General features: G+C 39.6%; 45 protein-coding genes, 17 tRNA genes, 2 rRNA genes, 1 pseudogene, 1 riboswitch and 1 other annotated feature (2 of these 67 running past the window's edge). Of the genes and pseudogenes, 14 read left to right on the top strand and 51 right to left on the bottom strand.

Annotated elements, in window-relative coordinates; translation table 11 throughout:
* The 8 genes from RCG21_RS03755 to RCG21_RS03720 all read right to left on the bottom strand — a co-directional run.
* Window positions 1–25 (bottom strand) — tRNA-Leu (locus RCG21_RS03755) (it extends 61 nt beyond the left edge of the window).
* A gap of 62 nt (window positions 26–87) precedes the next feature.
* Window positions 88–172 (bottom strand) — tRNA-Leu (locus tag RCG21_RS03750).
* A 10-nt stretch (window positions 173–182) separates the two neighbouring features.
* Window positions 183–257, bottom strand: a tRNA-Gln gene (locus tag RCG21_RS03745).
* A gap of 26 nt (window positions 258–283) precedes the next feature.
* Window positions 284–360: transfer RNA gene (locus RCG21_RS03740), tRNA-Asp, on the bottom strand.
* A gap of 51 nt (window positions 361–411) precedes the next feature.
* Window positions 412–483: transfer RNA gene (locus RCG21_RS03735), tRNA-Glu, on the bottom strand.
* Between the two features lie 8 nt (window positions 484–491).
* A tRNA-Ser gene (locus RCG21_RS03730) sits at window positions 492–579 on the bottom strand.
* Window positions 580–582: 3 nt separating this feature from the next.
* A tRNA-Asn gene (locus RCG21_RS03725) sits at window positions 583–657 on the bottom strand.
* A gap of 109 nt (window positions 658–766) precedes the next feature.
* A complete protein-coding gene (locus RCG21_RS03720; protein ID WP_133339348.1) occupies window positions 767–1,240 on the bottom strand; it encodes a SprT family protein in 474 nt (157 codons plus the stop codon).
* 156 nt (window positions 1,241–1,396) lie between these two features.
* Between RCG21_RS03720 and cmpA the strand changes: the two genes are divergently transcribed.
* Window positions 1,397–1,510: a cortex morphogenetic protein CmpA gene (gene cmpA / locus RCG21_RS03715; RefSeq protein ID WP_133339268.1), complete on the top strand. Its 114-nt coding sequence runs from the start codon at window positions 1,397–1,399 to the stop codon at window positions 1,508–1,510.
* A 26-nt stretch (window positions 1,511–1,536) separates the two neighbouring features.
* Here the strand turns inward: cmpA and RCG21_RS03710 are convergent, their stop codons facing one another.
* From RCG21_RS03710 to acpS, 6 genes are all read right to left on the bottom strand, one after another.
* The gene (locus tag RCG21_RS03710) at window positions 1,537–3,717 is read right to left on the bottom strand and encodes a Tex family protein (RefSeq protein ID WP_133339270.1); all 2,181 of its coding nucleotides are present in this window, start codon (window positions 3,715–3,717) and stop codon (window positions 1,537–1,539) included.
* 185 nt (window positions 3,718–3,902) lie between these two features.
* The gene (locus tag RCG21_RS03705) at window positions 3,903–4,253 is read right to left on the bottom strand and encodes a type II toxin-antitoxin system PemK/MazF family toxin (RefSeq protein WP_026574157.1); all 351 of its coding nucleotides are present in this window, start codon (window positions 4,251–4,253) and stop codon (window positions 3,903–3,905) included.
* Window positions 4,254–4,257: 4 nt separating this feature from the next.
* The gene (locus RCG21_RS03700; protein ID WP_026574158.1) at window positions 4,258–4,539 is read right to left on the bottom strand and encodes a CopG family ribbon-helix-helix protein; all 282 of its coding nucleotides are present in this window, start codon (window positions 4,537–4,539) and stop codon (window positions 4,258–4,260) included.
* 309 nt (window positions 4,540–4,848) lie between these two features.
* A complete protein-coding gene (gene alr, locus RCG21_RS03695) occupies window positions 4,849–6,006 on the bottom strand; it encodes an alanine racemase (RefSeq protein WP_133339272.1) in 1,158 nt (385 codons plus the stop codon).
* 114 nt (window positions 6,007–6,120) lie between these two features.
* Window positions 6,121–7,134 (bottom strand): LolA family protein, encoded by a 1,014-nt coding sequence (locus RCG21_RS03690; RefSeq protein ID WP_133339274.1) that lies wholly within the window; start codon window positions 7,132–7,134, stop codon window positions 6,121–6,123.
* Window positions 7,135–7,299: 165 nt separating this feature from the next.
* A complete protein-coding gene (gene acpS / locus RCG21_RS03685; protein ID WP_133339276.1) occupies window positions 7,300–7,662 on the bottom strand; it encodes a holo-ACP synthase in 363 nt (120 codons plus the stop codon).
* A 79-nt stretch (window positions 7,663–7,741) separates the two neighbouring features.
* On the opposite strand from acpS, the gene RCG21_RS03680 reads away from it, so the two are divergent.
* Window positions 7,742–8,470 (top strand): rhomboid family intramembrane serine protease, encoded by a 729-nt coding sequence (locus RCG21_RS03680; protein WP_133339278.1) that lies wholly within the window; start codon window positions 7,742–7,744, stop codon window positions 8,468–8,470.
* A 104-nt stretch (window positions 8,471–8,574) separates the two neighbouring features.
* On the opposite strand, the gene RCG21_RS03675 is transcribed toward RCG21_RS03680, so the two are convergent.
* A complete protein-coding gene (locus RCG21_RS03675) occupies window positions 8,575–9,087 on the bottom strand; it encodes a hypothetical protein (RefSeq protein ID WP_133339280.1) in 513 nt (170 codons plus the stop codon).
* A 115-nt stretch (window positions 9,088–9,202) separates the two neighbouring features.
* On the bottom strand, window positions 9,203–9,952 hold the full coding sequence (locus tag RCG21_RS03670; protein ID WP_308912882.1) for a YqjF family protein: 750 nt from the start codon (window positions 9,950–9,952) through the stop codon (window positions 9,203–9,205).
* Window positions 9,953–10,140: 188 nt separating this feature from the next.
* On the opposite strand from RCG21_RS03670, the gene RCG21_RS03665 reads away from it, so the two are divergent.
* The 5 genes from RCG21_RS03665 to RCG21_RS03645 all read left to right on the top strand — a co-directional run bounded on the left by RCG21_RS03665 (window position 10,141) and on the right by RCG21_RS03645 (window position 17,213).
* The gene (locus RCG21_RS03665) at window positions 10,141–11,547 is read left to right on the top strand and encodes an FMN-binding glutamate synthase family protein (protein WP_133339284.1); all 1,407 of its coding nucleotides are present in this window, start codon (window positions 10,141–10,143) and stop codon (window positions 11,545–11,547) included.
* Between the two features lie 58 nt (window positions 11,548–11,605).
* Entirely contained in the window at window positions 11,606–13,021 is a 1,416-nt protein-coding gene (locus RCG21_RS03660; protein WP_308912881.1) for an FMN-binding glutamate synthase family protein, read from the top strand.
* Between the two features lie 157 nt (window positions 13,022–13,178).
* A complete protein-coding gene (locus RCG21_RS03655; protein WP_133339288.1) occupies window positions 13,179–14,723 on the top strand; it encodes a spore germination protein in 1,545 nt (514 codons plus the stop codon).
* Window positions 14,723–15,883, top strand: coding sequence for a Ger(x)C family spore germination protein (locus tag RCG21_RS03650; protein ID WP_133339290.1), 1,161 nt, complete (start codon window positions 14,723–14,725; stop codon window positions 15,881–15,883). The genes RCG21_RS03655 and RCG21_RS03650 overlap by 1 nt, the downstream gene beginning before the upstream one ends.
* 226 nt (window positions 15,884–16,109) lie before the next feature.
* The gene (locus tag RCG21_RS03645) at window positions 16,110–17,213 is read left to right on the top strand and encodes a GerAB/ArcD/ProY family transporter (protein WP_133339292.1); all 1,104 of its coding nucleotides are present in this window, start codon (window positions 16,110–16,112) and stop codon (window positions 17,211–17,213) included.
* 47 nt (window positions 17,214–17,260) lie between these two features.
* Here RCG21_RS03645 and cshA read toward each other — a convergent pair whose 3' ends face one another.
* The 5 genes from cshA to RCG21_RS03620 form a co-directional block, all read right to left on the bottom strand.
* Window positions 17,261–18,736: a degradosome RNA helicase CshA gene (gene cshA, locus RCG21_RS03640; protein ID WP_133339294.1), complete on the bottom strand. Its 1,476-nt coding sequence runs from the start codon at window positions 18,734–18,736 to the stop codon at window positions 17,261–17,263.
* Window positions 18,737–18,936: 200 nt separating this feature from the next.
* Window positions 18,937–19,626, bottom strand: coding sequence for an alpha/beta hydrolase (locus tag RCG21_RS03635; protein ID WP_133339295.1), 690 nt, complete (start codon window positions 19,624–19,626; stop codon window positions 18,937–18,939).
* Between the two features lie 12 nt (window positions 19,627–19,638).
* Window positions 19,639–21,012 (bottom strand): UDP-N-acetylmuramoyl-tripeptide--D-alanyl-D-alanine ligase, encoded by a 1,374-nt coding sequence (locus RCG21_RS03630; protein WP_308912880.1) that lies wholly within the window; start codon window positions 21,010–21,012, stop codon window positions 19,639–19,641.
* A gap of 167 nt (window positions 21,013–21,179) precedes the next feature.
* Window positions 21,180–22,259 carry a D-alanine--D-alanine ligase gene (locus RCG21_RS03625; RefSeq protein WP_133339298.1) on the bottom strand — a complete coding sequence of 360 codons (1,080 nt, stop codon included), beginning with the start codon at window positions 22,257–22,259 and terminating at the stop codon, window positions 21,180–21,182.
* A gap of 148 nt (window positions 22,260–22,407) precedes the next feature.
* On the bottom strand, window positions 22,408–23,184 hold the full coding sequence (locus RCG21_RS03620) for a hypothetical protein (protein WP_133339300.1): 777 nt from the start codon (window positions 23,182–23,184) through the stop codon (window positions 22,408–22,410).
* 290 nt (window positions 23,185–23,474) lie between these two features.
* Here RCG21_RS03620 and mgtE point away from each other — a divergent pair, with 290 nt between their 5' ends.
* From mgtE to uptA, 3 genes are all read left to right on the top strand, one after another.
* Window positions 23,475–24,833 carry a magnesium transporter gene (gene mgtE / locus RCG21_RS03615; protein ID WP_133339302.1) on the top strand — a complete coding sequence of 453 codons (1,359 nt, stop codon included), beginning with the start codon at window positions 23,475–23,477 and terminating at the stop codon, window positions 24,831–24,833.
* Between the two features lie 128 nt (window positions 24,834–24,961).
* A complete protein-coding gene (locus tag RCG21_RS03610) occupies window positions 24,962–26,143 on the top strand; it encodes an FtsW/RodA/SpoVE family cell cycle protein (protein ID WP_133339304.1) in 1,182 nt (393 codons plus the stop codon).
* A gap of 120 nt (window positions 26,144–26,263) precedes the next feature.
* Window positions 26,264–26,860: an undecaprenyl phosphate transporter UptA gene (uptA, locus tag RCG21_RS03605; RefSeq protein ID WP_308914243.1), complete on the top strand. Its 597-nt coding sequence runs from the start codon at window positions 26,264–26,266 to the stop codon at window positions 26,858–26,860.
* A 301-nt stretch (window positions 26,861–27,161) separates the two neighbouring features.
* Here the strand turns inward: uptA and RCG21_RS03600 are convergent, their stop codons facing one another.
* From RCG21_RS03600 to argS, 5 genes and pseudogenes are all read right to left on the bottom strand, one after another.
* On the bottom strand, window positions 27,162–27,485 hold the full coding sequence (locus RCG21_RS03600; RefSeq protein ID WP_133339308.1) for a hypothetical protein: 324 nt from the start codon (window positions 27,483–27,485) through the stop codon (window positions 27,162–27,164).
* Window positions 27,486–27,541: 56 nt separating this feature from the next.
* A riboswitch (guanidine-I (ykkC/yxkD leader) is annotated at window positions 27,542–27,680 on the bottom strand.
* Between the two features lie 57 nt (window positions 27,681–27,737).
* A pseudogene (kimA, locus tag RCG21_RS03595) lies at window positions 27,738–29,563 on the bottom strand (potassium transporter KimA).
* Window positions 29,564–29,798: 235 nt separating this feature from the next.
* The gene (locus tag RCG21_RS03590) at window positions 29,799–30,287 is read right to left on the bottom strand and encodes a methylated-DNA--[protein]-cysteine S-methyltransferase (protein ID WP_133339312.1); all 489 of its coding nucleotides are present in this window, start codon (window positions 30,285–30,287) and stop codon (window positions 29,799–29,801) included.
* 142 nt (window positions 30,288–30,429) lie between these two features.
* Entirely contained in the window at window positions 30,430–30,894 is a 465-nt protein-coding gene (locus tag RCG21_RS03585; RefSeq protein ID WP_133339314.1) for a DinB family protein, read from the bottom strand.
* A 70-nt stretch (window positions 30,895–30,964) separates the two neighbouring features.
* A complete protein-coding gene (gene argS, locus RCG21_RS03580) occupies window positions 30,965–32,659 on the bottom strand; it encodes an arginine--tRNA ligase (RefSeq protein WP_133339316.1) in 1,695 nt (564 codons plus the stop codon).
* 51 nt (window positions 32,660–32,710) lie between these two features.
* Window positions 32,711–32,922: a binding site (T-box leader), on the bottom strand.
* A gap of 105 nt (window positions 32,923–33,027) precedes the next feature.
* On the opposite strand from argS, the gene RCG21_RS03575 reads away from it, so the two are divergent.
* On the top strand, window positions 33,028–33,282 hold the full coding sequence (locus RCG21_RS03575; protein ID WP_133339318.1) for an alpha/beta-type small acid-soluble spore protein: 255 nt from the start codon (window positions 33,028–33,030) through the stop codon (window positions 33,280–33,282).
* A 181-nt stretch (window positions 33,283–33,463) separates the two neighbouring features.
* Here RCG21_RS03575 and RCG21_RS03570 read toward each other — a convergent pair whose 3' ends face one another.
* From RCG21_RS03570 to RCG21_RS03560, 3 genes are all read right to left on the bottom strand, one after another.
* Window positions 33,464–35,803: a YhgE/Pip domain-containing protein gene (locus RCG21_RS03570; protein WP_133339320.1), complete on the bottom strand. Its 2,340-nt coding sequence runs from the start codon at window positions 35,801–35,803 to the stop codon at window positions 33,464–33,466.
* An 87-nt stretch (window positions 35,804–35,890) separates the two neighbouring features.
* Window positions 35,891–36,463, bottom strand: coding sequence for a TetR/AcrR family transcriptional regulator (locus tag RCG21_RS03565; protein WP_133339322.1), 573 nt, complete (start codon window positions 36,461–36,463; stop codon window positions 35,891–35,893).
* A 158-nt stretch (window positions 36,464–36,621) separates the two neighbouring features.
* Window positions 36,622–37,551, bottom strand: a complete 930-nt coding sequence (locus tag RCG21_RS03560) for a DMT family transporter (protein ID WP_133339324.1) — start codon at window positions 37,549–37,551, stop codon at window positions 36,622–36,624.
* A gap of 105 nt (window positions 37,552–37,656) precedes the next feature.
* On the opposite strand from RCG21_RS03560, the gene pdxR reads away from it, so the two are divergent.
* From pdxR to RCG21_RS03545, 3 genes are all read left to right on the top strand, one after another.
* Window positions 37,657–39,045, top strand: a complete 1,389-nt coding sequence (gene pdxR / locus RCG21_RS03555) for a MocR-like pyridoxine biosynthesis transcription factor PdxR (RefSeq protein WP_133339326.1) — start codon at window positions 37,657–37,659, stop codon at window positions 39,043–39,045.
* 143 nt (window positions 39,046–39,188) lie between these two features.
* The gene (locus RCG21_RS03550; RefSeq protein ID WP_133339328.1) at window positions 39,189–40,067 is read left to right on the top strand and encodes an alkaline phosphatase family protein; all 879 of its coding nucleotides are present in this window, start codon (window positions 39,189–39,191) and stop codon (window positions 40,065–40,067) included.
* Between the two features lie 825 nt (window positions 40,068–40,892).
* On the top strand, window positions 40,893–41,063 hold the full coding sequence (locus tag RCG21_RS03545; protein WP_165976390.1) for a hypothetical protein: 171 nt from the start codon (window positions 40,893–40,895) through the stop codon (window positions 41,061–41,063).
* A 39-nt stretch (window positions 41,064–41,102) separates the two neighbouring features.
* Here RCG21_RS03545 and RCG21_RS03540 read toward each other — a convergent pair whose 3' ends face one another.
* From RCG21_RS03540 to RCG21_RS03435, 22 genes are all read right to left on the bottom strand, one after another.
* Window positions 41,103–42,245, bottom strand: a complete 1,143-nt coding sequence (locus RCG21_RS03540) for a mannitol-1-phosphate 5-dehydrogenase (protein WP_133339330.1) — start codon at window positions 42,243–42,245, stop codon at window positions 41,103–41,105.
* A gap of 5 nt (window positions 42,246–42,250) precedes the next feature.
* Window positions 42,251–44,341, bottom strand: a complete 2,091-nt coding sequence (locus RCG21_RS03535) for a BglG family transcription antiterminator (RefSeq protein WP_133339332.1) — start codon at window positions 44,339–44,341, stop codon at window positions 42,251–42,253.
* A 73-nt stretch (window positions 44,342–44,414) separates the two neighbouring features.
* Window positions 44,415–46,325 carry a PTS mannitol transporter subunit IICBA gene (locus RCG21_RS03530; protein WP_133339334.1) on the bottom strand — a complete coding sequence of 637 codons (1,911 nt, stop codon included), beginning with the start codon at window positions 46,323–46,325 and terminating at the stop codon, window positions 44,415–44,417.
* Between the two features lie 205 nt (window positions 46,326–46,530).
* Window positions 46,531–48,333: a glutamine--fructose-6-phosphate transaminase (isomerizing) gene (glmS, locus tag RCG21_RS03525; protein WP_133339336.1), complete on the bottom strand. Its 1,803-nt coding sequence runs from the start codon at window positions 48,331–48,333 to the stop codon at window positions 46,531–46,533.
* A gap of 468 nt (window positions 48,334–48,801) precedes the next feature.
* On the bottom strand, window positions 48,802–50,151 hold the full coding sequence (gene glmM / locus RCG21_RS03520) for a phosphoglucosamine mutase (RefSeq protein ID WP_133339338.1): 1,350 nt from the start codon (window positions 50,149–50,151) through the stop codon (window positions 48,802–48,804).
* Window positions 50,152–50,187: 36 nt separating this feature from the next.
* Entirely contained in the window at window positions 50,188–51,414 is a 1,227-nt protein-coding gene (locus RCG21_RS03515; protein WP_133339340.1) for a CdaR family protein, read from the bottom strand.
* Window positions 51,407–52,234 (bottom strand): diadenylate cyclase CdaA, encoded by an 828-nt coding sequence (gene cdaA, locus RCG21_RS03510; protein WP_026576967.1) that lies wholly within the window; start codon window positions 52,232–52,234, stop codon window positions 51,407–51,409. Before cdaA ends, RCG21_RS03515 begins: the two co-directional genes overlap by 8 nt.
* 133 nt (window positions 52,235–52,367) lie before the next feature.
* A complete protein-coding gene (locus RCG21_RS03505) occupies window positions 52,368–52,994 on the bottom strand; it encodes an anti-sigma factor family protein (protein ID WP_133339342.1) in 627 nt (208 codons plus the stop codon).
* Window positions 52,995–53,010: 16 nt separating this feature from the next.
* Window positions 53,011–53,574: an RNA polymerase sigma factor SigW gene (sigW, locus tag RCG21_RS03500; protein WP_133339344.1), complete on the bottom strand. Its 564-nt coding sequence runs from the start codon at window positions 53,572–53,574 to the stop codon at window positions 53,011–53,013.
* A gap of 169 nt (window positions 53,575–53,743) precedes the next feature.
* Window positions 53,744–54,640 carry an arginase gene (gene rocF, locus RCG21_RS03495; RefSeq protein WP_133339346.1) on the bottom strand — a complete coding sequence of 299 codons (897 nt, stop codon included), beginning with the start codon at window positions 54,638–54,640 and terminating at the stop codon, window positions 53,744–53,746.
* A gap of 344 nt (window positions 54,641–54,984) precedes the next feature.
* Window positions 54,985–55,060, bottom strand: a tRNA-Ala gene (locus tag RCG21_RS03490).
* A 16-nt stretch (window positions 55,061–55,076) separates the two neighbouring features.
* Window positions 55,077–55,147: transfer RNA gene (locus RCG21_RS03485), tRNA-Gly, on the bottom strand.
* A gap of 39 nt (window positions 55,148–55,186) precedes the next feature.
* A tRNA-Lys gene (locus RCG21_RS03480) sits at window positions 55,187–55,259 on the bottom strand.
* A 5-nt stretch (window positions 55,260–55,264) separates the two neighbouring features.
* Window positions 55,265–55,339, bottom strand: a tRNA-Gln gene (locus RCG21_RS03475).
* A gap of 45 nt (window positions 55,340–55,384) precedes the next feature.
* Window positions 55,385–55,469: transfer RNA gene (locus tag RCG21_RS03470), tRNA-Tyr, on the bottom strand.
* Window positions 55,470–55,484: 15 nt separating this feature from the next.
* Window positions 55,485–55,557 (bottom strand) — tRNA-Thr (locus RCG21_RS03465).
* Window positions 55,558–55,566: 9 nt separating this feature from the next.
* A tRNA-Val gene (locus RCG21_RS03460) sits at window positions 55,567–55,642 on the bottom strand.
* Between the two features lie 39 nt (window positions 55,643–55,681).
* Window positions 55,682–55,756: transfer RNA gene (locus RCG21_RS03455), tRNA-Glu, on the bottom strand.
* 22 nt (window positions 55,757–55,778) lie between these two features.
* A tRNA-Thr gene (locus RCG21_RS03450) sits at window positions 55,779–55,851 on the bottom strand.
* A 26-nt stretch (window positions 55,852–55,877) separates the two neighbouring features.
* Window positions 55,878–55,952 (bottom strand) — tRNA-Asn (locus RCG21_RS03445).
* Window positions 55,953–55,966: 14 nt separating this feature from the next.
* Window positions 55,967–56,083: ribosomal RNA gene (rrf, locus tag RCG21_RS03440) — 5S ribosomal RNA — on the bottom strand.
* Between the two features lie 140 nt (window positions 56,084–56,223).
* Window positions 56,224–57,671 (bottom strand): 23S ribosomal RNA (locus tag RCG21_RS03435); it runs 1,489 nt beyond the window's last position.

The following is a 57,671-nucleotide window of genomic DNA, read 5'->3' as shown; positions in this document are numbered from 1 at the left end:
GCGTCTGCCATTCCGCCACGACCGCGTATAAATTAGCGACAAAAGTAATCATATCAAAATTACACGCTTATTTCAAGTGGTAATTAATGGTGCGGGTGAAGGGAGTCGAACCCCCACGCCTTGCGGCGCCAGATCCTAAGTCTGGTGCGTCTGCCAATTCCGCCACACCCGCATATTTAAGATGGCTGGGCTAGCTGGATTCGAACCAACGAATGACGGAGTCAAAGTCCGTTGCCTTACCGCTTGGCTATAGCCCATCAAAAAACGATTGAAAAATAAAAAATGGCGGTCTGGACGGGACTCGAACCCGCGACCTCCTGCGTGACAGGCAGGCATTCTAACCAACTGAACTACCAGACCATTATCTTTTGAGAAACAGGAAATGAGCTATTGTTCATTTCCCATCCCTGATGACCCCTACGGGATTCGAACCCGTGTTACCGCCGTGAAAGGGCGGTGTCTTAACCGCTTGACCAAGGGGCCTTTAACTACGGAGAAGGAGGGATTTGAACCCTCGCGCCGGTTACCCGACCTACACCCTTAGCAGGGGCGCCTCTTCAGCCTCTTGAGTACTTCCCCATATGGCTCCGCAGGTAGGACTCGAACCTACGACCGATCGGTTAACAGCCGATAGCTCTACCACTGAGCTACTGCGGAATAGTAAGATTTAATAAGGCAATTACCTTATCGACTCTTCATATTATAATGACGTTAGGATTCAAAGTCAACATCATTTTTCAAGAAAATCATTTTCCATTTTCTTACGCTATTCTTGGATTACTTCTTTAATTTTCTTCAGTCTCCCTCGGCATTTCCCGCAAACATACCGGCTTGTATCGATACTTCTCTTTCTTTGATAACGGAGGCAGCAGTTTGTGCACTCATATAGGAGTATTTTTTTAAAGGTTCTCTTTGGAGCTTTCTCCTTTAGTGGTGTACAAAATCGGGGTGCCCCAACTTTCTTTAGCAACCATTTAAATTCAGGATCACGATGCTGATACCCTTTTCCTTCAAGATGGAGATGATAATGACAAAGCTCATGCTTAATAATCCCAATTAATTCATTCTCTCCAAATTGCTCTAGATACTTTTTATTAATTTCAATATTATGTGTACCTAACAGGTATCTTCCGCCTGTTGACCGCAATCTAGAATTAAACGCAGCTTGATGTAGAAAAGGTTTTCCAAACACTTCAATGGATATCCTTTCAACCAGTCTTTGAAGCTCTGGTGCCTCCATTTTTCTTCCCACACTTTCCACTTCACTATTTTCTTCTTCAAAAACTTTCAATACGGTACAAAATAACAAATACCTTCATATTTCTAGTGAACGTGACAACCTATTATAGCATATATTGTATTTACCTTTAATGATTTACTTTCAGGAGGTTTTACTATGCCGACTTGGTTTCAAAACCAAATGAAAAGAGCCTTTTATGAAAAGAACCGTTATCAAATCAAGCTTTTAAACCAATGCTGGTTTTTTTACAGAAAAAAACACTGCCCTTAAAAGCAGTGTTTTCCTTCACAGCTTGATTATTGCTTTGCTGGTGGCAACATCGTTAATGCTACACGTCCCTTGTTCATATCAACAGAATCTACCCAAACTGTCACAACATCCCCAACGGACACAATATCTAATGGGTGCTTAACAAATCGATTGCTTAGCTTTGATATATGGACTAATCCATCCTGTTTTACGCCGATGTCAATAAAGGCACCAAAATCAACCACGTTACGAACTGTACCTTGAAGTTCCATCCCAGGTTTCAGATCCTCTAATTTTAAAACATCCTTTTTTAATAGAGGACGGGGTAAGTCATCACGCGGATCTCTTTCCGGTCTTACTAAAGCGTCGATGATATCCTTTAAGGTTAATTCTCCTATCGCTAACTCTTCTGAAACACTTTTTAAGTCTAGGCCATTAAGAGCTTCCTTTAACTCGTCTGCACCTAAATCTTTTGTTGAAAATCCAAGGGTGGATAATAACTTTTTCACTTCATCATAGTTTTCCGGATGAATTCCCGTACGATCCAGAGGCTCTTTTCCATCAATTACCCGCAGGAACCCTATTGCTTGTTCATATGTTTTTGCCCCAAGCCGCGGTACCTTTTTTAGTTGAACTCTGCTTGTAAATTTCCCTTCCTCTTCCCGTTTTTTCACAATATTGTTTGCCGCCGTTTTGGTTAAACCCGCAACATTTTGCAAAAGGGACGATGATGCAGTATTCACATTGACCCCTACACGGTTAACCGCGGTCTCCACCACGAAATTTAGCGATTCTGATAATCGTTTTTGGGAAACATCATGCTGGTATTGACCCACTCCTACAGATTTCGGGTCAATCTTCACCAGCTCAGCAAGCGGGTCCTGTAAGCGCCGGGCAATCGATACAGCACTTCTCTCTTCTACTTGGAAATTCGGAAACTCTTCTCTTGCTAAATCAGATGCGGAGTAAACACTAGCTCCCGCTTCATTGACAATTAAATAAAAAATTTCTTCGTCCATCTCTTTTAAGATATCCGCCACGAACTGCTCTGTTTCTCTTGATGCCGTACCGTTTCCGATGGCAGCCATTTCTACCTTATACTCACGTAAAATTTGGATGAACTTTTCTTTAGCCTCTTTTGTTTTTGAAACCGGTGGATGTGGGTAAATGACATCAATCTTTAGAACCTTTCCAGTTTCATCCACAACAGCAAGTTTACAGCCTGTTCGATATGCCGGATCGACTCCGATTACGACTTTTCCTTTAAGCGGCGGTTGCAAAAGCAAATTCCGAAGATTTTCAGAAAAAATATGTATCGCCTGCTCCTCTGCTTTATCAGTTAGTTCACTGCGAATTTCTCTTTCAATAGAGGGCTGGATTAATCTTTTATAACTATCTTCGATCGCCTCAACTACACTTGGTGCCGCAGGTGAATGCTGATTACGAATCCACTTTTTCGAAAGATAATTCAAGATTAGATCCGTATTCATTTTGATTGAAACTCGTAAAATATCTTCCTTTTCGCCGCGATTAAGAGCTAGAATACGATGGGGCACAATTTTGCTTACAGGTTCTTCATATTCATAATACATTTCATAAACTTTCTTTTCGTCCTTGTCCTCTTCCTTAACTGCTGATGAGACTGTACCAGATTTAAAGGTTTCTTTCCGAACCCATTTTCGCCCTTCAGCATCATCACTTACCCATTCCGCGATGATATCTTTAGCTCCCGCAATGGCATCCTCAACGGAAAGGACTTCTTTTTCTTCAGATAAGAACTCCTGTGCCTTATTTTCCACATTTTCTTTTGTGAAAGTCATAAGCCACTCTGCAAAAGGTTCCAAACCTTTTTCTTTTGCAACGGTTGCTTTTGTTCGGCGTTTTTGTTTATAAGGCCGATATAAATCTTCAACCTCCTGAAGCTTTTCAGCACGGGTGATGCTCTTGTTCAAATCTTCAGTTAGTTTTCCTTGTTCAGCAATGATCCTCAGAACCTCTTCTTTACGTTGTTCGAGGTTTTGAATATACTGCCAGCGTTCTAAAATATTGCGAATCTGCACTTCATCAAGCGCTCCAGTCATTTCCTTACGGTAACGGGCAATAAAAGGTACTGTATTGCCTTCGTTTAGCAAAGAAATCACACTTTTAACTTGCTTGGCGGAAATTGCTTGCTCGGATGCAATCTTACCAAACAACAACTGCTCATCTTTTACGACTGTATCATTCACTTAAACAATCCTCCACTTCATCATTTCCATATTATTGTATCAAATAAAACTGAGCGATTCACCAACCATGGTTTTGCTTTTTTAGCAACAAAAAAGCAAGCCGGCGGGCTTGCTTTCAGCAGAAAAACACAGTAGAAGAGTAGAATATGTATAAAAAAACGCCCTTTCAAAAAGAGCGTGCTTAGCTAAAATTCGATGAGACCGATGCTTACACGCAAGGCATCATCCACTTTTTCCATCATTTCGTCATCGAGATGGGTAATTTTATCGGTTAACCGCTGCTTATCTATTGTACGAATTTGTTCTAAAAGAATGACTGAGTCTCGTTCAAAACCGTAGCGCTTCGCGTCTATTTCAACATGAGTCGGAAGCTTCGCTTTTTGAATTTGAGCTGTAATCGCTGCAACAATAACGGTGGGACTAAACCGATTCCCGATGTCGTTTTGGATGACAAGTACAGGACGGACGCCGCCTTGTTCAGAACCAACAACTGGGGATAGGTCCGCGAAATATACGTCACCACGCTTGACAATCAAAGGATTATCCTCCGCTTACAAGACGTTCTACTGTGTGTTCTGCCTCGTATTCTGCTTGAAATGCTTCAGATGCAATCCTTAAATTAATCTTAGCCATTTCCATATATCCACGTCTCATGGATTCGCGAATTTGTCTTTTTTTACGTTCGCGTAAATACATTTTTGTTGCTTGATAAATAAATTCGCTGCGATTCACATTTTCAAGCTTTACAAAACCATCTAACTCGGTTAAAAGATGTTGCGGTAATTTCACTAAGATCTCCGTAGTTGCGCCGGATTCAGACACAAACATACACCTCCACCATCACTACACACCAATTTTTCTCTGTACCATATTTTATAATAACACTATTCAACCTAAATGCATAGACTAATTATAATACTATTGTATTATAAGCCAATAAAAGATGCTTTTATGCATAAAAAGTCCGCAATAATATAAATATGTTTAAATTTAATAAATACGCCTTCTTTTTTCTAAGGCTCTGTTTAACTTAGTTGTTGATTTCCGCTCTAGGCACAAGCGGTTCGGAGAGCCTCCTCGTCGCTACGCTCCCCAATCAACATAGTTTATTTATCAAAATTAGCGTTTTTTCTAAAGAAGATAGTTTTTTATTTCGGCCGTTTTCCCGCCTTTTATATATAGACGAGGGACTCGATTCGTTATAATACACGGAACCTCGTAATTGATGGTCTCCATTTTTTTTGCAATTTCATTGACAGATATAAACTGATTGTTGTCTTTCCCAATTAACGTTACATTCGTGCCAACAGGTACCTCATGTGGTAGCCGCACCATGAATTGGTCCATACAGATTCTGCCGACAATTGGCACACGTATTCCATTGACTAATACTTCCTGACCCTGCAATTTTCGAATCCACCCATCTGCATAGCCAACGGGCACGGTTCCAATCCATTCATCCCCGCTTGCCTCATACGTAGCACCGTAACTTATTTTATCACCTTTACTCAGTTGTTTTACATGGACAAGTTTTGAGTGCAGTGAAAAGGCTTCATTCAAAGAAAATGGGATTTCAGGTTCCATCTCAAGGGATGGTGTCAATCCGTACATAGCAATCCCCAGACGAACGGCGTTATAAATGCCGCTTTGAAATCTAAGCGTTGCGGCGCTATTACTGCAATGAACATACTTTGGCCGTACCTTCAGCACACTTACCAACTCTTGAAAAAGCTCGAATTGCTGATTGAAATAATTTTGATTCAGTTCATCTGCTGTAGCGAAATGAGTAAAGATTCCTTCAAGGTGAAAACGCTGATCAAGGGATACCAGTTGCTCAAAATCTTCAACTTCTTCTTTACTGCGAATACCAAGTCTACCCATTCCCGTATCCAGCTTTATGTGAACAGACACCCTGCTATCTGTTTTTAAATGTCTTTGGGCTTCAAGCAGCCAATCCTTTTGAAAAACGGTAAGGGTTATTTGTTTATCTGCAGCCATTTGTACATCCTCAGCACGGCTGGCACCTAACACAAGAATCGGTGCTGTTATTCCTTTCTTTCTTAAAGCAAGGGCTTCATCCATAAAGGCAACGGCCAATTGGGTTGCACCTGCATCAAGCGCTTCTCTGGCCACTTGTACATCCCCGTGGCCGTAAGCATTTGCTTTTACAACTGCAATGATTTCCACCTCTTTGGGCAGAAGCTTTTTAACGGACGAAACATTCGTATGAATACAATCCAAGTCTACTTCCGCCCATGTATCTCGATAGAAAAAGCTGCGCTCTTCCATTTTTCCACTTCCTAAAAACGATAATTAAACTCCAATATTATTTTATCATAAAACAATTTAATTGCTCCAAATCAAAAAGAAAACAGGCTCTAAAAGAGCCTGCTACAAGATATCCTATTTAACAGCATCACCCTGTACAGATTGTGCTACTTCAATCATTTCATCCCTTGACAGATTTTTCGAAGCAATCATGTAATCGACCCCGTCTTGTGTCCAAGAAATAGAGTGATCTGATACAGCGCCAATGGTCGTTCCCAAATCTACCAAATCCCCTTCCACGTACGTCGGAGAAGTGGATGCATCTTTCACTGTTACCTTTTCCTGTACAAGTGTAAAGGATTTTTTGCCGTCATAGGTTAATACAACCCGTTTGCCGTCTTCAATGCTTACTTCATCTTCCTTAATTAACTTCGTACCTGAAATTTTGGCTGTTGGATATTTAACCGTAAAAGCAGCATCTTTTGGTTCTGCCATTGCCGGCATTCCAATTTGTGCTCTTGTCATATTCTTTTTCAATTTAAAATCGTCTTTATCAAAGCTTGCATTAAACTTCACTTTTTCAAATTGAACTGTTACAAGTGGATTTCGGTCAGGATCCATTACTTTAACCACTGCCGGTGATAAATCCTTCTTATTTAGTTTAATTTCTTGGAATGGAAGCATGCTATTATTTTGATAGCGTGTTTTCGTTTCAAATACATAGTAGTCCTTGGTTGAGGAGAATTTTGCCTCTTTATCCATCATAATATCTTTAATTAATGATTCATATAGATAGGCCTGGCTGCTGTTTTGCGGCCAATCGCTCTGAAATTTGAAGCTCTTATTTAGGGCTGGAGTTAGAACGAATACCCCTTCGTCATTCCTTAAAATCATTTGACTTTGGTCTTTTTCGGCATTTTTTAGATTTACTCGATAAAACTTCTTGTCCTTTTGCCAGATTTCAACATTATACACTTGAGAATCCGTGCCCATTTTTAGGGTCATTTTTGCATTTACTTTATAACCCGATAGGTCATTAAGTTTACCACTTAACTCTTTTACTACATCACCCTGAGACTTCGACCCACAAGCTGCCAGCAAAAAGATGACCATTAGTCCCGTGATCAGCAGCATCAACTTTTTCCTCATTCCTTCAACCCCTTCTTGTCTCATTTCATATGATTATGGAGAAGAGAAAGGCAGGGGCCAGAATAATCGCTTATCAAAATGACCATAGCTGACCTTGTCTCTCCTAATTCTCTATGAATATATGAGACAACCTTTAGGAATATGCTAATGAGGAGGGTCAAGCAGTTAATTTTTTATCACTTCATTCTCAATAATCACTTGGGCCACGACATATTCCTTGCTATGAGAAATAGATAAATGGCCCTTGATTTCCGGCTTTACCAAATAGGGCTTCCCTAAAGAATCCGAGTCAATTTCAATATCCAAAAAGGACAGCTCTTTTCCAATCCCTGTGCCGACAGCTTTCGAAAAAGCCTCTTTTGCTGCAAATCTTCCGGCTAAAAATTCAACCTGTCTTCGCTCGGAAAGCACCTCGAATTTTTGTTTCTCTTGGTCAGTTAAAATTCGGTCAATTAATTTTCGGTGTCTATGTAATAAATCCTGAACCCGTGACAATTCAATAATATCAATCCCAATCCCTTTAATCATGCTTCATCATCCTTCTATTTTGTTTATAAACAGCATAAATAATAATGTACAAGTCGCAAATGCTCCCGGAGGTACATATATGTTTACAAGAACGGAAACCTTTCGTGAATTTATCCGTTTGTATCCAATTGTTTCTACTATTATTACCATTCATGTAGTCTTATTTCTTTTCACCGTACTGCCTATCTTTCCAAACTACTGGTTTTTTGAACATCTGTCAGGTGTAAACCTTTATATTTTGGAGGGAGAATACTGGCGGCTCATTACACCGACCTTTTTACATAGCGGTTTTACCCATATGCTTTTTAATAGTGTTTCTTTGCTGCTGTTCGGCCCAGCGCTTGAACGAATGCTTGGCGGGGTTAAATTTCTATTGGTCTATCTTGTATCAGGACTGATTGCCAACCTCGCAACGCTTCTCCTTGAGCCGCTCAGCTATACCCACGTCGGCTCAAGTGGAGCAATTTTTGGCCTTTTTGGATATTATGTAGCGATTATTATTTTTCGTAAAAATTGGCTTTCAAGACAAAACTCACATATTATCCTTGTTCTTTGCGTCCTCAGTTTAATTATGACATTTTTACAGCCAAATATTAATATTACCGCCCATTTATTCGGATTACTTGGTGGATTTTTCCTTGGAGTGATTCCTTATTACAACAAAAAGGAGCTTTCCAATTCAATTAAGGATGCTACTTATTGGGCAAGCGGAAAAAGACGACTGTTTACTTCTAAATCCCCCCTAAAAATTTTAATTTGGGGAATCGTTATATCAATCGTCATCATTGGCATTTTCTCTCGAAAATAAAAGGAACCTCCATTCTTGGAGGTTTTTCCCTTTTCAAAGATATTTTTATAAGGAACAGTGAATTCTAACAAAAAGTTCGTGGAGTGAGAAGTATTTCTTTAAACCTATCTTGATTCTTTATTAAATGAAAACTCTGCGTTTTTAAGACTAGCAGCCCTCTTAATTGATTGTTCTACAACATACTGAAAGCCATAAATAATAACCGACAAGAATATACAAATAAAATACCAGGTAGTATGTTTCATCTTTATAAATTTGACAACTCCGAATTTTTTCCCTATATAGGGTAACGGGAAAGCATTTATGACATCCAACACCATATTTGTAAGTAAGTACTTTGGAAAATTTCCGAATGTTAATTTAAAGATCCAAAGTGTTGCTACAAAAAAAGGACCCAATATAAATGTAAAATCTATTGGACCAGGAGATATAGGACTTTTAGTGATCCACCATTTTTTCTTATAACAAATTAGGCTGAATACGCTTAAAAATAAATTGGTAAAGCTTGCTACAGGTAAAAACCTCAAAAAACTTCTTATTCCCATAAAAGGAACGGTTAGCCAAGGAAAAATTAATACAGCTAAAGAGAATGCAACTTTCGTTTTATGCTTAACCATTAAGCTCCCCCTCAAATTGGTATTTCACAGTAATAATTCCATAAATATATAATTTATCCTGACTAACCCAAATATACACGAATTAAATTTATACTCCTCCACTTAACAAATATTTTTAATAGGTCCGTATTTTCTTAATATTCCACATTAGCGACTCAACCCCTGCGGAGAAATGCGCGATAGGACCCACTTGAGATATGTCAAAATGAAAAGGAGAAAAAAGGGTGTTCCTGAATATCTCTATTTCTGCCTTTTGCAACGGCCAAGGCGGATGGTGTATTTCACCGCAATAAATGTTTCCTCCGTTATTCGAACTATAGAGACAATAGCGCTCAGTAAGCCAATGGTCTAGTGTTCCTTCCTTTGGAAAATAAACTTCCGATACCGGAACGTATTTCCCCTTAAATAATATAGGAGTATTAAAATTACCGTTCCGACTACTATGAATATGAAAGGATTGTCCTTCTTTTCGAAAAGAAATTTGTGCCGAATAATACGGTAAATGAAACCATCTTTTTGCAATCTTCAAGGAAGCCCAGTTCTCAACATCAATAGATAAAAAATAAATACCGGGTTTTCCATCGCATGTTACATATGTCCTTACATTCATTTCTGGAAATTTAGGGATTAGGGAAACAGATGATATTCCACGGGGATAGATTCCTTCTAAAACAAATACAATGACACCTAACCATGCGGAACCATTAAACGTATCAATTTGTAAAGAAGAAGGAATATGTGGCCGTAGTATATTAAGTGGAATTGGCCAATGCAAAAACAATAAATTTCTCCAAGTTTGTCGCATAATCCAATATTTTGATGGTAATGGCCAAGACCGATGACTAAGATCATTCATTATATTCATCACATAATCCCCCTGTTTTTATATGTATATAGTTTAGTGTAAATTGAAATTTTAATACGATGTTATATACATAAATCTAGACTATTTTCTAAGTATTATCTTGATATTCATAAGTTTTCCCTTTTTTTGGATATAATAAGATTGATTGACTTTATTATTGAAACTATGCGGAATTTGGAGAAATAACTATGGCAAATATTTTTTATTATTTGACTTTTGGAATGGTAGCAATAATTTTTACGATTTTTATATTCATGCTTCTTGGATGGCGTTGGTTCATGAAACGAATGGTGAAACAAATGGGAAAAATTATTTTAACAGACAGTTATCAAGAAAATATCATGGAGTTGATGCCAGGACTGCGTCATATGGGCATTCAAAATATGCTTGAAAATAGCTTGCGTGCAGAAACTGGTGACGTCCTCCACCGCCCGCTTGGCTCTTCAAAAAAATGGCCGCATTTTGATTCGATTACCTTTATACCTGCCCAAACCTCACCTTTTCCGATTGACGGTGAAGCAGATGTTGATGTGGAAGTAACCATTGGGCCACAAGCAAAAAAACCGATGAAAATAAAAATTCCGTTAATGATCAGCGGCATGGCCTATGGGATTGCACTCAGTGAGGAAGTGAGAATCTCATTAGCACAAGCAGCTAATAATGTTGGAACCGCCATTAATTCTGGTGAGGGGGCAGTTTTACCTGAGGAAATCAATATCGGCGGAAAATATATTTTACAGTTTTCCAAAACAGATTGGTCAAAGGAAGAAAAATTAATTAAGCGGGCCGATATGATCGAAGTTAAGTTAGGGCAAGGAGCATTACTCGGAACCGGCGGGAAAATTTCTCCTAAAAATTTAACAGGCCGTGCCCGTGAACTGATGGGGTTACAGGAAAACGAGGATGCCGTTATTTATGATAATTTTGTAGAGAATCAAACGCTGGATGATTTGAAAGAACTTGTTGATGAGCTTCGTAGTCTCACAGGTGGAGTTCCCATTGGCTCGAAAATAGGAGCTGGCGGGAAAATTGAAGAAGATATTGATCATTTAATCTACATTGGTGTTGATTATATTGCAGTGGATGGCGGTCAAGCAGCAACACATGGTGCCCCTCCTATTTTAGCTGACGACGTCGGAATCCCTACTCTGCATGCAATTGTCAGGGCTGCTAATCATCTTGAAAAGAGAAACATGAAGGGAAAAATTAGTTTAATTGCCTCAGGCGGACTTCTAGTTCCCGGACATTTCTTAAAGGCGCTCGCCCTCGGAGCTGATGCTGTATATTTAGGGTCTGCTATGTTATTTAGCGTCTCACATCCTCAATCCTTAAATGCCCTTCCGTTTGAACCACCGACACAAGCTGTTTGGAATCAAGGGAAATACAAGGATCAATTTAAGATTGACGTAGGAGTAAAATCAGCAGAGAAATTCTTAACAGCAAGTACAGAGGAAATAAAAATGGCATTAAGAGCAATGGGAAAACGCTCTTTAAAAGAGTTATCTAGAATGGATTTAGTTTCCTATGATGAATTAACGGCCAAAATGATTGGAATTCCGTTTTCCTTTGAACCATGGGAGGACAAAAACAGGTGAATATTTAATAAATGATCAAATTATTCGATCCATTTTCTTTACTATCGGAGAAGTGACAATGGCAAACCTATTCTTTTATATATCTTTTACAATGATGTCCCTCCTATTTATCATGTTTTTATTCATGCTCGTCGGCTGGCGCTGGGTGATGAAACTAATCGTGAAAAAGGCCGGGAAAATCATGTTATCTGACAGTTATCAGGAAAATATTATGGAACTAATCCCAGGCCTTCGGCATATGGGCATTCAAAATATGTTGGAAAATAGCTTGAGAGCTGAAACAGGGACTGTCCTTTATCGCCCGCTTGGCGGCTCTTCAAAAAAATGGCCGCATTTGGATCCGATTACCTTTATCCCCGCACAAACATCACCCTTTCCAGTTGATGGTGAAGATGATGTAGATGTTAAGGTAACCATTGGGCCAAGGGCAAAAAAACCAATGGAAATAAAAATTCCACTAATGATCAGTGGAATGGGCTTTGGAATTTCACTTAGTGAACAAGCCAGGCTTTCTTTGGCAACTGCTGCTAAAAAGACAGGAACAGCGATTAATTCAGGGCAAGGTGGAATCCTACCTGAAGAATTAGACTCAGCCGGAAGGTATATTTTACAATTTTCGAAAACAGATTGGGCAAAGGAAGACCATTTATTTAGCCGTGCTGATATGATTGAAATCAAATTGGGCCAGGGTGCAGTAGCGGGAATGGGCGAAAAAATCCCGGCACAAAACTTAACAGGTCGTGCCCGTGATGTAATGGGACTTAAGGAAAATGAGGAAGCAGTCATTCATGAAAACTTTTGGGAAGATCAAACATTAGTCGATTTAAAACTACTCGTGGAGGAACTTCGCGTCCGATCAGGTGGTGTTCCTATAGGTGTCAAAATTGGCGCAGGTGGAAAAATTGAAGAAGATATTGATCATTTAATCTTTATGGGGGTTGACTTTATTACCATTGATGGCGGACAAGCAGCCATGAAGGGTGCACCTCCTATATTATTAGATGATTTTGGAATCCCTACCTTGCATGCAGTAGTCAGAGCGGTAAATCATCTTGAAAAAAGAAAGGTGAAGGGAAAGATTAGTTTAGTCGTTTCAGGAGGACTTTTAGTCCCCGGACATTTTTTAAAAGTGATTGCACTCGGAGCGGACGCTGTATATGTAGGCTCTGCTATGTTGTTTGCTCTTGCACATGATCAAGTATTGAATGCCCTTCCATTTGAACCGCCAACACAAGCTATGTGGTATGACGGCAAGTTCAAGGATCAATTTAAGAGAGAAGATGGGGAAAAAACAGCAGAAAAGTTCTTAACAGCGAGTGCAGAAGAAATGAAAATGGCTTTAAGAGCAATGGGAAAACGCTCTTTAAAAGAGTTGTCAAGAAAGGATTTAGTGTCCTATGATGAGCTGACAGCAAAAATGGTTGGAATTCCATTTTCTTTTGAACCATGGGAAGAAAAACAATTTGAGAAATAAGTGTCCAGAGACATTACTTTTACTCCCGTTCCAATACCAAGTGCATTCTCATTATTTGGGTCGTGATTTAAGTCCCGTTAATGATTATGTTCTTTTCCCAAAAATATTTTTACTAAAAAGGGGGAATTCTAACAAAAAGTTCGTGGAGTGAGAAAGTATGTCCATTTTTTCAAAATTGAAAAGTCTGCAGAAAACCCAAAAGGAAAATAGAAAAGTCTTTTTAGGGTCTGATTTTGAAGTACGAATGGAATGGTTTAGAGACACCTTCCAACAAAGTATTGATATCACCTTTCACGAATTAACGGCAAATCAAACGCGCTGTGGGATTGTGTTTTTACAGTGTATGGTGGATCAGCAATTATTTGATGACCAAGTATTAAAATATATTGTTTCACCTAATTTCGCTGCATCCCCTAATGAATTAATTCATAAAATACTTGATTTACAATCGATCAGCACAATGTGTACGAGCATTCTTACCGATATGCAGGAAGCCTCCGAGAATATTTTGGACGGAAAAGTTGTCGTTTTTTTCGAAGGCGATAGCCGCATGATTGCTTTTCCGCTAACAAGCTTTGAAAAACGAACCGGTAGTGAAACTACAAATGAGAATGTTATCAGGGGACCAAGAGAAGCATTTTTGGAGGATATCCATACAAATGTCACTATGATACGCAGAAGAATAAAATCACCGGATTTAAAAATGGAACAACTTATAATCGGAAAATATACAAAAACGAAAGTCATCATTAGTTATATCGAAGGACTTTGCCGGGATGACTTAATTGAAGAAGTGAAACAAAGGATAAACCGGATAAAAATAGATGGCATTTTGGCGAGCAGCTATATTGAGGAGTGTATCGATGATCGGCCGTTATCACCCTTCCCTCAATCACAAAAAACAGAGCGCCCAGATGTGGCGGCGGCAGCCTTACTGGAAGGGAGAGTGGTTATTTTTGTTGACGGTGACCCGATCCCCCTTATTGCACCTGTTAATTTTTACATGTTTCTCCAAGCCGCTGAGGATTATTACCAACGATATTTTCTTACTAGTTTTATTCGCTTGCTCCGCTACGGCTGGTTAATCGTTTCGCTGACTTTCCCATCCTTTTATATAGCGATTACCACCTTCCATCCGGAAATGATTCCTACGAGTCTTTTATTAAGTGTTGCTGCATCACGTGAGAATGTACCCTTTCCAAGCATCGTGGAAGCATTACTGATGGAACTTGCCTTTGAAGGTTTACGTGAAGCTGGGATTCGTACTCCAAAAGCGGTAGGACAGGCAATCGGTATCCTTGGCGCAATCATCATTGGACAAGCAGCTGTACAAGCAGGGATTGTTTCGGCGATTATGGTCATCATCGTCTCCATAACTGGGATTGCCTCCTTCGTGATACCAGGTTATGATTTAGGATTTTCCGTCCGTTTACTCCGTTTTCCAATCATGATTTTGGCGGGTACCTTCGGAATATTCGGTTTAATGATCGGCGTCATTCTGATTTATATCCATGTGGTAAGCCTGCGTTCGTTTGGCATGCCCTATCTTTCGCCAACAGCACCGCTTAGAATCAGTGATTTAAAGGATATCTTTATCCGGGTTCCATGGTGGATGATGCGTAGCCGGCCCTCCTTTTCCGGGGCAAATGATCAGATTCGCTCAAATATCGAGAAATCCATACTCGAGGATGATGAAGATTAATGAAAAGATTAAAATGGCTCATCTTGTTATGCCCTTTGTTATTAACAGGGTGCTGGTCACAATTAGAACTCAATGAACGAGCGTTTGTTGCAGGCATTTACATTGATAAAGCCGCAAAAGGAAACATGGAGGTAAGTCTTTCTTTTACCCTGCCAAATCGCCTTGTACCTGGTGATCTCGGCGGTGCAGGTTCATCCGGAAAACCATATACAATTCTTTCTGCAACTGGAAAATCGTTTACGGAAGCCTATAAAAAAATACAGGCAACCATAACCAGAAATATCAGCTGGGGACATACAAGGATCATTATCATTAGTGAAGAAATGGCCAGGGATGGTATTAAAGATATATTAGAATTTGTTGTCCGGGAACCAAGTTTGAATATTAATCAGGCTTTATTAATTGCACCGGGAAAAGCAAAGGATATCGAAAAATTAACTCCAATATTTGAACGATTTCCAAGTAGCATTCCCACATCTTTTACGCAAAGAAAGATCACTATGGATACAACAACAAAAGACTTCCTTGAAGCTCATAGCGGTGATATGATTGTCAGCCTTTTATCTAAGAAAATCATGAAAATGCTAAGTGAAGGTGGGAAAGAGGGGCTTTTTGTCAGTCCCGGAGAGATGGCCTTATTTCATAATTACAAAATGGTCGGAAAATTAGACACAAAAGCTGGCCGGGGGGCGTTATGGCTTCGCAACCTGATAAAAGATGCCGAAGTAACCATGAATTCTCCAACAGATCAACATTTGATTAGTTTATTAGTCATGAACGCCAATTCAAAGATTCGCCCTTCCAAAAACAAACCTTTCACTTTTAATGTCGATATAAATGCGGAAGGGCATATTTCTGAATCTCATTCCAATATCAACTTATCAAATGAAAAAAACATAGCTCAACTTGAGCTAACAGCCGAAAAACAAATTCGAAATAGGATTAAAGCCACTTTAAAGGCATCCCAAGAAGAAAAAGCAGATGTTTTTCAATTCGGTGAATATCTATCCTGGTATAAACCAAAAATATGGAAAAAGGTAAAAAATGACTGGCCTGAGGTTTATCATGAAAAGGTGAAATTAAATGTTCACATTGATTTAAAGATTAGACGACTAGGGTCTGAAAATGATCCATTTTGGATAAAGGGAAGAAATTTATGATTTTGATTATCCTTGGCTTTCTCATAATATTTTGTTACGAATGGACGTACTTAAAAAGCAAAAATCGTAAAAAAAGAACCTACTGGATTGTCTTCTGTATAATGGGTGCTTCCTTTTTTTATTGTATTTCGACTATTCTATTCAAACAACTACCTAGCGCAGGTGATTTGATTCAATTTCTTTTTAAACCAATCCAACAAAAAATTATAGGTTAGGTGAACCTTTTTTGAAAACTGAACAGATTTCCCAAAATCAACTACTACTTTTCTTCATTCTTTATTTTTTCTCCACACTGGTTGGATTTGGTGCTAGTCACATGATTCACGTATCCCAGTACGATTCATTACTTGTTCTATGTTTAAGCGCCTTAACAGGGATTATACTTGCCTTTTGTGTCATAAAACTAGCAAAGCGGAGACCTAATGAATTTATCGTCCATTATGGAAGCGAGATTTTCCCCAACTGGATTCATATTCCTTTTATGGCGATTTTCTTTGTTTTCTTTCTGACCAGCAGCGCTCTAATTCTAAGAGAATATGAAGATTTTATTGTCCAAATTTATCTTCCCAAGACGCCGAATTGGGCGGTTGGCTGCATGTTTGGAGTGGTAGTAGCCGTCACAGCGCGATTAGGATTTGAAAATTTATTCCGGATCGCACAAGGGTTGTTTTATTTAGTTATTTTAGGGAATATAGGAAATCTACTTTTTATCGGCAAGGAATTGCGCTGGGAACGCTGGATGGCCTTTATTACCAATCATAGCGGACAAGGAATCTTAATGGGCGGCTACTCCACTGCTCATTTTTTTGGAGAGGCTATTATTTTACTTTTTTTATTTCCCTATTTGACGCAAAAACACAAAACATTTAAATCCATTATCTTGGCATCGTTTTTCTCTATACTATTTATTTCATCCAATATCATTTGGCTATTATTGCTGTTTGGACCGAATTTGGCAAGTCACCTGACCTATCCAATGTTAGAAATGATTCGCTATATCCGTATCGCTGATTTCATCCAAAATCTAGACCATTTATTAATTTCTATCTGGGCCACAACAGTTTTTATAAAAGTTACTCTTTTTTTTACGATTTCAGTTCAAATTCTTTCCCAGCTATTTCGCTTGAAAGATCACCGGCCCCTTGTGTTTTCGTTAACAGCAGTAATGATTTCCTTATCCCTAAACATAGCAAGCGGATTTGCTGAAATGACCAGCCTTTTTACTGACTCATTTCCTACCCTTTCTTACTTTATGGAGCTTATTCCTTTACTATATTTAGTCATGGACACAATCAAACAATCCATAAAGAAGAAAACGGAAAAAAGTTAAAAACGAGCGAAAAGAGCATGAACAAGATGTCCATGCTCTTTCCTATTTTAATGATTATAGCTTCTTGGCTTTGATTTTCCAGACGTTCTTTTTTCACCGCTTCTTGGTTTTACCGGTGATTTCTTTCTGCGGTCGGAATTAAACCCTCTAGAATCGTCTCTTCTTCTGCGGTCCCGATCCTGCGATCTTCTTTCCCTTTTTTGCGGAAGAGGTTGTTCCTCTGTTAACTTAACAGGAGTAGTATCTGGTTCCTTCGTTAACATTTTCAAAACAGCTGCAACAACAGTGGAAGCGTCGTTTGCTTCAAGTAATTCTTCGGCAGCCGCTTTGTAATATTGAAGGTTATTGGCTTCAATTGTCTGAACAATTTTGTCCACTACTGCACGCTGCTGTCCTTCTAATGCTTCATCAAGGGTTGGCGGCTTCATTCTTTCCATCTTACGTTTTGTAGTTTTTTCAACCACATTCAGGTAAGATTTTTCCCGTGGTGTAATAAAGGTCATCGCAACCCCTGTTTTACCCGCACGGCCAGTACGTCCAATACGGTGAACATAGCTTTCAGGATCTTGAGGAATATCAAAATTATAAACATGGGTTACACCAGAAATATCAAGACCTCTTGCTGCTACATCCGTTGCTACAAGGACATCAATCGAGCCTTCTTTAAATTTACGAAGGACAGAAAGACGTTTTGCCTGACTAAGGTCGCCATGAATTCCTTCAGCCGTATAGCCTCTAAGGTTTAAAGCTTCAGATAACTCATCGACACGGCGTTTCGTCCGTCCGAAAATAATCGCTAGTTCTGGTGATTGGATATCCAAAAGTCTTGTTAACACATCAAATTTATTTTTTTCCTGCACTTCCACATAGTATTGTTCAATGGAAGGAACAGTCATTTCTTTAGCTTTGACACGAACAATCTGAGGATCCTTCATAAACTTTTCAGCCATTCGCTGAATCGGTCCCGGCATGGTTGCTGAGAACAGTAATGTTTGGCGCTCGGTAGGGATTTCCGCTAAAATCGTTTCAATATCTTCAATGAATCCCATGTTTAACATTTCGTCTGCTTCATCTAGGATGGCTGTATGAACATGGTCTAAGCGAAGTGTCTTTCTGTTGATATGGTCAAGTACACGGCCTGGTGTCCCAACAATAATATGTGGGGCCTTTTTTAAAGAACGGATTTGGCGGCCAATATCCTGTCCTCCGTAAATTGGTAATACACGAACTCTTTTACCTGAACCGATTTTGTATAATTCTTCTGATACTTGAATCGCAAGCTCGCGGGTAGGAGCAATAATAATCCCCTGGATTGCCTCTACACTTGTATCCACTTTTTCTACCAATGGAATTCCAAATGCAGCTGTTTTTCCTGTTCCTGTTTGAGCCTGGCCGATCAAATCCTTATTTTCTAAGCTCAATGGAATCGTTTCTGCCTGGATTGGCGTTGCTTCCTCAAAACCCATTTTGAGGACAGCCTTTAATGTTTCCTGGCTAATACCTAAATCTTGAAACTTCGTCAATGTTTTCATTCTCCTTCATCTATTTAAAAATTGTATTTATGCTGAATGTATCGTGACGCATCAAAATGCCCAAATTTATTTTATCAAAAAAAGACATTCCTCCAAAGGAGTATGCCCTTATTTCCTCGTTCTTAAGACACGTTGATTATTATCATACCACTATTCCTTGTATATTGCAATCAAAGCTAGTTTTACCAACCTTAATACTCGGATAAAAAATCATACACCTGGGAAAATAGGGCGGCTTTTTCCTCACAGTGACAAATATGATGTTGGGAATCCTTAATATAAGTAATCCGCTTCTTTTTTGAATTAATGGTCCGATACAAATATTCAGCACTTTTTGGCGGCACCATTCCATCGCATTCCCCTTGAGCAATTAAGGTCGGCACTTCTACTTGATACAAAAGTGGTTTAATAAAGGAGACAAGTTGACGAAATTGCAAGGTAGCCGCTATTGGGGTTGCTTTTATTTTTCTTAAATAACGCTGAAATAATTCATTCTCCCTCAAGTTTCCTCTTAGAGAGTCGATCAGCATTCTTTTTAATTCCACCGCCATTTGTTTTGGATTAATATAGAGGGCGGCGGCACTTAACAAAATAAGCCTTTTAACAGGATAATTGGCTGCTAAATAGGCCGCAATTAAGCCCCCCATTGAAAAACCAATGACATAAACTTCTTCACAGGTTTGAAGGAGCTTCTTTAATTCATCCTCGGCACATTCAATCCATTGCTGATACTGAACCCCTTTTAATGAAAGTGTTTCACCATGACCCGGAAGTGTGGGCACACAAAAGCACCAATCGGTCCGTTCCGATAAATACTCCACCAGCGGTTCTACTTCATAAGGGGCTCCCGTAAAGCCGTGAATACATAAGCAGCCAATCATTTTACTCACCTGCTATTTTTGTAAATAACTTACAACTTCTTCTAATTTCATCCCGCGGGATGCCTTAACAAGCACTAAAGACTCTTGGTTTACATTGTTTACCAATTCGCGAATTAACTCCTTTTTATCCGTAAAGGCGAAAACCCGATTTTCTCCTAAAACTGCACGTGCACCCTTAGCGATATGAGCTCCTAATTGACCGTAAGTAAACAATAAATCAATTTTATTTGGATTTAGCCCCTGACCAATTTGCAAATGATATTGTTCTTCCTGCGGCCCTAATTCCAGCATATCACCTAATACAAGGATTTTTTTATCATACCCTTGAAGATTCGATACTAATTCAATCGCAGCAATCATCGATGTCGGACTGGCATTGTAAGCATCATTAATAATTTTTTCCCCATGCTTACCTTCAACAAGCTCCATTCTCATATTTGTAAGCTTGATCCCAGCTAAACCTTCATTCATTTTTTCAAACGGAAGATTAAAATGTCTGGCAATCAACATGGAGGCAAGCGCATTTAAAATATTGTGCGTTCCCAAAACGGGAAGCATAAAGCTTTCGGTTGAAGCATTCGTCTTAAACCGGTTACCATGATCGATTTGAATAATGTCTGTTGGGAATAAATCATTGGTTTCATTCCTTCCAAAGGTCTGTACCTCGACATTACCTTTATATCGATGGATTCTTTCCATTAACAATGGTTCATCCCCATGCAATACAGCTAGTCCACCCTCTTTTAAGCCTTGCAAAATTTCAAGCTTCGCTTCAGCAATTCCCTCTCTAGAACCAAGGTCAAGCAAATGGGATTCACCAATATTCGTGATAACGACGGCATCCGGGCAGGCGAGTTTGGTGAGAAATTCAATTTCACCACGTCCGCTCATCCCCATTTCCAAAACAGCAATTTGGGTATCTTCTTCCAATCCTAATATCGTAAGTGGAAGACCAATTTGATTATTATAATTACCTTCCGTTTTTTGAACTTTATATTGGGTCGAAAGCAGACCAGCAGTTAAATCCTTTGTGGTTGTTTTTCCGTTACTGCCGGTGATTCCTACCACCTTTATATTCAGTTCCAGACGGTAGCTTCTTGCTAATTCCTGTAAAGCTGTTAAACAATCATCAACAATTAAAATCGGCAGATGCTCTGGCGGGTTTGGAACATCGCTTTGCCAAAGAGCAGCTGCAGCACCTTTTTGGATGGATTCCTCTACAAATTTATGGCCATCTACCCGTTCCCCTTTAAAGGGTACGAACAAGCTTCCTGCTTCAATTTGCCTTGAATCAATGACAACTTCTTGGACGACTACATCTTTAAAAGGAGTGATATCATTTTTTACCGTGATCATGTTAGCGATTTGGCTAAGAGTTCTTTTCATCCTTTTTCCCTCCTCTATTCAATTGATTCTCAAAAGAACGGACACGGCGAAAAGCCGTGCCGTACACATTTATTGTCTAGCTCCTGCGCCAAGCCCTTCAGGGAAAAAATGAACTGCTCTTTTTTCCTAGGTCACTTCGGCACTGAGCAAGGAACATCGCTTTTCGTTTAGAAAGTATATTTAATCTGTTGTTTTTCGTTATGTCTGTCTTTTGCAAGATTGACAAGGCGCTCAATTAATTGTGGGTATTCCACCCCAGTGTGCTTCCATAACAGCGGGAACATACTAAATGGAGTAAAACCAGGCATTGTATTTACTTCGTTAATTAATGCTCTTCCATCCTTTGTTAAGAAGAAATCAGCACGAACCAACCCCGAACAATCCAACGCTTTAAATGCCTGAATTGCCATTGCTTTAATTTGTTTATATTCATCCTCTGTAATTTCAGCAGGAATTATCAACGCGGTTTCGCCATCTTCATATTTCGCTTTATAATCATAAAAATCTTTTTTCGGTACAATTTCTCCTGCTACGGAACATTCCGGCTCATCATTTCCTAGAATACCCACTTCAATTTCACGGGCAGTTACACCTTCTTCGATAATCACCTTGCGATCAAATTGGAAGGCTTCCGCAAAAGCTGTTTCCAATTCTGCACGATTCCGGCATTTACTAATTCCAACACTTGATCCAAGATTAGCTGGCTTTACAAAACATGGATAACCTAGTGCTTCCTCAACCTTTGCATAAGCAACTTCTTTTTCCTTTTGCCATTCACTTTTAATAAAAGCAACATAGTTTACTTGGGCGAGCCCGGCTTGTGCAAATACATTTTTCATCATCACTTTATCCATACCGGCTGCGGAAGCAAGTACCCCATTTCCGGCATAGGGAAGATTTAATAGTTCTAATAATCCTTGTACCGTACCATCTTCCCCATTTGGTCCGTGCAATAGCGGAAAGATGACGTCAAGAGGGGCTTGTTCCTGTTTATTTCCTTCAAATAAAGCAGGGGCTAAAGAAAGTGGGGATAATTCATCCCCCCCGGTAAACTCAAGTTCCTTAACATTCTCAACAGGAGCTTGCAGCTGCGCACCCTTAATCCACTGACCTTCTTCATTTATGTAAATTGGATGAATTTCAAATTTTTCCAGGTCCAGCGCGCGAATGACTGCCATCGCCGTTTGCATAGATACTTTATGTTCAGCGGATTTTCCTCCGTATAATAAACCCAGTTTCGTTTTCATGATAAACCTCCATTTTAAATACTGTTTTTATTTTAGCACTTTCTCAAAAATTTAAGGAATGATGTGATAATCTTTTTTATATTTTATGAAATCAAGTGCTTGATTCAAAACAATCAAAAATAAAATCTCTCCAAATTATCAGGAGAGATTAGCGAACATTCAATTTCCACTCTTTTGTTTTTTTATCAAAAATGATTTTAGCATGATATGGTTCTTTTGAAATAATTTCATATTCCTCATACATATCATCCATATTGGCAAAATCACCAATTACCCAGATTGGAATTTCAATCTTTGTACGCTGTTGATCTGCATCTTTCATCGAAATGCAGATTCCCTCTTTTATAAACGGAGTTAAGGAAAGAAGAATCTCCTTGTTTACGGACGGATAGATGCGTTTTTTTCTTAAACCTAAAAGGGATTTCTCCAATTTCAGTTTACTTACTTTTCCGGAAATGGCCTCGCTAAGTAAATGAAAAAAGTCCTTAAAGCTGCGATAATAAATTTTGTTAAACCAGCCATCATCATGGGCTAAATACACAAACCGATTTCCGAGCTTATTATAGAAGGGCAATTTTAAATGTTGCTTTAAATGACCCAAATATAATAATTCTGCAATTTCCTGTCCTGTTAGCTCATTTAAAACCTCTTCTTCAATAAAATCAATCCAGCAAAAATCTCCATATCCGTATACATCTTCCCCAGCTAATTTTTTTACACGATCCTCCGGACAATATTCAAGCAGCGTATGCATATTAAACTCAGTATCATCAAAACGGTGCTTTAATAAAAGCAAATGGTTTAATGAATCTGAAAAAGCAGCAGCAAATTCATCGAATTCAATTCCGTAGGACATTACATACTGATCCGATTGATTTAAGTGTACATAAATAAGATCCCGTATGTCTTGATGATGCTTTTTCAAGGCCAAACTCCTCCGAAAGTTAAAAATTTATCTTAAAAGGACAGCTATCGTAAAAACTGCCTATGTGTTATTCCTTATCATTTTACCAAAGAATAGGTCAAATAGCTTATTTCAATTCTTTTACAATTTTAAAGCTTTGATGATGAAAATTGCAAATGGATTATCATAAAAGTAACTGTTTTTAAAATATCAATGGATTCTTATTTATTAACATATACTAGTAAAGATTCGAAAAAACATTTCCGTCTCCCCTGTTATCAAACCTGCGGGGTAGAAAGGAGCTTTAATCCATGATTAAGAATATGACTCAGGCTGAGATTAGCCTTCATATTATTAAAGTTTTAAAAGAAAATAAAAAAGCTGAATTTGAAGCGATTCTTGAGGAATTGCAGCCCTATGATATTGCGAAAATTTATGAGGGATTACCGGAGAAGCATAAAGCTAAGTTTCTCTTATTTCTTAAAAATGATCTTCTCGCTGACCTAATGGAAGAGCTTGATAAGGATGAACAGCTCGAGGTATTAAATAAGCTTGGAATTGAAAAGTCGAGCAAGATTCTTGATTTAATGGATAATGACGACCTTGCCTTACTATTACATGAACTATCCCCAGAAAAGATGGATTCGCTTTTGTCCGGAATGAAGGCGGAGGAATCTACCGCTGTTAAAGACATCCTAAATTATCCGCCGGAAACAGCAGGTAGAATCATGACAAATCGGTTTGTCTGGATTCGAAATTATTTTTCTGTCAGGGAGGCCGTCGATAAATTAAAGATTTTCGCAGAATTTGCTGAAACCATTAATTATTTATATGTGATTGATGAAGAGCGCAAACTGGTTGGCGTTGTTTCCTATCGTGATTTATTATTGGCTGATATGGATGAAAAGATCAATGACATTATGTATGAACGGGTTATTTCTGTTCTAGTGGCGACTGACCAGGAAGTAGTGGCCAGAACAGCAGAACGTTATGACTTCTTAGCCATTCCTGTTGTGGATGATAAAAATGTCCTCGTTGGGATTGTGACGGTCGATGACATTATCGATGTTGTGATAAGAGAAGCAAATGAAGATATTGAAAAACTATCTGCTTCGGGGAAAGCGATTGACTTTGATACAAAAATTTTTGTTGCTGCTGCACGAAGATTACCATGGTTAATTTTACTTTTATTTATCGGTCTCATTTCCGGAAGGATCATCTCAAGCTTTGAAGATACGTTAAAACAAGTGGTTGCATTAGCCTTTTTTATGCCGATGATTGCTGGCATGACTGGAAACACTGGGACACAATCCCTAGCGGTTGTCGTTCGCGGACTAATCTCCCATGATATTGATAAAGGAGTGGTTACCCGGCTGATTGCTCGTGAGTTTGGGGTTGGGATTACGATTGGGGTTACCTGCGCTGTGCTAATCTCAGTTATTGCCTACATCTGGCAGGGGAATATGATACTTGGTGCGGTGGTGGGCTGCTCCCTCTTTTTCACACTTATAATCGGAACGCTGGCAGGAACCATCATTCCTCTAATTTTATACCGCTTTAATGTTGACCCTGCCGTTGCATCCGGCCCGCTGATCACCACCTTAAATGATATCTTTTCCTTAATGACCTACTTTGGTATCGCATCAATGTTTTTGCATTACCTCATCTAAGTTTTTTGAAACCATCAACCTGTTTCATCCGTCTTATATTTTGAAATATTTCCCTTACTTTCTATTGTGAGGAAACTCTTTCTTTGCTAGCATGAAAGTAACAAATGCAAATATAACGGGTGTGACATATGGATTATTTTTCGAAAAAACCGGACCGGTTTGATTGGACATTAACGTTAATTTTATTTCTGTTTTTCCTGATTAGCTGCGCCTCCATCTACAGTGCTCAAGGTGCCGCACAGTATGATGAAAATTTCTTAATCAAACAAGTCTTTTGGTATGTAGTGGGGGCAGCGATTATTTCTGTTGCCATTCTAATCGATGGCTATCAATATAAACGGCTTGCATGGTATCTCTATGGCTTTGGCCTATTATTGCTGATTGCGATCATTGTTGCACCGACAAGCATTGCTCCCTATCGAAACGGTGCGAAAAGCTGGTTTATTATTCATGGGCTCGGCATTCAGCCTTCGGAATTTGTAAAAACTTTTTTGATTCTTGCCTTAAGCCGGGTCATTACCCAGCATCAAGAAAAGTTTAAGGGAAAATCCCTTAAATTAGACTTCTTGTTACTTTTAAAATTGGGGATTACTACAGCAGTACCACTCGGGCTGATTATGCTTCAGCCTGACTTAGGAACCGGTCTTGTGATTTTATCGATTCTTACTGGCCTTATTTTAGTCTCAGGAATCTCATGGAAAATCATATTACCGATATACGGATCTGGGGCAGGCCTTGGAGCAGCCATTCTTTATCTCGTCGTTCAAAAACCAGAACTGCTTGTAAAATATTTAAATGTGAAAACCTATCAATTTGAACGGATCTATTCCTGGCTTGACCCGGTTAACCATAAAAGTGATTCCGGCTACCATCTAATGAAATCATTAACGGCGATTGGCTCAGGTCTGATAACGGGAAAAGGTTTTGATAAAGGTGAAGTTTACATTCCTGAGGGCCATACCGATTTCATCTTTAGTATTATTGGCGAAGAATACGGCTTTGTCGGCGGCAGTATCGTGGTAGGACTATTCTTCCTGTTGATTTACCATTTAATCAAAACATCCTTAGATACAAATGACCCGTTTAATATTTATGTCTGCATAGGAGTCATCAGCGTAATTACATTCCACGTCTTTCAAAATATTGGCATGACCATCCAAGTTCTGCCGATTACCGGCATTCCGCTTCCCTTCATCAGCTATGGAGGAAGCTCTTTAATGGGGAATATGTTTGCAATGGGCTTGGTCTATAGCATCCGTTACCATCATCGGACCTATATGTTTTCTTCCGGTGCATCAGTTGATTCCTAAAGGCAGCGACTTTACGCTGTCTTTTTCATTTATTTAGGAATGAATGTTAAATTGGTACCATATTTATTTCTTTATAGGACAATCTGGTTTAAACTATAAACATTACAATAGCGAAGGTGAATTATGAAGGATTTTATTTTCTCAATTTTAATGTTTCTATCACAGTTAGGCTATCTCGGAATTGCTTTAGGTTTAATGATTGAAATTATCCCAAGTGAGATTGTCTTGGGTTATGGCGGATATATGATTGCACAAGGCCATTTGAACTTTTTAGGAGCGGTCATTGCTGGAACCATTGGTGGAACGATAGCCCAGCTCTTTTTATATTGGGCAGGTTATTACGGCGGCCGTCCTTTCCTTGAAAAGTACGGTAAATATGTGTTAATTAAAAAGAGCCACATCGATGTTGCTGAAAGTTGGTTTCAAAAGTATGGGGCTGGTGTCATTTTTTCTGCACGCTTTATCCCCGTTGTCAGACATGCCATTTCCATTCCAGCAGGAATAGCGAAAATGCCTGTCAGCAAATTTACCCTTTACACCGTTGCGGCGGTATTGCCGTGGACCGTCTTATTTCTGTACTTAGGAAAGGTACTGAAGGAAAATTGGTCTCATATTAAAGAATATGCACAGCCCTATGTGCTTCCAATTATTATCGCAGCAATTGTTTTAGCCGCCATTTACTTTATTATCAAAAAAACAAAGAAAACCACCAAATGATGACTTGGTGGTTTTTTCTGACCGCCGAAAATCTTTCGGTAGCCGTTTATTTTGTTTGCGCTCTTTAACGATTCAATGCATTAATTTAGTGCAAAATAATTAGTTCGGTCTGTGCAACAAGTCTGTTGATTTCCGCTCCAGGCACTCCCCGCGGAAAGCGAGTGACCGGAGCGGAAATCAACAGGCCCTATTACAGGGACTATCGAGAAAATTCGTATTTAGATTTAACAAAGAAAAAAATTGCCGAGAAAAATATCCTTTCTCGACAACCTAGAAGACCACCAAATGGTCTTTATCTAATCTATGAACCCCGACGCTTTGAAAATTTTGCTTGTGCCCAGGCATCGAGTTTTTTGACATGGCCCTTTCCAAGGGTAAATCCATATAGGATAAGCAGCACAATAATTAAGGTAAACAGATCAACTTTCCTTGTTGCAATAAAGTTGATAATTCCCATTAATACTTGCGGGATCACTCCAGTCAACGCGAATAATACCGTTGCCACCTTAAACCAGAAACTGGATTGCAGACCGTACCTGGCATACAACAAGAAAAAGGTCGATGACCACGCCAGTACCTCAAGACTTACCAAAATCACCCATTTATTCTCTAATAAAAAATCCATTCCCCTATCTCCCTTCTAAAAAATAAAAAAGCCCGGAAAAATATCGTTTCCGACATTTCTCCCAGGCTTTTATCCCTCCGTGTACACCATAAGAAAAGCACAAGCACCTTGGTCAGGCACAACCTTCTTAAACGGTGCGTTTTCTCTCGGACCAGACTAGCTTGAATAAGCCACGGAACCCTAGAAAACCTTTTCCGATATGATTTGTAACCTATTTTAACACAAAAACCCAAAACCAGATACTTCCAAATTTTACTTTTTGAAATGATATGGCAGGGTCGCCACAATCACTTTCTTTTTATAAAGCAGATAGGCACGTATTAATAAACTAGATTGGTTGTGCAATATATTGTGCCAGCTTTTTTCGTAATAAATTGCGGAATTAATACGGTAACACGGTAATTATTTTCACTTGCCTTGTGTTCCACTGTATCAATAAATTTACTTAACGGATGCAGAATGCTTCGATAATGAGATTGTAAGGTGACAAGCCGGACATCCGGCTGCCATTTTTGCCATTTTTCCTCAAAGCGTTTTTCATCCTCACGATCAAAGGAAACATACACTGCAAAGATTTGGTCTGTTAACGACTTTGCATAATTAATTGAATTTTCTACAACCCGGGTAACCCCTGCCACCGGAACAATAATAACGTTCCCCTCAATCGGTATTGCAGGCTGCTGGTTATAGACACGTAATTGCTCCCCGACAGCTTCATAATGCTTATTAATCCGGTGAAATAGGAGCACAATCAGCGGCAAGAAGATAAATACAAACCAAACTTGCCCGAGCTTTGTAATAAAGAAAATCAGTAAAACAGTTAATGTAATTAAAGCACCAATCAAATTGGCAGTTAGCTTCGCCACCCAGCCAGCCGGCTTTTCGCGGACCCATTTAATAATCATCCCAGTCTGCGACAAAGTAAATGGAATAAAAACACCTACCGCATAAAGGGGAATTAAATGTTCAGTTTGCCCATGAAAGGTAATAATCAATAAAATGGATGCTATACCTAAGGAAACAATCCCATTAGAATACCCTAGACGGTCACCGCGAATCGTAAACATCCTTGGCATATATTTATCTTTTGCCAGGTTATAGGCTAACTGTGGGAAAGCAGAAAAGCCTGTATTAGCTGCTAAAACGAGGATCAGTGCAGTCGTACCCTGTACAAAAAAGTAAAGATAATTTCGCCCAAAGGTTTCTTTCGTAATTTGTGAAACAACGGTTTCCTCCACTTTTGGAGCAATCCCATAATAATAGGCTAAAAAAGTAATCCCTGAAAATAAAACGGCGAGCAACGATCCCATTAAAATAAGCGTTTTTGCCGCATTATTAGGAGCGGGATCCTTGAAATTTGGTATCGCATTGGAAATTGCCTCGACACCTGTTAACGCTGAACATCCTGACGCAAATGCTCTTAGTAATAAGAATAACGTAATTCCTTGTACCGGCGCGCCAATCGGAGCATGATGAACGGTTGGAGAAACATTTCCGGTTATTATTTTGAAAATCCCGACAACAATCAAAACAACAAGGGCAAAGACAAATAAATAGACAGGATAGGCTAAAATGGAAGCCGACTCCGTCAAGCCACGAAGATTTAAGATGGTAATCAATACAACCAACACACAAGCAATTGAGACGGTGTGTGGATGAAGTACTGGAAATGCGGATGTTATTGCATCAGTTCCAGCTGAAACACTTACAGCTACTGTCAATATGTAATCAACCAGCAGGGATCCCCCGGCGATTAACCCCGCATTCTCACCTAAGTTTTCCTTCGAAACCAAATAGGCGCCTCCACCCTGTGGGTAGCTAAATATAATTTGTCGATAAGAAATGATAAGTGCAGCTAATAAAAATAATACGCCTACTGCAATTGGAATCGAGTACCAAAAAGCTATAACACTAATGGTCGCCAAAACAAGAAGAATTTGCTCTGTTCCGTATGCAACAGAGGATAGTGCATCGGAAGAAAGAATGGCTAACGCCTTAAATATATTTAACTTTTGTTCGCCCAATGCCGCTGATTTTAACGGCCGGCCAATTAAAAATCTCTTGATAGAAGAGAGCAAGTGATTCACCCACCAGACTTGAAGTAGAGTTACCGATTGATTTTAACACAAGAGGATAGTGAATATGAAGTATTTTCTTTTCGACAAAGTCACTGAATAGATTCCAATTAACCTAAAAAAACTGTTATTGTAACCTTAGTGTTGTCGAAAAATATTAATTTATTAGGAATTATGGTTTAAAAGAAAAAAAGCTGCTGAAAGGGATTTATTTAATCCTCCAGACAACCTTTTCAATCTACATTTTGACTCCCTCAACTTCAAGGAGCTTTCTTTTAATCGGGGTGTTGCTCCCCGCATATCCAACTAAACTCCCATTCTTGCCAATTACCCTATGGCAGGGAATAATAATCGGAATTTGATTTGTCCGATTTGCTTGACCAACAGCCCTGACAGCTTTGGGATTCCCAATCATTTCAGCCACATCCGCATAGCTTCTAATTTCTCCAAACGGAATGGATTGGAGCGCTTCCCAAACCTTTTTACGAAAATCCGTACCTTCAACCGAAAGGGTCAGCTCAAATTGTTGACGATAGCCTTGAAAATACTCATCTAATTGTTTTACCGCTTCACCGCAAAGCTCCAAATCTTCTTTTAATGTAGGGTTTTCTTTTTGATAGTTCTGCCAGTCCTCTTCAAACATCTCAATTCTTTTAACACCTTTTTCATCTGCAATCACATAAAGCTTCCCTATCGGCGATTCGTAAGCTGCATAACCTAGTCTCAATTCAATCACTCCAGATAAGATACATCTATTTCTATCCATTATACAATGGATTTAAATTCCCTATACGATACTTTTGTAGCAGAGGAAATGAAAAAACGTTCCTACATAAGTAGAAACGATCTTTCAATTACCTGTTTTTCTTTTATTTACTTGCTGCTTCAATAACTCGCTTCATAGCTTGTATTTGCCCCAAATGATTGGCCTCATGGAAGGTCGCAAAATTAGCAATTTCACCGAATGATTCTAAACCAAGGAATGGGGTTGCAAGTCGTTCATTTAAGCTTTCAGCCGGAACCTCTTTAATACGATTGATTTGCTCTTTTAACTGGCTTGTTAATTCTGCTATGGACGGAACAGCACCCTGCCAATCAGCAGGTTTCGTGCCAGTTGCAAATAACGTCATATAATTCTCCGGCAGGTTAGTTGATTTTTTAGGGAACCCAAACATAAACTGCTCTGCTACCGTTAACACATGCCCAATATGCCAATGAATGGTGTTATTAAAACCTTCCGGCTGTATATCCACAATCGCTTCATCTATAGCATCAATATTTTTAAGAAAAAAGTTTCTCGTTACCTTAAAATGCTTGAATAATAATTCACTCATACCCTAGCCTCCTCGATTTTGGTCGATTCTATTTTAACCCAAAATCATCCAACTTTGAAAATCAAATGACTTACATTTCATCAGGTGCCTCAACACCTAATAGTCGTAAACCTTCTTTCAGAACGACCGTAACCGAATAAACAAGGGCTAAACGTGCTTGCTTCTCATTATTGTCCTCTAGAATTTTTACTTCTCCATAATACTTATTAAAAGCTTGGGCTAGGTCGACTACATATTTAGCGACTTGGGAAGGATCGTACTGGTTAAATGCTCTTTTGATGGCATTTGGGAACTCCATGAGCATAGTAATAACCTTCCATTCTTTTTCCCAAGAATAATCGATTCTGCTTGGCTGCCAATCGGCGGACCAATTTCCTTTTCGTAAAATGGAGCAGGCCCGAGCATGCGTATATTGAACATATGGTCCCGTTTCTCCCTCAAAACGAAGCATTTCTTCTAATGAAAACTCAATATCATTCATTCTGAAATTCTTTAAGTCGTGGAAAATAACCGCTCCCACACCAACTTGTTTCGCAACTATGTCCTTGTTCTCTAGATTTGGATTTTTCTCTTCAATATTATGACGCGCCATTGAAATCGACTCATCTAAAACCTCTTCTAATAAAACAACTTTTCCTTTTCTAGTAGACATTTTCTTTCCGTCTTTTAACATCATGCCAAATGGAATATGGACCATATTCTTTGCCCAGTCATACCCCAGTTTTCCTAAAACAGCTTTAAGTTGTTTAAAATGGAGACTTTGCTCATTCCCGACAACATATAAAGACTTATCAAAATGATAGGTTTCGTGGCGATAAAGAGCAGCAGCTAAATCACGGGTAGCATACAGCGTGGCCCCGTCTGACTTTTTAATCAGACATGGGGGCAGTTCTTCTTCGGTTAATTCCACCACTTGAGCCTGATCTGATTCTACCAGCAATTGTTGTTCCTCAAGCAGCTTTACAACACGGTCCATTTTATCATTATAAAAAGCCTCACCGTTAAAGGAGTCAAACGCAACGTTCATTAAATCATAGATTCTAGAGAATTCTTTTAGAGACTCGTCGCGGAACCATTGCCATAACTCATGCGCTTCCTTGTCACCATCTTCAAGCTTTTTAAACCAGCTTCTACCTTGGTCAACAAGGGATGGATCTTTCTCTGCCTCATCATGGAACCTAATATAAAGAGTCAATAACTCCTTAATCGGGTTTTGCTTTACCTTCTCCGCTTCTCCCCAAAGCTTATAAGCAGTAATTAATTTACCAAACTGTGTACCCCAGTCACCGAGGTGATTGATTTTCACTGGCTTATAATCGCATTTTTCAAGAATAAGGGCAAGCGAATTCCCAATAACGGTAGAGCGCAAGTGGCCCATTGAGAACGGTTTGGCGATATTTGGAGAGGACATATCAATCGGTACTTTTCCGCCATTTCCTATCGCCTGCATACCATAACGGCTTTCTAGCGTGCCGATTTCCTTAATCACTTGTTCAGAAACCTGTTGTTTATTTAAAAATATGTTTAGATAGGCGCCAATTACTTCAATTTTTTCAAAAAGTGGCGATTGAATTGTACTGCTTAGTTCCTGGGCTATTTGATTTGGTGACTTTCGTTTAACTTTTGCTAGTGTAAAGCATGGAAATGCCAAATCGCCATGTTCTTGGTTTTTTGGCTTTTCAATAAGTTGTTCGAGATCCTGAACTGAAATTTCTCCCTTTAGCGACTCAAAAAGTATTTCGGCAAGCTCTTTCTTAAAATTCACTTTAAAACCTCCAATAATTTTTATCCCAAATAAAAAACTCCCGCCTCTAAAAAAAGAGACGAGAGTTATCCCGCGGTACCACTCTAATTGTTCACAAAGAACCAGCTTACGCTTAGTAACGGAGTATTCTCCGGCATATCCTACTATTACTTCGGACGGCATCTCGAAAGTGCGCTTCATTATCTTCTCTTGGTTTCAGGCTCCCACCGCCCCTGAATCGCTTTGACCTCACAGATAACTACTCTCTTTGTCATTGATTTTCGATGTTAATTACCAGATATTATACTGGAACATTAGGGATTTTTCCAGTGGTTCTTTAGTAATTTTCCTTATAAGAGGAAATCCTAACGGAAAGGAGGGATTTTTTCATGGCTAGAAAAAATAACAAAATTCTCGTCCCGGGAGCAAGGGCCGAACTGGATGAATTAAAAGCCAGAGTTGTCAATGCCAAGAGCCCTGAGGATGCCAAATTTGAAGCGGCAGAAGAGACGGGTGTACCGTTAAAGAAAGGATATAACGGCCAGCTAACCTCCGAGCAAGCAGGAAAAGTCGGCGGCAGACTAGGCGGCAGCATGGTTCGTGAACTCGTAAAAATGGCACAGCAGAACCTTGGAAAAAAATAAACACATGTATAGAATACGATTGCTTAAATCACCGATTTTAATAGGCAATACTCTCTTCGCAGATAAAAGTGAGGTTTATGCAGATAAATCACTAGGCATCGCAGATAAAACCTAAACTATCGCAGATAAATGCTTTATAAACCACAAAGGGGGTGCCCCATATATAGGGCACCCCCTCTCATCACGCTTCCTGATGCTGTACATTTTGCCGTTTAAATTTAACAACAAAAAATGTAAGGGTTGCTGCAAGGAAAGCAATAAAGAAAATTGAAATAAACTCGATATTTTCCCACATAAAACTAAAATCGCCTGTAGAAATAATCGCCCTGAATCCTGCAATGGAGTATGTCATTGGCAGGAAGTGATTAATTTTTTGCAGAATCCTTGGAACCAATTCAATTGGATAGGTTCCGGCGCTGCTCGTTAATTGCAAGATTAAAATAATAACTGCAAGGAAGCGCCCCGGATTATCCAATACCGTTACAAGGAATTGAATAATCGCTAAAAACGTCCAGCTTGTAAAAATACTCATCATAATGAAGAACGGAACACTTTTAACCTCTAATCCAAGCCCCGCAAGAAGGACAATATCCGCAAGCAGTGCCTGCCCTACCCCGATGATTAACAAAATCCCTAATTTACCGGCAAACCAGCTAAAGCCGCTTTTCGGTTTCCTTGCAGGTTCAAACATTGGGAAGATAATCGATAACATTAAAGCCCCAACAAACAAGCTTAATGATAAGAAGTAAGGTGTAAAACCGGTACCATAGTCAGGAACATGGTTCATACGATCCTCTTTCAGTTTTACCGGTTTAGCAAACATATTATAAACACTATTGTTCGCTTTTACATCACTTGCATCTTTGGCTCCATCCTGCAATTTATTTTTTAATTCCTTTGAACCATCTGCAAGCTTTTCCATCCCACCTGTTAAATCATTAGAACCACTGGCAAGTTTGAACATACCGCTGTTTAAGCTTTTTGTGCCATCATATAATTGGCCAGTTCCTTCCGATAATTGCTTGGAACCTTCGGCAAGCTTATTCGTTCCATCTTGAAGCTTCGTTGAACCTGCAGCTAATTCATTTAGACCGGAAGAGAGATTGCTGCTTCCGTCTGTTATTTGGCTGAATCCTTTCTTCGCTTCATCCAATTTATCACCAAAGGTACCCAAACCTTTTGCCAATTGATTCTGCCCAGCTTCAAGTTGTTTCGCACCGGCAGACAATTGATTAACCCCTTCAGCAAGTTGATTTTGCCCGTTGTTCAATTTACCTGCACCAGCTGCCAACTGATCTGATGCCTGTTTTAACAGTGTTGTATTTTCAGAAAGAGCCCCTATACCGGACGTAACCTTCTGATTTCCCTCTGATAATTTTTTCAAATTCCCTTTTAAGCCTTCAAGTTTTGCCTTTTCAACCGGGTCATTTGTTTGTTCTTCCATTTGAGCTACAAAATCGATGGTTTGCTGTAATCCTGTACTAACATCAGCAGAACCTGTTTTCGCATCTTCTGCCCCGGCTTTCCATTTTTCCATGGAAGAGGAAAGTTTCGTTGCGCCATCGGCCAACTGCTGTGAACCTTTTTGCAGATCTGGAATGTTCGAAGCTGCTGAATCAAGCCCGTCTGATAATTGTTTTGCACCTGCCTGGGACTTTTTCGCTCCATTCAATAATTGATCATTTCCATCCTGCATTTGACTAAGCCCAGCATCAAACTGCTGAAGCCCGCTTTGAAGGTCCTTCGATCCAGATGATGCAGATTGTACCCCCTGTGAAAAGGTAAGGGAGTTTTTTGCAAGTATTTGTAAATTTTGTTCAATCTTATTTGCCCCGCTGTTAACCGACACTGCACCATTGGTTAATTTAGCAGCCCCGTTTTTTGCTGACCCTATCCCTGAATTCAACTCTCCGGCGCCATCTTTGGCTGTGTTTATACCTTTATGAAGGTCCTTCGCGCCATCGCTTGCCTTTTTTAATCCTTTAGCTACATCTTTGATTTGATCAAACATGGATTCGGCATAAGTTTCTGTGACAGCACCTGCCACCTCTTCTTTTATCTTTTCAATTGCCGAATCACCAATTTTAGATGAAAGATAGTTCGTTCCCTCATTCGGAGTATAAATAAGATCTAACTTTTTCGGATGATTGCTTTGTAGAGTTGTAGCATTTTTTGAAAAATCTTTTGGAATTTCGATTTTGATATAATAATCCTGTTTTTCCAAGCCTATATTTGCTTGTTTTTCACTTACAAATTTCCAGTTAAAGCTTTTCTTATCCTTTAACTTCTCTACTAAGTCATTACCAATTTCAAGCTTATCCCCATTATATACCGCACCTTTGTCATGATTGACAACAGCTACCGGCATTCGGTCTACATGGCCGTATGGGTTCCAAAACGCCCATAAGAACGTCCCACTGTAAAGCAATGGAATCGTCATGACGCCAATAATGGCAATTAGCAGTTTACGGTTATGGATAATCCCCAAAAGCTCGCTTTTCAAAGATGAGAAAGCTTTCATATCGTACCTCCTATTTGGACAAAATCCATTTTATAATTTTTGACTAAAATCCCCAATTGGTCACTCTTGAGTAAATAAAGAAGATTATCAAATTGATAATCCTTTTAATAAAAAGACCTTCATGAGCTCTGCAATTCGCTCTGAACTTAATGGTTCATGATTTTTTTCCCAATCAGAAACAAGGGCAATGTACATTTTTAAAAGCAGAAAGCTGGTCATTTCTGGGTCAGCTGCGGGAATAGCCCCCTTAGTAATGGCAATTTCAATTTTTTGCTTTAAGTAAGCAATAATTTCATCTTCCACATGCTGCAGCATTTCAGAGACCGCCAATGTTCCCATTTCCTTTTCTTCTTGAATCAATTTAATCATAAGCTGGTGCTGTGAGCGGAATTCTAATAAACGGTAAAGGGCCCGATGGACGTTCTCTGTAAAGGGCATCCCCGGCTCGATTACATCTTCTGCCTCGTCAATCATCTCTTTGACTAATGAAGAAACAATTTCTTCAAACAGCTCTTCTTTGTTTTTGAAGAAAGTATAGATGGTACCTTTCCCAACATTCGCAAGTCTCGCCACTTGATCCATCGTCGTTGCTTTATAGCCAAATAAGGAAAAAGACTTCGTTGCCGCTTCAACAATCATCTTTCTACGATCTATTGCCATACGAACCCCCTTTGACCGTTTTGGTTTTTTAGTCATTTTTTTAACAAGGTTAAATATATCATAATTAACAAGACGATTCAATATAAAAACAAGGCCTCTTTTTAAAAAAAGAGACCGATTTTTATTTCTTAATATGTGATTCTAGTTAAAAATCATACTCAGGACACTCGTTCCCTTGCTACACCCGGTTTAAATTCTTTCTCAGGAATGGTTAATAAAATAACCGCAACAATAATGAACACTCCACCCAACAATTGATATGCTCCAAACGATTCCTTTAACCAAGCGATAGAAAGGATGGCAGTCACAAGTGGTTCGATACTCGATAAAAGCCCTGTTTCGATGGCCGTTAAATATTTTAAGCTTCCAATATAGAGTAAAAAAGAAATCGTTCCACTTAAAAGAATAATAATAAGCATCGAAAATGTACTGATTGTCAATGTCTGAGCCACGTGATGAAAACTAAATTGCCTTTTTAATGACCACAGTATCACTCCGCCAAGCAGCATTCCCCAGCCAACAATTTGTAAGGTTCCCCATTGTTTAATCAAAGACTTAGGATGCAGCGTATAAAAAGCAAAGGTGACCGCTGTTAAAATCCCATAAAGAATAGCTCGTTTCGATAAAATAACATTTTCAATTGAGCCATTTGTAATCAAATAAAATGTCCCCAACACTGCAGCAACCACTGCCAATAATTGCATTGGTGCCGGAAGTTTCTTTTTCCGGGCAGCAACATAAATCGTTATGATGATGGGACCAAGAAATTGAAATAATGTAGCCGTAACCGCGTTACTCTTGTCAAGCGTTTCAATAAATGTATATTGACCGGCAAGCATCCCTATCACAGCAAAAATACATAATTGAACCCAATCCTTCGGATGCTTCCAAATTTCAAAGATATTGTGTTTAGTGAAAAGCAAAAATCCTAAAATCGTAATACCAGCAAACAGTAGCCGGACAACCAAATAATCTCCTGATGAAAGGTCTGTACGATTAAAAAGCCATTGGATCATTGGACCAGATAAACCCCAAAGGGTTGCGCCACAAATAATCATCATCAGACCAAGGTGTCTTGATGGTTTCATAAATTCTTCCTCCAGTATCGATTCATCTTGAACATAGTGGTATTATATAAAATATCTGATACTACAAGAAGTATCAGATTTAAAAAAATGGAGGGGGCCAGTTTTTTGTTGGAATTCACGCCAAATCTTAACGCTCATCATAACGAGCCATTATATTTGCAGTTATATAACTATATTAAAAAAGAAATAAAAACAGGGAACCTACCAACAAACACGAAGCTTCCCTCAAAGCGCAAACTTTCAACGTATTTACAAATTAGCCAGAATACAATCGAAGCAGCTTATGGTCAGCTTTTGGCTGAAGGCTACATTGAGGCAATGCCTAGACGGGGATACTTTGTTTGTGAACTGGAACAAGCGAATTTCATGATTAAGCGGGATGTTCAATTTGTGGAGGAAAAAAAACACAAGGAGCAGTTTTTTGCTTATGATTTCACCTATGCAGGTGTGGATGCAGGATCGTTCCCTTTTGGAGTGTATCGGAAAATTACCAACGAAGTTCTACGCATAGAAAATGAACAAGTACTTTCCCTTGGACATCCACAGGGCGATTTCGGGCTCCGTGAAACGATTGCAAAATATTTATTTGAATCACGCGGGGTTCATTGCTCGCCAAGCCAAATAATCCTAGGCGCGGGGACACCCTACTTATTAAGCCTTTTATTCAAGCTGTTACAAGGAAGTAAATTCGCTGTGGAAGATCCCGGATATCATCAGAGGCTTTTTCTCCACGGGCAAAATATCGTCGATGTTCAATTGATTCCTCTCAATCAAGGTGGAATCATCCTATCCAACTTGGAACAAAGCGGAGCAAATATTGTCTGTGTCTCACCGTCTCACCAATTTCCTTGCGGGATGATCATGCCGATTTCACGACGAATGCAGCTTTTAAACTGGGCCGAAAAGGAAGAGAGCCGTTTCATTATTGAGGATGATTATGACAGTGAATTCCGATATAGCGGAAAACCGATTCCTGCCCTTCAAGGAATTGATAAGTATGAAAAAGTCATTTATATGAGCACCTTTTCCAAAGCCCTGCTCCCTTCAATACGATTAAGCTATATGGTTTTACCACCGCCATTAATTAAAAAGTATCAAGATGAATTATTTTTCTATACCCAAACGGTATCAAGGATTGATCAAGAGGTCTTAACACGATTTATGCAACAGGGTTATTGGGAAAAGCATATTCAAAAAGTAAGGGTTGTCTATCAAAAAAAGCGGGATTGGCTGATTTCAACGATTTCGGACTATTTTCCCAAAACCGCAGACATCATTGGTCAAGACTCGGGACTACATATCTTAATACGACCCAATAATGGTTTGAACGAGCAGGAACTGATAGATAAAGCTGCAGAATTTAGTATTAAAGTGTATCCGGTCTCCCCTTATGGAAAAAACGATGATCAAACTGTCTTACTCGGTTTTGCCACTTTGATCGAAGAAGAAATGGTTAAGGCCGTTCAGTTACTTGCGAAGGCTTGGTTTTATTGATTCTTTTTGATTAAACAAGTCCATAGTAAGAGAGTTTTTCCGAATGTTGGTTAAAATGAGATAGACCATGTATAACTGTTGAATTATTGTGGCATGGGTGTCCCTCTTTTCCTAAAAAATTCAAAAGAAAGAAGGCGGTTGATATGTTTAGAAAGTGGGGAATGTTCCTTTTATTAATCGTCCCTATTTTAAGTGCTTGTGCTTCAAATCAGCCTAAGGATCAGGCACCAGCTGAGAAGAAGATTTCTGTAGCAGGGAAGCTTCCAAAAATTGATCATATCGTTATTGTGATTGAGGAAAATCGCTCACAAAAAGTAATTCAAGGGAACCCATCGGCTTCCTATATCAATTCATTAATGAAGCAGGGCGCAAACTTAACGAATTTTCATGCCACCTTGCACCCGAGTCAACCCAACTATTTGAACTTATTCTCCGGTTCCAATCAAGGTGTTTTAGATGACGGAGTTCCTAAAGGGAAATTTTCTACAGATAATTTGGCAAGCGAGCTGATTGCGAAAAATTATACATTTGCAGGCTATTCCGAGGACATGCCTTCGGTTGGCTTCAATGGGGCATCGTCTGGTCCTAGCGGTTATGCCCGCAAGCATAATCCATGGGTAAACTTCACCAATGTGCCAAAAGAAGTAAATCAGCCACTGACCAGCTTTCCAAAGGATTTTGCTAAACTGCCGACGGTTTCGTTTGTCATACCAAGTCTTAGAAACGATATGCATGATGGTACGATTAAGGAAGGAGACGATTGGCTGAAGGCACAGATTGATCCATATGTCCAATGGTCGAAGACTCATAACAGTTTATTAATTGTGACCTGGGACGAAGATGATTTTTCACAGGACAACAAAATCCCAACCTTTCTTGTCGGCCCAATGGTAAAAACAGGAGAGTTTAATGAAAAGTTAAATCACTTTAATCTTTTAAGGACCATTGAGGATCTTTACGGATTAGCCCATGCGGGGCAAAGTAAGACGGCCGAGCCTATTAGGAGTATATGGGTTCGTTAAAGAGTAGATGTCAATGGTGCCTCTGTTGTTTGTTTTAGACTATCATGGGTACTGTGAAATCTTTACAGTGCCCGCTATTCTGCTTTTTTCTTCTATACCTCAAGATTGGTCCACGCGTTTCAACCTATTTCGTTTACCAACCGGTTCTGGCTCTTTACCTACCAGTTTGCAAGTTTACATTCCGGTTCTCCCTTTTTACCCACCTCTTTTCGCCTTTTACCTTTCACTTCTCATTTAAGCTACTGAAATTCAGGTATTCTTCTTTGAAAATTACCTTTTTAAAAGAAGAATTACCATTTTCAGTAAATTCACGTCTCTAGATAGTCCACAAATTCAACCTACTTTCATTTACCAACCGGTTTTGGCTCTATACCCACCACTTTTGCCAGTTTACAATCCGGTTTCTCTTTTTACCCACCTCTTTTCGCCTTTTACCTTCCACTTCTCATTTAAGCTACTGAAATTCAGGTATTCTTCTTTGAAAATTACCTTTTCAAAAGAAAAATTACCATTTTCAGTAAATTCACATCTCTAAACGGTCCACAAATTCAACCTAATTTCATTTCCAACCGGTTTTGGCTCTTTACCCACCAGTTTGCAAGTTTACATTCCGGTTCTCCCTTTTTATCCACCACTTCTCATTTAGTTATAAATAAAAAACACTATTCAGATAACAGGAATAGTGTTTCCACAAAAAGACCAGCTCATTTTCACTATTTGTAATATATTAGACATAATAATCCCCCCTTTTTGTGATTTATATCACATAGAAACTAGGAAAAATCACTTAAAATGATGTCAAGTTAAATCAAAGGGGGAATTAAAATGTTTGCTGCTTGGTTAATAACAATAAGTGTATTTTTAATTTGCATTTATGCAACAAATATCATTATGAACGGATTAAAAGAAAAAGACCAATACGATTTAGCTATTTTACATTCTCAACTTGAAAATCTAACGATAGATCATAAAAGAATGGCAAAAAAAGTATCATAATAGTAAAAACAGCTTCAAATGAAGCTGTTTTTTAATACTTTATCTTTTTAAATCATGATAATGTCTAATCACTTCTTGAGTAAGCTCGCTATTTTCATCCAAGCCGCTTACTTCCTTAAGGACAACAGCCAATCCACTCTCATTAATCATCGCTTGCAGTTTTACCGCTTCCTCATCTTCTTGGTAATCAAAAAGTAATGCGGAAGCGATAGCTTTAGCAAGGTTCGTGTGTGAAAGGCCCGCTTTTGCCGCTTCCGTAGCAGGTCGTACGAGGCGGTCATTTGGCCCTAGTTTACGCAAAGGAGAGCGGCCCACCCTTGTCACTGCATCATTCAAATAGGTATTTTTAAAACGATTAATAATCTTATTAATATATTGCTGGTGATCATCTGAATTTAAACCATACTGATTAATTAAATAAGCCCCGGTTTCGCCAAGAGTGGCTTGAACCTGTTGGACAATGGCTTCATCTGCTAATGCTTCATCAATGGTTGCTTTCTTTTCCAAATAACCAAGATAAGCAATGACCGCATGTCCTGTATTCACGGTAAAAAGCTTTCTCTCAATAAAAGGAGCAAGATCAGAGACAATCTTCATCCCTTCAACCGAAGGGATACTTTCATTTGTTTCCACTACCCATTCATAGTATGGCTCTACAAGAACATCAAGTGACCCTTGATTATTTTGAATCGGAACAATTCGATCAACTGCGGAATTAAAGAAAGAAACTTTATCTGCTAACTTTGTTTTTGTCTCATCATCTAAGTGTTCAAAAATATAACCCTTTAATAAATCTGTAGCAGATATTTGATTTTCACATGCAATAATATATAATCTTTCATTGTTCGCTTTCACTCTTTGAGTTAAGCCCTTGGCAATTAACGGAGCAATCCGAGGCAGAATATTGGGGCCAATGGCGGTTGTAAGGTATACAGCCTTGCCAATCGCTTCTACTACTTCGTCTTCCTGTGTCATATTATTAAGCCCGGAAACGTTCGTAATTGTCATACTCTCCTGCTGGTCCTGTGCCAATTTAACTTGATACTGCTTTTCTTCATTTAATTGGTTAATAATTTGATCTGCAATATCAACAAAGGTAACATGATAGCCGGACTGTGAAAACAGAGCACCAATAAATCCTCTGCCAATATTCCCTGCTCCAAAATGGACTGCTAGTTTCATTTTTATCATTCCTTTATAATATTTGTTTGAAGATAATCCAAAAAGATTGCCTCTAATCTAGTCCGAATCATCTCTTCATTCGATGATGAAAAAATTAAGATTGCCTCATTATTCTCAATTAAGCTTGTGCTAATCAGGCTTACTATTTCCTGCTCCCTTACACTTAATTCCTCAGGAGCCAGCATGAGCAGTAAATTCTTCATGTACATATCATTTCCATCCATACCTTTAACGGGTATAGGCTGCTTTAAATGGGTGATTTGAAAAATAAGCTTTTTGACATTCTCATTTCTGCAATGGAAAAGCGCCATCCCCGTATCGGGTATTCCAAGTCCGCCTTTTTCTTCTCGTTCCTTTAATGAACTCATAACATCATCCGCATTTGTTAAAAGTCCCTTATTCTCCGCCAACTTGACCATCTCTTTTAATATTTGCTCATGACCGCTGAGAATAGGAAGCCGGTAAACACAAAAATTGTTTAAAACCGCCTGAATACTCTGATGGACATCCTGAAGTTCCTGTAAAATTCCTGAAATTGTGACACCCGTTTTGTTGGAGGAAGGGGCTGATTTTTGCAATGCCTTTAAATAACTCTTTTTTTCCGTGATATTCTTAATGTTATTTTTTAAAAAATTCTTGATTGTCTCGATATTCTCTTCGCTTAAGAGTGGGGAGACAATCATATATTCCAATTTTGTAAACGGAAGCTTTACTGTAGATATAATCAAATCATAACTACTGAAGTTTTCTTGCTGCTGCATTTCTTTAATCGATTTAATTTCAATCGTATCAATCCCGGCAATTTCCTTCTTAATTCGACTTGCCAGCATTTTAGACGTCCCAATACCCGTTGGACAAACAACCAAGGCTTTAATCGTAATATCCTCTTCCTTCATCACCAAGGCAGAACCAAAATGAAGAACAATAAAGGCAATTTCATCCTCAGGAAAAGCTTTAATCTCTTTAAAGTAGGTTTCCACACTATTTTTCACAGCCATAAACAGAACAGGATACTTCCGTTTGATTTCCTCTTTTAGCGGGTTAAATGACCCCATTTTCTGTTGAAGCCGGAATAGCGAAGGCTCCATATGGGCAAGCAATCCTTGATGTAAGGAAAAATCCTTCGTTAAATCAACATGAAGTTGAGAAGAAACATGTTGAATCAGATTTTTAATTTTTTTGCTAAGAACCACACTATCATAGGGAAGAATGTCTGCTGCCTGGAGTTTAGAACCTTTTAGGATTCCCGCCAAAAATAAAATATCGTTTTTCTTAAATTGAAAGGAGAATAATGATTCAAGTTCCCGGAGGATTTCGGAAATCAGGTTATATTCTTTTGTTAGTTCGTTAGCGAACTCCCCCTCTTCTTCCAAGAAAAAGAAAGCCTCTGCTCTTTGCAGCGTGATACAAATATGAACAATTAAACCAATATAATCACTATCAGCAAGCCTTTGCTGGAATTTGCTAAAAACAGTATTAACTACCCTATCAATCGCAAGTAAGTAATTGGGGTGAAAATAATATAAAATAAGATCCTGATGTGATTCTCCATTTTCTAACAAAAATAAACCCTCTATTAGTTCCTCGTTAAAATGAAGCAGCATAAAACTTGCCAAAGCTTTTCGCTTGGAGGATTCAGTGCCTATAAGTTCAACACCTACGCCTCTTTTTCGAGTTAGCTGGATATTAAAATTGCCGAGCCAGCCTGTCAGTTCATCCAGGTAAGCTGTTAATGTCGCAGCACTAACGCCGAGATCAATGGACAAAGCCTGAATTTTATAGGATTCTTCCTGAATTAATGCGATGAGCAAAAGCAACTCTTTTTCCTGAGGAGTTTGATCGATTGGATCGATTCCCATTAAATATTGAATTAATCGAAAAACTTGTTCGTTCTTTCCCTCAACCACCAAGCCTTTATCCGTATTTCGGACTAACTGAAGGTCAAAGGAGTCAAGGACTTTCTCAATAGACTTTAAATTACGCTGGATGGTTCGAACACTAACATTTAAATATGTAGCAAGGGTTAATGCTGTATGCTTCCCAGATGTTTTGATAATTAATTCAATAATTTCTTTTTCCCTTGTAGTTATGTACATGCTACCAACTCATTTCTGGTGATGTAACACGAATAGAAAAGCAAATTTTCTACTTTTCTATTCGTAAACTACTCTATTGATTTTTATCATTTAAAATATCTATGATTTCCTTTGCCGACTTGGCTTCTACTAATTTTTCAATATTGGCCATGTCAGAGCAAGTAACTGCAATACCTGATAAGATTTCAAGATGTGTACCATCTTTCCCAGCAATACCGAAAATCAACCGCACTTTTTGTCCATCGAAGTCAACCCCGTTCGGAACCTGTAAAACAGTAAATCCAGAATTCAGGACATCCTTTTTTGCTTCTTCCGTACCGTGTGGAATCGCAACATCATTTCCCATATAGGTAGATGTCATTTCATCACGGGCGATCATGGCATCAATATAGCTTTCCTTTACATAGCCTGCTTTAACTAATGCTCTACCTGCAAAGCGAATGGCCTCTTCTTTTGTAGCGAATTCCTGATTTAAAAATATATTTTCTTCACGAAGTAATGAATCCTGGGCATCATTGCCACCATTTGGTACATTGTCTTCCGCGTCTTCAACTATTTCCTGAAGTTCCGCTGTTTCAGGGTTTTTCAATCGGTTCATTAAATGATCGTATTCCGGGCTTGATAAGAAATTATCAACCGAAATATGATAAGCATTCGGCACTTGTTTCAGAGCTCTTGGTGTCAACTCTTCCTGCGTAATAACAATTTGTGCATCAGATGGCAGGTTGCTAATCGCTGTATTAGTTACAGAAATATTCAACCCTGCTTCTTTCACTTTTTTACGAAGAAGAGAAGCTCCCATTGCACTTGAACCCATTCCCGCATCACAGGCAAAAATAATTTTGCTGACGTTTTCCGGGAAGGTACCAGGATTTGATGCAAAAACATTGGCGACAGAACTTTTCTTCCCTTTCATTTCTTGCATTTTTCTCGCTGCTTCTTCAATGTCTTCATCTGTTTCCTTCCCAGTTTTTACGATAAACGATGAAACTACAAAGGAGACAATACCAGCTACGAGCACACCCGCGAAGTTAGCAATATATGCACTTGCATGATGGGGAGTAACAGCGGTGATAGCGATAATACTTCCCGGTGATGCAGGAGCGAATAATCCTCCGCCTAAAAGCACCTCTGTAAATACGCCGCTCATCCCCCCAAGAATAACGGCAATAAACAACATTGGGCGCATTAAAACATAAGGGAAGTAAATTTCATGAATACCGCCAAAGAATTGAATAATCGCCGCACCTGGGGCTGATCTTCTGGCCGTACCTTTTCCAAAAATAATATAGGCTAACAGGACACCAATACCAGGTCCTGGGTTGGCTTCAAGAAGGAATAAAATCGATTTTCCTGCTGTTTTAGCTTGTTCAACACCAATTGGCGAAAGGACGCCGTGGTTAATAGCATTATTTAAGAACAAAATCTTTGCTGGTTCGATAATGATACTTGTAAGCGGCAATAACCCTGTGCTTACGAGCCAATCGACCCCTTTTACAAGCCAGCCTGTAAATACGTCAACGGCAGGACCGATTGCCAAAAAGGCTAGAATAGCCAACAATCCTCCAAGTATCCCAGCGGAGAAGTTATTCACAAGCATTTCAAAACCAGCTTTGACTTTCCCTTCGATCCACTGGTCAAATTTCTTGATTACATAACCGCCAAGCGGTCCCATGATCATGGCGCCGAGGAACATCGGAATGTCAGCGCCAACAATGACACCCATTGTGGCAATCGCACCAACGACCGCACCACGTTGATCATGAACTAACTTACCACCCGTGTATCCGATTAATAACGGAAGGAGGTACGTAATCATCGGGCCAACCATTTTGGCAAGGCTTTCATTTGGAGTAAACCCGGTAGGAATGAATAGTGCTGTAATTAAACCCCAAGCAATGAAAGCTGAGATATTCGGCATGACCATTGAACTTAGGAAGTTACCGAACTTTTGGACAGCTACTTTTATATTAGATTGAGCCATATGCTCTCTTCCCTTCATTAGTTTTGTACATAGTCAATGGTAAAGGACAGAGCACCCTCATTCAATAAAGAAGAAAGCTAACTTTGTCGCACAAGAGATGACAAACATAGTTTTTCTCAAAAAAGGTTCACTATACGATAGCAACAATAGTAACAAAAAAACACGGTTCAAAATTGAACCGTGTTTTAAATAATCATTCACCTGCTTATTCAACCGTAACCGATTTTGCTAAGTTACGTGGCTTATCCACGTCGCAATCACGGTGCAGTGCTGCATAGTAGGCAATTAATTGTAATGGTATAACAGAGATAAGTGGTGTTAATAATTCATGTACTTCTGGAATGATGAAGCTGTCTTCGTCCATATTTAAACCCTTCATCGAAATGATGCATGGGTTTGCTCCGCGGGCAACGACTTCCTTCACATTTCCGCGAATGCTTAGGTTTACACTTTCTTGAGTAGCTAGAGCAATAATCGGCGTTCCTTCTTCAATTAAAGCAATCGTGCCATGTTTTAATTCTCCGCCAGCAAAGCCTTCTGCTTGAATATAAGAAATTTCCTTTAATTTCAAGGATCCTTCTAAGCATACATAATAGTCAACTCCGCGGCCGATAAAGAAGGCATTTCGTGTTACCGATAAAAACTCTCTTGATATATGCTCAAACAGCTCTTTTGAATCGCAAAGAACTTCCATTGCATTTGCAATAATTCCAAGTTCATGTACCAAGTCAAAGTCAACTTTGATATTTTGGCTCTTTGCCGTTACCTCGGCCAGTATGGAAAGCACGGCTATTTGGGCTGTATAAGCTTTCGTAGATGCAACCGCAATTTCAGGACCAGCATGTAGTAATAATGTATAATCCGCTTCACGAGAAAGAGTTGAACCAGGAACGTTCGTAATTGTTAATGCACGATAACCCATTCCTTTTACTTTAACAAGTACCGCACGGCTGTCTGCTGTTTCCCCACTCTGTGTGATGAAAATAAACAACGGCTTTTTCGATAACAGTGGCATATTATAAACAAATTCACTAGCAATATGAACTTCTACTGGAATTTTAGCCATGTTTTCAATCAGTTGTTTTCCGACAAGACCTGCATTGTAGGATGTTCCAGCTGCAACAATGTAAACACGGTCACTATCATTCATTGCACCGATAATTTCAGAATCAATGGTTAGTTCCCCTTGCTCATTTTGATACGTTTGAATAATCTTACGCATCACAAGCGGCTGCTCGTCGATTTCTTTTATCATGTAATGAGGATATGTGCCCTTCTCAATATCACTTGCATCCAATTCTGCTTTATACGGTTTGCGGTTGATTGTCTCTCCAGCCAAGTTTTGAATTGTTACTTGGTCTTTCGTAACAATGACAACCTCTTTGTCCATTAGCTCTACATATTTATCTGTAACCTGAAGCATTGCCATCGCATCACTAGCAACGACATTAAAGCCGTCTCCTAAACCGACAAGAAGTGGGCTTTTATTTTTAGCAACGTAGATTGTTTCACGGTCTTTTGCATCTAAAAGGGCAAGAGCATAGGAACCATGTAAAAGTGTTAGTGTTTTACGGAATGCTTCTAAAACAGTTAGGCCTTCGTTTACAAAGAACTCAATAAGCTGAACAACTACTTCCGTATCCGTTTCACTTTTAAACTCAACATTTGAAAGATATTCGCGCTTTAAGAAATCATAATTCTCAATCACACCATTGTGTACAAGCGTAAAACGGTCTGAAGCACTTTGATGCGGATGGGAATTTGTTTTGCTTGGTACACCATGAGTTGCCCAGCGAGTATGCCCAATTCCAATATGAGCTGTTACATTTCCATCCACAATCTTTCGTAAATCTGCAATGCGGCCTTTTTCTTTGAATACATGAATCCCGTGCCCGTTTTGAAGCGCAATACCTGCTGAGTCATAACCGCGGTATTCCAGCTTTTCAAGACCTTTTAATAAAATTTCCTTTGAATCCTTATTTCCAATATATCCAACAATTCCACACATAATTTCTTTTCCTCCCTGATTTAGGGGGCAAGAATGCTTTGGAGGCTTACCTTGCCCCCTTATCTCCGTTTTTTAGGTATCTGTCTATACCCTTTAAAGCGTGAAGCTAATATGTGTGCATTTTCTTCTCTTTGTGCATCGAGTTGCCTCAGATGTTTTAAAGAAGAACTGACGGTTGTGCATCGCAACCGGGAGGTATCCGCCGAACATTTCGATAAACCTCCTCCTCGTCAACTAATTCAACTCACTATGAATTAGTTCAGGCGCTTTAAAATGTTTTAAATCACTATCCACCTTTCTTTAGTAAGATGTGCTTTTAACAACAAAGCAAATCAATCTTACCTGAATTCAAGATTTCCGTCAACTAGGAAGATAAAGGGATTTTGACTTTTCTTTTACAAGTGAAAAATTATACATAATAAAATATGCATAAGGGATATTAAGGTTCCCTTATGCATATAAAATAGACTATTCTTTTAATTCCATTTCCTCTTTAACTACCATTACAATTCTGTTCACGTAGGATTCACATAGCTCTTCCGTTGGTGCTTCGACCATTACACGAACTAGCGGTTCTGTACCGGATGGACGGACAAGCACTCTTCCGTCACCTGCCATTTCAGTTTCCACCTGTTCAATAATTGCTTTTACTTTATCATTATCCGTTACATGAAGCTTGTCTGTCACTCTTACATTGACAAGCTTCTGCGGAAACTTCTTCATTTCACCGGCTAATTCGGATAATGGCTTATGGGTTGCCTTCATAATATTTACCAATTGTAAGCCTGTTAATAGACCATCACCTGTTGTGTTATAGTCAAGGAAAATAATATGACCCGATTGCTCACCGCCAAGATTATAGCCGCTTTTCTTCATTTCCTCTACCACATAACGATCGCCCACTGCAGTAGGAACGCTTTTGATTCCATGGCTTTCAAGAGCCTTATAAAAACCAAGATTACTCATAACTGTTGAAACAATTGTCCCATGCTTTAAACGTCCATGTTCCTTCATGTACTTTCCACATATGTACATTATTTGGTCGCCATCCACGATATTTCCCTTTTCGTCAATCGCAATCAAGCGATCGCCATCCCCATCAAACGATAAGCCGACATCTGCAACCTTTTCCTTAACTAGTTGAGCTAAAGCCTCGGGATGGGTGGAACCAACTCCGGCGTTAATATTCAGTCCATTCGGAGACGCTCCCATAGTCGATAGGTCTGCATCAAGATCAGCAAATAGATGCGTTGCCAGAGAAGATGTTGCTCCATTTGCACAATCTAAAGCAATATGGATTCCAGAAAAGTCTTCATCTACTGTGTGTTTTAAGTATTGTAGATATTTTTGTCCGCCTTCGAAATAGTCCATAACTTGCCCTAAATCAGAACCTACTGGCCTTGGTAATTGATCTTCCTGTAAATCAATTAGTTTTTCAATTTCTAATTCTTGTTCATCCGAAAGTTTAAAACCATCAGGACCAAAAAACTTAATTCCATTATCCGCTACTGGGTTATGAGAGGCGGAAATCATAACCCCTGCCTGGGCCCCTAATGCTTTGGTTAAATAAGCAACACCAGGAGTAGAAATTACCCCAAGTCGCATTACTTCTGCACCAATGGACAGTAAACCGGCAACAAGAGCGCCTTCGAGCATATGGCCTGATATACGAGTATCACGGCCGATAATGACTTTCGGGCGGTCCTTGTCCTTTGTTAAAACATATCCACCAAAACGCCCTAATTTAAAGGCAAATTCAGGTGTTAATTCACTATTTGCAACTCCGCGTACTCCATCGGTACCGAAATATTTTCCCATTATTAAAATCGCTCCTTCATCAATATATTGCAGGGTTTATGCGTTGTTTTTAGTTATTGTGACGTTTGCTCTGGATTGATCAAGTTCCCAGTCTACCTCCGAAGGCCCTTCCACTTGAATTTTTACATTATGGTCCCCTTCCTTAAGGTTGGACACATCGATAAAAACATTAAAATCTTTTGATTTTAATTTGTTCACCATGGAGCTTGGACCATTGACTGTTATATCGACATTATCGGGATTGTTTATCTCCGCAGAATACTGGTCAGATAAACCGAGGATTGTTAAAGGAATCCCCGATATCGTTTTTTCTTCTTGCTTTTTCACAACAATGGTTGCCGTCACCATTTCCGGCGATACCTTTGTGATTCCATTCGAAATGATTACAGGTAAATCCATTGTCTTATTATCATCAATTTTACTTACATCCACCTCAACGCGAACATGGGCATTTTTTAAGGCATGTTCACTACCAATAATTACTGCATCCTTTGTATCTAAAGTGATGGAATCAATGGTTACTCCACTAGGCGGTGTTCCAATTTGTTTGATATCAATCGGAACCTTTTTACTTATATCCTTGACAGGTATGGTTACCCTTACCGTACTAGGATCGACCTCAACGTCCAATTTATTTAAGTCGCGGTCGAGAACCTGGATATTCGCTTCCTGTGAAATCGTTTTATTTATCTGATCTTTAACATTGAGCGTCGCTTTTACGTAGCTAATTCGATCAATTAAGTTTTTTGCCCCAGTAATTTTCACTTTATTTGGCTCAACAACGGGCTGCCCTGCAGCAAAGCCTTCCTGAAGCAATCCTTGGTTAAATTCAGTATCCACTTTATATTCCTGAGTAATTTTCTCTTGAACGGACACATTTACACGGGACGGCTTTATCGTAGCCTTTAACTTATCTGATAAATCTTTTATTTTCAGTTTTACGGTCTGATGGCCAATCTTGGCCTTTGTTAAATCAACATATACTTCAAAGTTCCGCAATGCTTTCGCATTTTGAATATGTGTTACCGGTCCTTTTAATGTTAGCTTCACTTTGTTTGGAATCCCCGATACGACTAAATTTTCCGTATCATAGTATACCTTTACCGGTACATCATTTAGGGTTTCAGTGGTTTGCTCACCTGGTACATTCACACCGGTAAACTTGGTGCTGTTCGTAGTATGGGGAACAGATGAATAAAGCAGAACAGCTAGAACCAATGCAAGAATTTTTATAAACCACCGATTATCCATCAATTTATCCATTTTTCTTTCCCCTCCAGTTCCAACGAGCTGAAGAAGCCTGTTTGACTTTGGTATTCACTAATAATTCACTCGATAATAATTCTTTAAATTCATCGGTATTTAAATCTCGGTGAAGTTCCCCATTTTTCGTAAGAGAAATTCCACCTGTTTCCTCCGAAACCACCACTGTGATGCTATCTGTTACCTCACTAATCCCGAGTGCTGCCCGGTGTCTCGTCCCCAGCTCCTTAGAAATAAAAGGACTCTCTGACAAAGGAAGATAGCAAGCCGCAGCAGATACATTATTTTTTTGAATAATGACCGCTCCATCATGGAGAGGTGTATTTGGAATAAAAATATTGATGAGTAATTCTGAGGAAATTTTTGAATCTAAAGGAATCCCCGTTTCAATATAATCACTCATTCCTGTTTCTTTTTCAATCGAAATTAAGGCTCCTATCCGACGTTTTGCCATATAATCTGTTGCTTTTATAATGGCTGCAATGGTTTTCTCCGGATCATCGTCATCTGGACTACCGCTTCTCGAAAAAAACCGTCCCCTGCCCAGCTGTTCAAGTGCTCTTCTAAGTTCCGGCTGAAAAATAATAATAATCGCAAGAAATCCCCAGTTAATGGCCTGTTGCATCATCCAGCTTAATGTTTTTAAGCCTAAGTATTCACTGACTACCCTAACAAGCAGAATTACCAAAATTCCCTTGAGTAATTGAACGGCCTTTGTTCCTCTTATAACATTAATCAGCTTATAAATGACATACCACACAAGGAGAATATCAACAATACTAGATAAATACTTCCATACTGTGAAATCGGCAAACGGCATTGTTCTTCCTCCGTAATTTTGCATAAGAATCCATGAAATCTAAACCCATGTTATTATAACATAAATCAAGCTTGTACCTATTATATGTAGTATCATAAAAAAACAAATCACTCAAATCGGAGTGATTTGTTTTCTATTGCGTTTCATTTTGATCAAATACGTTAATCACATCATGTGCGGTCTTTTTCATATAATACCAAATCCAATCAAAAACCTCGTTCACTTCTTCAATTCTCCCTGTGACATGGCCGGCTGATGCCATATATTTTTCCCCGTTTATGACTGTAACGTCACCTTGAACTTCTCCTTCAATCTTTAATTTACCATTTCGAACAATGACATCCCCCTTTACTACTTCGCCTTTAGGGACAATCACAGTATTATTTTGGACAATTAAATTCTTTTGTTTCGAAACAGAAAATTCACGGTTCTGACTCCAGGTTGAAAATAAACTTCCCAACATTAAAACAATAAAGAGCGATGCTGCGGCCAGTATTGGGTGATTTTTCAGCCAGCGTTCTATCCCCACTTTTTTCTTTTCTTTTGGAAGCTTTGCCATAACATTGGCTGTAAAGTTAGATGGGGCCTGCATATTTGAGGTGCTTTTCACAAGAGCAACAGTCTTTTTTAATTCATTAAAAAGGGGTTCACATTCTTTACAGTCCTGGAGGTGCCCTCTTAAAATTGCTTCATTTTCTGGTGTGATCTCTTCATCTAAAAAGTCATGCATTAATTCAATGATTTGTTCTGGACATTTCAACCGTATCACCTCTTTATCACACATAACGTAATTGTTGCCGTAAAGCTTCCCGTCCGCGGTGAATTCTCGTTTTAACCGTACCTAAGGGCATATCGAGAATTTCACTGATTTCGTTTAATGACAACTCTTCAATATATTTTAAGACAATAACTGAGCGATATTTTTCAGGCAGTTTTAAAATTTCCTTTTGAACCGTTTCATGAAGCTCTAAACTTTCCACTTCGCTTTCGGGTGGTTTTGTCTGCGAAGGTATTTGTGAATACATGGTAAGCCCCTCGGTTCCGGCTACTTCAGCATCCAAATAATAATCCGGTTTCTTTTTTCGAATGCGATCAATACAAAGATTTGTTGCAATACGAAAAAGCCAGGTTGAAAATTTTAAATCTTGATTAAAAGTATGGATATTCATATAAGCACGTAAAAAAGCTTCTTGGGCAAGGTCTTCTGCTTCATGTCGATTTCCAATCATTCGGTAACAAAGCTGATACACGCTATTCTTATAAATCTCGACAATATCGGCAAATGCGTCTTGGTCTCCCTTTATTACTTGCTTAATTCTCTTTTTAATGACCGCTTCCATCTATTTACCTCCGCTCTAATGCGGCTATACGATACTACGAATCGATAGCGAAAAAGTTTCGTTTTGAGCGAAAAACTTCTCAATACCTTTAATATTAACAAAAATTTACTAAACGCGCGCGTAAACTGAATTTTAGTAGAAAAATAAAAAAGCAGCCGAAGCTGCTTTTTTATAATAGTTTTTCTCCAAATAATGAGCCCATTAAAGCTACTGCACAAGTGGCTGTTCTATTTTTCTCATCTAGAATTGGATTTACCTCAACAAATTCTGCTGAAGTAATGATTTTTGACTCTTCTAGCATTTCCATAGCAAGATGGCTTTCACGGTAGCTGATCCCACCCATTACTGGCGTTCCAACTCCTGGTGCGTCGCTAGGGTCTAGACCATCTAAATCTAATGATAAATGAACGCCATCTGTTTTTTCTTTCAAATAGGCAATCGTTTCTTCCATGACTTTTGTCATTCCTAGGCGGTCGATTTCATGCATAGTGTAAACTTTAATGCCGATTTCTTTGATTAAATCCTTTTCTCCGTCATCAAGAGCCCTTGCACCAATGATTACAACATTTTCAGGCTTAATTTTTGGACTATAGCCGCCTAGTTGAGTTAGGAGTGGATGTCCTAATCCAAGACTAGCTGCTAAAGGCATTCCATGAATATTCCCTGTTGGAGAAGTTTCTGCAGTATTTAAATCACCATGGGCATCATACCAGATAACACCAAGGTTTTTATAGTGTTTTGCCACACCTGCTAATGTTCCGATTGCAATACTATGATCTCCACCAAGAACAAGTGGGAAAGACCCTGATTCGATGACTTCGTCCACCTTTTCAGCAAGCAATGTATTTTTTTCTGCTACTAAATCTAAATTACGTAGATTGGATTCTTTATCTACGACAACTTCAGGTCTGCCAATTGGAATATCACCTAAGTCATGTACTTCATCAAAAAGAGGTTTTAGGCGCTCGTTAATCCCAGCATAACGGATTGCACTCGGCCCCATATCGACTCCTCTTCTCATTTGTCCTAAATCCATAGGCATTCCAATAATTGATAGCTTTTTCATGCTTCTACCTCCTAGCCTTTATATCCCTATTTTAACCGCTTCCATTAAGATGACTCAACTCGACAAAAATATGTATATATATGCGGGGAAGGCCCGTAAATACTGTTTTAATAGGGTTTAGCGGGGTTATTTTGTGAGTTCCTGTATGGCTGGCTATGACTTTTGGGAAAATTTTTAATGTTTTTTTTTGTTGGTTTTAATTTGTACCAGCTTATTTAAGTGGAGTTTTACCTTAGAAAACAATATAAAGGACTTTTCACATGACCTTGGGTGGTAATTTGTCTTTAAAAACAAAAAAGCCTTAAATCAGATAATGATTTAAGGCGAATGGTTTATGTAGTGTATGGTGGAGTCTAGGGGGATCGAACCCCTGACCTCCTGCGTGCAAAGCAGGCGCTCTCCCAGCTGAGCTAAGACCCCGATATGTTATGCTTGAAGCGGAAGACTTTATTTGTACCCGCGCCCCCCACCTTGGCAAGGTGGTGTTCTACCACTGAACTACTTCCGTAATTCATAGGTAAAGACCAATGGTCAATTTGAACAAAATGAGCCATGAAGGACTCGAACCTTCGACCCTCTGATTAAAAGTCAGATGCTCTACCAACTGAGCTAATGGCTCTTTTTTGGCTGGGCTAGCTGGATTCGAACCAACGAATGACGGAGTCAAAGTCCGTTGCCTTACCGCTTGGCTATAGCCCAATAATCTTATAAAAATAGCTTGTCCATTATTTTTAAAAATATAAGTGGTGGAGGGGGACGGATTCGAACCGCCGAACCCTGAGGGAGCGGATTTACAGTCCGCCGCGTTTAGCCACTTCGCTACCCCTCCAATAAAATAAAAAAGTGCCGGCTAGAGGACTTGAACCCCCAACCTACTGATTACAAGTCAGTTGCTCTACCAATTGAGCTAAACCGGCATGGTATAATGGTGGAGGATGACGGGATCGAACCGCCGACCCTCTGCTTGTAAGGCAGATGCTCTCCCAGCTGAGCTAATCCTCCGATATAATGTAAGTTATTTTCGCGAATACGATATAACTTTGGTGACCCCTACGGGATTCGAACCCGTGTTACCGCCGTGAAAGGGCGGTGTCTTAACCGCTTGACCAAGGGGCCTATAGCCTATTTAAATTAGGTAAGCTTCCAAGCGGGCTCGAACCGCTGACCTCTTCCTTACCATGGAAGTGCTCTACCTACTGAGCTATGGAAGCATAGCTAAATCATTTAAAAATAAAAATGGCTCCGCAGGTAGGACTCGAACCTACGACCGATCGGTTAACAGCCGATAGCTCTACCACTGAGCTACTGCGGAATAATTTTATAACAGCCTGGCAACGTCCTACTCTCACAGGGGGACAGCCCCCAACTACCATCGGCGCTGAGAAGCTTAACTTCCGTGTTCGGTATGGGAACGGGTGTGACCTTCTCGCCATTATTGCCAGACTATTTATCAGACACTTTTATATTATAATGTCTTTTTAAAATTTTTCAAGAGGAAAATTGATTTTTTTCATTCCCTCAAAACTAGATAATGCAGAAGAAGTTTTGTAAAAACGAGTTCACCTTCATATAATACATATGACTTGGTTAAGTCCTCGATCGATTAGTATCAGTCAGCTCCACATGTCGCCACGCTTCCACCTCTGACCTATCAACCTGATCATCTTTCAGGGATCTTACTAGCTTGACGCTATGGGAAATCTCATCTTGAGGGGGGCTTCATGCTTAGATGCTTTCAGCACTTATCCCGTCCGCACATAGCTACCCAGCGATGCCTTTGGCAAGACAACTGGTACACCAGCGGTGCGTCCATCCCGGTCCTCTCGTACTAAGGACAGCTCCTCTCAAATTTCCTGCGCCCACGACGGATAGGGACCGAACTGTCTCACGACGTTCTGAACCCAGCTCGCGTACCGCTTTAATGGGCGAACAGCCCAACCCTTGGGACCGACTACAGCCCCAGGATGCGATGAGCCGACATCGAGGTGCCAAACCTCCCCGTCGATGTGGACTCTTGGGGGAGATAAGCCTGTTATCCCCAGGGTAGCTTTTATCCGTTGAGCGATGGCCCTTCCATGCGGAACCACCGGATCACTAAGCCCGACTTTCGTCCCTGCTCGACTTGTAGGTCTCGCAGTCAAGCTCCCTTATGCCTTTACACTCTGCGAATGATTTCCAACCATTCTGAGGGAACCTTTGGGCGCCTCCGTTACTCTTTAGGAGGCGACCGCCCCAGTCAAACTGCCCACCTGACACTGTCTCCCACCCCGATAAGGGGTGCGGGTTAGAATTTCAATACAGCCAGGGTAGTATCCCACCGACGCCTCCACCGAAGCTAGCGCTCCGGCTTCTACGGCTCCTACCTATCCTGTACAAGCTGTACCAAAATTCAATATCAGGCTACAGTAAAGCTCCATGGGGTCTTTCCGTCCTGTCGCGGGTAACCTGCATCTTCACAGGTACTATAATTTCACCGAGTCTCTCGTTGAGACAGTGCCCAGATCGTTACGCCTTTCGTGCGGGTCGGAACTTACCCGACAAGGAATTTCGCTACCTTAGGACCGTTATAGTTACGGCCGCCGTTTACTGGGGCTTCGATTCAGAGCTTCGCTTGCGCTAACCCCTCCTCTTAACCTTCCAGCACCGGGCAGGCGTCAGCCCCTATACTTCGCCTTGCGGCTTCGCAGAGACCTGTGTTTTTGCTAAACAGTCGCCTGGGCCTATTCACTGCGGCTCTTCGAGGCTATTCACCTCAAAGAGCACCCCTTCTCCCGAAGTTACGGGGTCATTTTGCCGAGTTCCTTAACGAGAGTTCTCTCGCTCACCTTAGGATTCTCTCCTCGCCTACCTGTGTCGGCTTGCGGTACGGGCACCTTTTATCTCGCTAGAGGCTTTTCTTGGCAGTGTGGAATCAGGAACTTCGGTACTAAATTTCCCTCGCCGTCACAGCTCAGCCTTCGCGAGAAGCGGATTTTCCTACTTCTCAGCCTAACTGCTTGGACGCGCATATCCAATAGCGCGCTTACCCTAT

This window comes from Bacillus salipaludis, assembly GCF_030938565.1.
In the GTDB taxonomy this organism is placed as follows: Bacteria; Bacillota; Bacilli; order Bacillales; family Cytobacillaceae; genus Neobacillus; species Neobacillus salipaludis_A.
This window is presented reverse-complemented; position numbering and strand designations above follow the sequence as displayed.

Bases quoted from the DNA above. Each gene is read 5' to 3' on its own strand.
- RCG21_RS03680 (WP_133339278.1), top strand. From the start codon at position 7,742: ATGTTTACAAGAACGGAAACCTTTCGTGAATTTATCCGTTTGTATCCA.
- cmpA (WP_133339268.1), top strand. From the start codon at position 1,397: ATGCCGACTTGGTTTCAAAACCAAATGAAAAGAGCCTTTTATGAAAAG.
- sigW (WP_133339344.1), bottom strand. From the start codon at position 53,574: ATGGAAGCGGTCATTAAAAAGAGAATTAAGCAAGTAATAAAGGGAGAC.
- alr (WP_133339272.1), bottom strand. From the start codon at position 6,006: ATGGAAGAGCGCAGCTTTTTCTATCGAGATACATGGGCGGAAGTAGAC.
- acpS (WP_133339276.1), bottom strand. From the start codon at position 7,662: ATGATTAAAGGGATTGGGATTGATATTATTGAATTGTCACGGGTTCAG.
- RCG21_RS03610 (WP_133339304.1), top strand. From the start codon at position 24,962: ATGGATTATTTTTCGAAAAAACCGGACCGGTTTGATTGGACATTAACG.
- RCG21_RS03650 (WP_133339290.1), top strand. From the start codon at position 14,723: ATGAAAAGATTAAAATGGCTCATCTTGTTATGCCCTTTGTTATTAACA.
- RCG21_RS03540 (WP_133339330.1), bottom strand. From the start codon at position 42,245: ATGAAACTAGCAGTCCATTTTGGAGCAGGGAATATTGGCAGAGGATTT.
- RCG21_RS03665 (WP_133339284.1), top strand. From the start codon at position 10,141: ATGGCAAATATTTTTTATTATTTGACTTTTGGAATGGTAGCAATAATT.
- RCG21_RS03570 (WP_133339320.1), bottom strand. From the start codon at position 35,803: ATGAAAGCTTTCTCATCTTTGAAAAGCGAGCTTTTGGGGATTATCCAT.
- glmS (WP_133339336.1), bottom strand. From the start codon at position 48,333: ATGTGTGGAATTGTTGGATATATTGGAAATAAGGATTCAAAGGAAATT.
- RCG21_RS03585 (WP_133339314.1), bottom strand. From the start codon at position 30,894: ATGAGTGAATTATTATTCAAGCATTTTAAGGTAACGAGAAACTTTTTT.
- cdaA (WP_026576967.1), bottom strand. From the start codon at position 52,234: ATGCCGTTTGCCGATTTCACAGTATGGAAGTATTTATCTAGTATTGTT.
- rocF (WP_133339346.1), bottom strand. From the start codon at position 54,640: ATGAAAAAGCTATCAATTATTGGAATGCCTATGGATTTAGGACAAATG.
- RCG21_RS03560 (WP_133339324.1), bottom strand. From the start codon at position 37,551: ATGAAACCATCAAGACACCTTGGTCTGATGATGATTATTTGTGGCGCA.
- glmM (WP_133339338.1), bottom strand. From the start codon at position 50,151: ATGGGAAAATATTTCGGTACCGATGGAGTACGCGGAGTTGCAAATAGT.
- mgtE (WP_133339302.1), top strand. From the start codon at position 23,475: ATGATTAAGAATATGACTCAGGCTGAGATTAGCCTTCATATTATTAAA.
- RCG21_RS03535 (WP_133339332.1), bottom strand. From the start codon at position 44,341: ATGTACATAACTACAAGGGAAAAAGAAATTATTGAATTAATTATCAAA.
- RCG21_RS03655 (WP_133339288.1), top strand. From the start codon at position 13,179: ATGTCCATTTTTTCAAAATTGAAAAGTCTGCAGAAAACCCAAAAGGAA.
- RCG21_RS03600 (WP_133339308.1), bottom strand. From the start codon at position 27,485: ATGGATTTTTTATTAGAGAATAAATGGGTGATTTTGGTAAGTCTTGAG.
- RCG21_RS03625 (WP_133339298.1), bottom strand. From the start codon at position 22,259: ATGAAAACGAAACTGGGTTTATTATACGGAGGAAAATCCGCTGAACAT.
- RCG21_RS03635 (WP_133339295.1), bottom strand. From the start codon at position 19,626: ATGATTGGCTGCTTATGTATTCACGGCTTTACGGGAGCCCCTTATGAA.
- RCG21_RS03675 (WP_133339280.1), bottom strand. From the start codon at position 9,087: ATGGTTAAGCATAAAACGAAAGTTGCATTCTCTTTAGCTGTATTAATT.
- RCG21_RS03530 (WP_133339334.1), bottom strand. From the start codon at position 46,325: ATGGCTCAATCTAATATAAAAGTAGCTGTCCAAAAGTTCGGTAACTTC.
- RCG21_RS03515 (WP_133339340.1), bottom strand. From the start codon at position 51,414: ATGGATAAATTGATGGATAATCGGTGGTTTATAAAAATTCTTGCATTG.
- RCG21_RS03565 (WP_133339322.1), bottom strand. From the start codon at position 36,463: ATGGCAATAGATCGTAGAAAGATGATTGTTGAAGCGGCAACGAAGTCT.
- RCG21_RS03545 (WP_165976390.1), top strand. From the start codon at position 40,893: ATGTTTGCTGCTTGGTTAATAACAATAAGTGTATTTTTAATTTGCATT.
- RCG21_RS03670 (WP_308912882.1), bottom strand. From the start codon at position 9,952: ATGAATATAATGAATGATCTTAGTCATCGGTCTTGGCCATTACCATCA.
- RCG21_RS03690 (WP_133339274.1), bottom strand. From the start codon at position 7,134: ATGAGGAAAAAGTTGATGCTGCTGATCACGGGACTAATGGTCATCTTT.
- RCG21_RS03660 (WP_308912881.1), top strand. From the start codon at position 11,606: ATGGCAAACCTATTCTTTTATATATCTTTTACAATGATGTCCCTCCTA.
- RCG21_RS03630 (WP_308912880.1), bottom strand. From the start codon at position 21,012: ATGAAAAGAACTCTTAGCCAAATCGCTAACATGATCACGGTAAAAAAT.
- RCG21_RS03550 (WP_133339328.1), top strand. From the start codon at position 39,189: ATGTTTAGAAAGTGGGGAATGTTCCTTTTATTAATCGTCCCTATTTTA.
- RCG21_RS03575 (WP_133339318.1), top strand. From the start codon at position 33,028: ATGGCTAGAAAAAATAACAAAATTCTCGTCCCGGGAGCAAGGGCCGAA.
- RCG21_RS03720 (WP_133339348.1), bottom strand. From the start codon at position 1,240: ATGGAGGCACCAGAGCTTCAAAGACTGGTTGAAAGGATATCCATTGAA.